Here is a 56,040-nt window from a genome sequence, read left to right on the forward strand (position 1 = left end):
CCGTACCACTCTGCCGCGCCTGGCGATCGGCGAACCGCTGGCGACAGAAAATATGCGACTGGAGCGCCGCATCTCGGCAGTTTATAAGGACTTGCCCGGCGGACAGGTGCTGGGGCCAACCTACGATTACACCCACCGGCTGTTGGATTTCGCGTTGCTGGCGGAAGGAGAAGCCCCCCGCGCACCACAGGCGGACGAACCCTTGCCGGAAAACTGCGCCCACGTGTTTGATCTGCTCAGTCAGCAACAGCTGGCATTGGCGGAGCGGGACGACGGCAGCATACCGGACGATATCACCCGTAATCCTCCGGTTTACCCCTGCTCACGCTCAGCGCGACTGCAGCAATTGGTGCGCGGTGACGAAGGCTTTTTACTGGCGCTGAGCTACTCCACCCAACGTGGCTACGGCCGTACCCACCCGTTCGCCGGCGAGATCCGCACCGGCTATGTATCAGCGGAGATCACGCCAGAAGAGCTGGGTTTCACCATTGATATCGGCGAAATCCTGCTAACCGAATGCGAGATGGTTAACGGTTTTATCGATCCGGTTGACCAGCCGCCGCATTTCACCCGCGGCTATGGTCTGGTGTTTGGCCGGGCCGAACGCAAGGCGATGGCAATGGCGCTGGTAGACCGTGCACTGCAAAGCCCCGAGTACGACGAAGGCATCGCCAGCCCGGCGCAGGACGAAGAGTTCGTGCTGGCCCATGCCGATAACGTCGAAGCCGCCGGCTTTGTTTCCCACCTTAAACTGCCGCACTACGTCGATTTCCAGGCAGAGCTGGAACTGCTTAAGCGTCTGCGCCAGGAATTTAGCGAGCGTCAGGAGGCCCGCAATGAGTGAAGTATTAACCGGCTACAACCTGGGCTACCTGGACGAGCAAACCAAGCGCATGATCCGTCGTGCCATTTTGAAGGCAATCGCCATCCCCGGTTATCAGGTGCCGTTCGGCGGCCGTGAAATGCCGATGCCCTACGGCTGGGGCACCGGCGGCATTCAGTTGACCGCCAGCGTGATTGGCCGTGCCGACGTGCTGAAGGTGATTGATCAGGGCGCCGACGACACCACCAACGCCGTGTCGATTCGCCGCTTCTTCCAGCGCGTCGCCGGGGTCGCCACCACCGAACGCACGCCCGAGGCTACGCTGATCCAGACCCGTCACCGCATTCCGGAAACTGCGCTGCGCGAAGACCAGATCCTGATTTATCAGGTGCCGATCCCTGAGCCGCTGCGCTTTATCGAACCGCGAGAAACCGAGACCCGCAAAATGCATGCGCTGGAAGAGTATGGCGTGATGCAGGTGAAGCTGTACGAAGACATCGCGCGCTACGGCCACATCGCCACCACCTACGCCTATCCGGTGAAGGTCAATGACCGCTACGTGATGGATCCGTCGCCGATCCCCAAATTCGATAACCCGAAAATGCACATGATGCCGGCGCTGCAGCTGTTTGGGGCCGGACGCGAGAAACGTATCTATGCCCTGCCACCCTTTACCAAAGTGGAGAGCCTGGACTTCGACGATCATCCGTTCAGCGTACAGCAGTGGGACGAGCCCTGCGCGCTGTGCGGCTCGCGCCACAGTTATCTGGACGAGGTGGTGCTCGACGACCAGGGCAACCGCATGTTCGTCTGCTCCGATACCGATTACTGCCAGCAGCAACTGGCGCAACCTTCGCAAGAGGCGCAGCACTGATGACTTCCACCCCTCTGAGCACCACGCCGCTGCTGTCGGTGGCTAACCTGACCCACCTGTACGCGCCGGGCAAAGGCTTTAGCGATGTGTCTTTCGATATCTACCCCGGTGAAGTGCTGGGCATCGTCGGCGAATCCGGCTCCGGCAAAACCACCCTGCTGAAGTCGATCTCTGCGCGGCTGGCGCCACAGCAAGGGCAGATCCTCTACCGTCCGCAGGCCGGGCAACAGCATGATTTATATGCGATGGCGGAAAGCGATCGCCGCCGCCTGCTGCGCACCGACTGGGGCGTAGTGCATCAGCACCCGCTCGACGGGCTGCGGCCCAAGGTTTCCGCCGGCGGCAACATCGGCGAACGGCTGATGGCCATCGGCCAGCGCCACTATGGCGACATCCGCCGTCAGGCCGGGCAGTGGCTGGAAGACGTTGAGATCCCGCTGTCGCGCCTTGACGATCTGCCGACCACCTTTTCCGGCGGCATGCAGCAACGCTTGCAGATCGCCCGCAATCTGGTGACCCACCCGAAGCTGGTATTTATGGACGAACCCACCGGTGGTCTGGACGTTTCGGTGCAGGCGCGGCTGCTCGATCTGCTGCGCACTTTGGTGGTGGAAATGCAGTTGGCGGCGGTGATCGTCACCCACGATCTCGGTGTGGCGCGCCTGCTGGCGCACCGCTTGCTGGTGATGAAACAGGGCGAGGTGGTGGAAAGCGGCCTGACCGACCGGGTGCTGGACGATCCACACCATCCTTATACCCAACTGCTGGTTTCTTCGGTGCTGTCGTAACTCAAGGTAATAACAGATGACTATTCAAATCCGGGTTGAACACCTCAGCAAAACCTTTGTGCTCCACCAGCAGCACGGCACGCGGCTGCCGGTGTTGCACGACGCCAACATGACGGTCAGCAGCGGTGAGTGTGTGGTGCTGCACGGCCATTCCGGCAGCGGAAAATCAACCCTGCTGCGCTCGCTGTATGCCAACTATCTGCCCGACAGCGGCCATATCTGGGTCAACCATCAGGGGGAATGGCTGGACATGGTGCAGGCCGAAGCGCGCCAAATCCTGGCGGTTCGTCGTCATACCCTTGGCTGGGTCAGCCAGTTCCTGCGAGTGATCCCTCGTATCAGCGCACTGGACGTCGTGATGCAGCCGTTACTGGAACAGGGTGCCGATCGCGCCGAATGCCGTGAGCGCGCCGAAACCTTGCTTAACCAGCTCAATGTGCCGCAGCGTCTGTGGCAGTTGGCGCCTTCAACCTTCTCCGGCGGCGAGCAACAGCGGGTGAATATTGCGCGCGGCTTTATTGTCGATTATCCGATTTTGCTGCTGGACGAACCCACGGCGTCACTCGACAGCCGCAACAGCGCGGCAGTGGTCGCCTTGATCGAACAGGCTAAACGGCGCGGCGCGGCTATCGTCGGCATTTTTCATGATGAGGGCGTCCGTCAGCAGGTCGCCGACCGGTTATATGACATGCAGGCGCCACAGGCGCTGGAGATCCTCTGATGATCATCAATAACGTGAAGCTGGTGCTGGAAGATCAGGTTGTCGAAGGATCGCTGGAGATCAACGACGGCACGATCCGCAGTTTTGCCGATACGCCCAGTCAGTTACCCCAGGCACTGAACGGTGAAGGCGGCTGGTTGCTGCCTGGCCTGATCGAATTACACACCGACAACCTGGACAAGTTTTTCACCCCGCGCCCTAACGTCGACTGGCCGGCCCATTCGGCCATGAGCAGCCATGATGCATTGATGGTGGCCAATGGCATCACCACCGTGCTGGACGCAGTGGCCATTGGCGACGTACGCGACGGCGGTCATCGGCTGGAGAACCTGCAAAAAATGATCGACGCGGTGATCCACAGCCAGCGTGCGGGGGTGAATCGCGCCGAACACCGGTTGCACCTGCGCTGCGAATTGCCGCACGACAGCACCCTGCCGTTGTTCGAACAGCTGATGGACAAGCCGGGCGTGTCTCTGGTGTCGTTGATGGACCATTCGCCGGGTCAGCGCCAGTTCGCTTCGCGAGAAAAATACCGCGAATATTATCAGGGCAAATACAACCTCAATGACCAGCAGATGAGCGACTTTGAGGAGCAGCAAATCGGGCTTTCCGCTCGCTGGGCCACGCCAAACCGCGAAGCGATCGCCGCTCACTGCCGGGCACGCAAGATCTCTCTTGCCAGCCACGACGACGCGACCGCCGAACACGTAGCCGAGTCCTGTGCGCTGGGCAGCGCCATTGCCGAATTCCCCACCACCGAAGCCGCGGCCCTGGCCTCGCATCAGCAAGGATTACAGGTGCTGATGGGGGCGCCGAATATCGTGCGCGGCGGTTCCCATTCCGGCAACGTGGCAGCGCACCATCTGGCGGCGTTGGGGGTGTTGGATATTCTGTCTTCCGATTATTACCCGGCCAGCCTGCTGGATGCGGCATTTCGTATCGCGGCCGACGAGCGCAACGGCTACGGCTTGCCGCAGGCGGTGCAGATGATCACCCGCAACCCGGCGAAAGCGCTGGACTTGCAGGATCGCGGGACCATCGCCGAAGGATTACGGGCAGATTTGGTGCTGGCGCGGCCGCACGGCGAGCATATCTACGTGCAGAACGTGTGGCGCCAGGGCAAGCAGGTGTTCTGATGGCACAGCTTATCTATCTGATGGGGCCTTCCGGGGCCGGGAAAGACAGCCTGCTGGCCGCCCTGCGCGCCCATGCCGACAGTGCGCCGCTGGTGGCGCACCGTTATATCACCCGGCCGGCAGACGCCGGCTGCGAGAACCATATTGCGCTCAGTGAACCCGAATTTTTGCGCCGCCGCGCCAAAGGCCTGTTCGCCCTCGACTGGCACGCGCACCAGCATCATTACGCTTTTGGGATCGAAGTGGATCTTTGGTTGCTGCAGGGGATCGATGTGGTGGTCAATGGCTCGCGCGCTCACTTATTGCAGGCGCAGCAGCGTTATGGCGCACAGCTGCTGCCGGTTTGCCTGCAGGTCAGTACGCATATTCTCCGCCAGCGGCTGCAAAACCGCAGACGCGAAAATGCCGAGCAGATCGAACAACGATTGGCGCGAGCGGCAGAGTACCAGGAAAAACTCCCTGCCGGTTGCCGACGGTTGGATAACGACGGCAACCTTGATGACACGCTGGCGGCGCTGTTGGCGCTGCTGCCCTCTTTGGCAAAACAACCACAGGATGCCGTGCCATGAACGATGCTGCACAGCCGAAAATCGGTAACAACGTGACGCTTAACCGCAGTCGCTTAGGCCAATATGTACATCTGGCCGACGATGCGATTCTGGAAGAGGTGGAGATGGGTGACTACTCCTATACCGCCGGACACAACCAGATTTTTTACGCCACCATCGGCAAATTCGTGTCAATTGCCTCTTATGCACGCATTAATCCTGGCAATCACCCCACTTACCAGCGTATCGCCCAACACCATTTCACCTACCGCGCTTCAGAGTATGACCTGGGAGAAGACGACGAAGCGTTCTTCGACTGGCGGCGCGAACAGCATGTGACTATCGGCCACGACGTCTGGATCGGTCATAACGCCATCGTCATGCCCGGCGTCAGCATCGGCAACGGTGCCGTTATCGGCAGCGCGGCCGTCGTCACCAAAGATGTCGCCCCCTATGAGATTGTCGCCGGCGTAGCGGCCAAAAAGATCGGCATGCGTTTCGACGACGCCCTGATCGAACGCATTGAGCGCAGCCAGTGGTGGCACTGGGACCACCAGACGCTGCAACAACGGTTGGCGGATTTCCGTGATATCCATGCCTTCGCGGAGAAGTATTTATAATCGGGAGTGACGACATGCAACTGACGTTTCTCGGCACCGGTGGCGCGCAACAGATCCCGGTGTTTGGCTGTGATTGTCTGGTCTGTCAGCGGGCGAGGCGCGAGCCGGCGTTTCGGCGACGACCGTGCAGCGCCATGCTCAAATTTCAGGGGGAAACGACCTTGCTGGATGCGGGATTACCGTCGTTGGAACGGCGTTTTTCGGCGGGGGAAATTCAACGTTTTTTACTGACACATTACCACATGGATCACGTACAGGGGTTATTTCCTTTGCGTTGGGGGTGCGGAAATTTTATTCCCGTCTATGGTCCGGCAGACGAGCAGGGCTGCGATGACCTGTTCAAACACCCTGGTATTCTGGCGTTTCAACCGCCGTTAACCCCCTTCGAACCCCTTGAACTGGGCGGGCTGCGCATCACACCGTTGCCGCTGCAGCATTCAAAAATCACGCTGGGCTATCTGATCCAGGCCGCTGGGGCATCGCTCGCCTACCTGACCGATACCGTCGGCCTGCCGCCCGATACCGACGCTTTTCTACGCGGAGTGCCGTTGGATTTGCTGGTGCTCGATTGCAGCCTGCCCCCTCAGCCGCAGGCACCGCGTAACCACAACGATTTGACCCGTGCGCAGGAAATTCAGCAACGCTTGCAACCAGGCCGTACCCTATTGACGCACATCAGCCATCATCTCGATTTGTGGCTGACGGACAATGAACTGCCGCCTGGCCTGGAGCTGGCGTTCGATAATCTCAGCGTGCACTGCGGTAACAATGCAGCCGATCGGATTCCAGCACCCTAACGCCGTTGCCAGGGCTGAACGCCTGTTCCAGCAGGGTTTGCGCCACGTCTTTGGCACTCACCGCTCGCCATTTTCCGGGCAGCAATTTAAACAGCGGCGCGGTGAGGCGCTCCAGCAAACGCGGCGAGGGCCGTGACCCCAGTAGCATGGATGGCCGCACCAGCGTCAGGCGCGGCCAATTCTGTTCACGCAGCGCCTGCTCCATTTCCCCTTTGGTGCGGTTATAGAGGAACGTAGAGCGCCTGTTCGCGCCTAGCGCACTGACGGCCAGACAATGCTGCGCCCCTAACCGGCGGCCAGTCTGCGCACTTTCCACCACCAGGGTGTAATCGACATAATGGAAATTAGCGTCGCTACCGGCTTCGCGGCGGGTCGTCCCCAGGCAGCAAAACACCATATCGACCGGCTGTTCACATTCAGTCAGCAGTGCGAACAAATCATCCCCTACCGGGTTCTCTAATTTTTCGTTCGGCGGCAATGGTTTGCGCGTTGGCGCCACGATCGCCGTGACCTGCGGATCACGCTGCAGCAGATGCAACAGTGCATTACCCACCAACCCAGTTGCCCCGACAATGAATACCCGTGCCATATGCCCTCCCGCTGATTGATGATGCTGAAAAGTATAGTTTGCGGTATTCAGACCCGCGCCCAGTGAAGCTTTTTACCGAAACCGAGGGTGTTGTCAGTCATCTTCACCTCCTGCAGATCCAACTGCCAGACCGGCGCCTTCATCATCTTGGCAATCTGGAAACGCTTACAGTAACGTGACCGTGCCAACGCCTCCTGCTTACCGTTCAGCATCGTCGCTTGCGCCCGATACTGAATGCCGCGGATCAAGGCGATGGTCTTCGGTTTCGGCGCTATGGTGCCCACCACGCTGGCGTTTTGCAGCATCAGCTCACCGTGACGGGTGTGGGTTTCGGTCATCAACCACAGCGCCATCCGCTCGGCGTCAAACACGTAGAAACAATTGGCGCACCACATATCCATGCCGTTTCCCGCGCACAGCGTCAGTACGTGCTGCTTGCTGAGAAACTGTGCGATAGGTTGATGCTCATCGGTCATAGTCACTGTGAATTCTCCCCGTTAGCTTGTTTCATCTTAACCCGTGTTGTTGAGGCGGGTCACAAATAACAACAATGTCGGCAAAAATCAAAACAGAATAAACACCCACATAAAGTGAATTTATATACAAAATATCATTATATGGACTTATAACATAATAAAAACAAACTCACTTCAATTGCGCATTATACGCCCCTCTTAAACGCAATTTTTTTTGCTATTTCTCCCGCATAGAAAAAATCAGGTAGCAGAAAGGGCTATTTGTTATCAATCTATTTACATGCATAATCACTCTTTAGAGGTATTTTTATGCAACTAAATGCATAACCAGTGAATAGTTATTTACTTGAAGGTGCATATGCGTGATGTATGTCACATATTTTGCTCAAGCCTGCGTTAAAATAGCGCCATCTTTTCACTCACAAAGGTGGATTAGAAATGGAAAACAACAACAGAAAAATGGCGCATATCAGGCGCACAACCCATATTATGATGATGGCTCATCGTAGTTGTTTTAGCTTCGCTTTCTTTAACTTCAGATAACCTCCCTCCTCGTTCGTCCTTATTCCGAACGCAAGACATCATTACGACTTATTTTTCACTCTGATCAACAGAGATAAACTCCTGTTGCTTACGCAGCGGAAAACATCGTAATTCATCTTCATGGGATAAGAACGTCATCACAAAATAATAGAGTGAACTCAGGAATGCCTTCCGGCATGCCAGGTTCTCGCACACCTTTATTTTAATAAGGTATTAACGGCAGATTTAATTATTTTCCGGTGGAATACCTTTGTCTGAAGAATGAGAAAATGAAAAAGTTAAAAATTGCCGCTAATGAAAAAACACTGGGCTGCTTTGAAACAGAACGTGAAATTGTCGATGTACATCACAGCGATTTCAATGATGTCGCCGCCATTGTGCTGTCCGTTGAGGACGTTACGAAGGGCATGGTGACGCATCTCGAAGAGATCGGGTTGAACATCCCGCTGTTTGTGGCGGTTTGCTGCGAAGAAGAGTTGGACAATGCCGTATTACCGGCGCTGCACGGGGTATTTGAACTCTGCGGGAAAAACACCCAGTTCTACGGCAAGCAGTTGGAGGCCGCAGCGGTAAAATATGAAAAAGATCTGCTGCCACCGTTCTTCAACACGCTGACGCAGTATGTCGAAATGGGTAACGCCACCTTTGCCTGTCCGGGCCATCAGGGCGGTGAATTCTTCCGTAAACATCCGGCCGGACGTCAGTTCTTTGATTTCTATGGCGAGACGCTGTTCCGTTCCGATATGTGCAACGCGGACGTCAAACTGGGCGACTTATTGATCCACGAAGGGGCACCCTGTGCCGCGCAGCAACACGCAGCCAAGGTGTTTAACGCCGATAAGACCTATTTCGTGCTGAATGGGACCTCGGCATCAAACAAAGTTGCGACCAACGCCCTGTTAACACGCGGCGATTTAGTGTTGTTCGACCGTAATAACCATAAATCCAATCACCATGGCGCTCTGATTCAAGCTGGTGCAACGCCGGTGTATCTGGAGACCGCCCGCAACCCATTTGGCTTTATCGGCGGTATTGATGCGCACTGCTTCGATGAACGTTATTTACGTCAGCAAATCCGCGAAGTAGCGCCGGAGCGTGCCAATGAGGCCCGGCCTTTCCGTCTGGCAATCATCCAGTTAGGCACCTACGACGGCACCATTTACAACGCTCGCCAGGTGGTCGACAAGATTGGGCACCTGTGCGATTACATCCTGTTTGACTCCGCCTGGGTGGGCTACGAACAATTCATCCCAATGATGAAAGATTGTTCGCCTTTACTGCTTGAACTGAATGAAAACGACCCGGGGATCATTGTTACCCAGTCCGTTCACAAACAGCAGGCCGGCTTCTCGCAAACCTCACAAATCCATAAAAAAGACAAACATATCAAAGGCCAAAGTCGCTATTGCAACCATAAACGCTTTAATAACGCTTTTATGCTGCATGCTTCCACCAGCCCGTTCTATCCGCTGTTTGCCGCTCTGGACGTCAATGCCAAAATGCATGAAGGGAAAAGCGGTCAGCGCCTGTGGAAGGAGTGCGTTCGCGTAGGGATTGAAGCCCGTAAAATGCTGCTGGAGACCTGCCAGTTAATCAAACCTTTTGTTCCAGACCAGATCGACGGCAAGCCCTGGCAGTCTTATGACACCGAGACAATGGCCAACGATTTGCGCTTCTTCAACTTTGTGCCAGGCGAGAAGTGGCATGCCTTTGAAGGCTATGCGGAATCGCAGTATTTTGTCGACCCGTGCAAGCTGTTGCTCACCACGCCGGGCATAGACACGGCGAGCGGTAACTACAGTGACTTCGGCATTCCGGCGACCATTTTGGCCAACTATCTGCGCGAAAACGGCATAGTACCGGAAAAATGCGATCTCAACTCGATCCTGTTCCTTCTCACGCCGGCCGAAGACATCGCCAAAATGCAGCATCTGGTGGCGCTGATTGCCCGCTTTGAAAAACACATCGAGCAGGATTCATTACTCAGTGAAGTCCTGCCCGCGGTATATAAAAGCAATGAGCAACGCTACAAGAATTATACCCTGCGTCAACTTTGCCAAGAAATGCACGATCTCTATGTCAGTTACGATGTTAAAGAACTGCAAAAAGAGATGTTCCGCAAGAATTATTTCCCTCGTGTCGCCATGAACCCGCAAGATGCCAATACAGAATTTGTCCGCGGCAATATCGAATTGGTTTCATTGGCCAAGGCTGAGGGCCGTATTGCGGCAGAGGGTGCACTACCTTACCCTCCGGGTGTTTTATGTGTCGTCCCTGGAGAAATATGGGGTGGCGCTGCACAGCGTTATTTCCTGGCATTGGAGGAAGGCATTAATTTACTTCCTGGTTTCGCACCGGAATTGCAGGGTGTTTATATCCAACAAGATGAAGATGGCTGGAATCGCGCTTACGGCTACGTCATGAGTAATTAATGACCTCACAAGGCGGTGAATATTATTCACCGCCCAGATCGCATCATAAAAGAGAGAATGATCATGAGTAAGTCTAATAATAAAATGGGGGTCGTGCAGTTAACGATCCTGACGGCCGTCAACATGATGGGGTCCGGCATAATTATGCTGCCGACCAAATTGGCCGAGGTAGGCACAATTTCTATTGTTTCCTGGTTGGTCACTGCGGTTGGTTCAATGGCGCTGGCCTATGCCTTCGCCAAATGCGGGATGTTCAGCCGTAAATCCGGCGGTATGGGGGGTTATGCTGAATATGCCTTCGGCAAATCGGGCAACTTTATGGCGAACTATACCTACGGCGTTTCGTTACTGATCGCCAATATCGCCATCGCCATTTCCGCCGTGGGTTACGGTACCGAGCTGTTTGGCGCCAACCTGAGCCCGTTGGGGATCTGTATCGCCACCATTGGTGTGCTGTGGTTAGCCACGGTCGCCAACTTCGGCGGCGCTCGCATTACCGGCAGGATCAGCGGCATCACCGTTTGGGGCGTCATCATCCCGGTGGTCGGGATTTCGATCATCGGCTGGCACTGGTTCAGCGGCAGCGCTTACGTCGCCGCGTGGAACCCGCATCAGGTGCCAACTTTTGAAGCCATTGGCGCTTCGATTTCCATGACCCTATGGGCTTTCCTGGGCCTCGAATCCGCCTGTGCCAATACCGATGTGGTGGAGAACCCAGAACGTAATGTGCCGATCGCCGTATTGGGCGGTACGCTTAGCGCCGCAGTGATCTATATCGTTTCGACCAACGTGATCGCCGGTATAGTACCGAATATGGACCTGGCCAATTCCACCGCGCCGTTTGGGCTGGCGTTTTCCCATATGTTCAACCCAACGGTCGGCAAGATCATCATGGCACTGATGATCATGTCCTGCGTCGGGTCGCTGCTGGGGTGGCAGTTCACCATCGCTCAGGTATTCAAATCTTCCGCCGACAGCGGTTTCTTCCCGAAAATCTTCTCGAAACTCAGCAAGGCGGACGCCCCGGTCAAAGGCATGCTGACCATCGTCGTTATCCAGAGCGTACTGTCGCTGATGACCATCAGCCCGTCGCTGAACAAGCAGTTCAACGTGCTGGTTAACCTGGCCGTGGTGACCAATATTATCCCCTACATCTTGTCGATGGCGGCGCTGATCATTATTCAGAAGGTGGCGAAAGTGCCGGAGAAAAAAGCGCGTATCGCCAACATCATTGCCGGCATTGGCGCGCTTTACAGCTTCTATGCGCTCTACAGTTCCGGTGAAGAGGCCATGATGTGGGGTGCCATCGCCACTTTCCTCGGCTGGACGCTGTACGGCATCGTTTCACCTCGCTTTGAAATGGCGGGCAAAAAAGGCTAATCGTAATCATCCGCAGGCGGACAGGGTGGGATTACGACGGCGAACATGCCATCATATTCCCACCCTGACCACCGAAGTTGCTGCTTATTCATGACCGATACCCTCTCCCCCTGGCACCTTTACATGCTGCGTCTGCCTAACGGCATGCTGTATACCGGCATTACTACCGACGTCGAACGACGTCTGGCGCAGCATCAGGCTGGCAAAGGTGCAAAGGCACTGCGGGGCAAAGGCGAGCTGGTGTTGGCGTTTCACTGCCTGGCGGGGGATCGTTCTAAAGCGCTAAGGCTGGAATATCGGGTGAAGCAACTGAGCAAAACGCAAAAAGAGAGGCTGGTGAATCACCCGCCTCTTTCGTTGGATCATCTACTGCCGGACGCTGAGATTAAAACCGGTTAAACGGCTCGGAAAACTCCACCGCCCCGCGCGCATCATCCAGAGCATTTTCCGCCAGCGGATACACCTGGAAGGCGGCTTCGCTGCCCGGCCAACGGCACTGCAGCCCGTAGGCGGCAGCCGGTTTAAAGCCAAAGCGGCCGTAATAAGCGGGATCGCCCAGCACCACTACTGCGGCATAGCTGAACTCATTGAGTGAATCCAATCCTTCGTAGATCAGTTTTTCACCCAGCCCTTGGCGACGCAGGCTTTCGTCCACCGCCAGCGGTGCCAGACCGACCCATTGGCGATCCTCCCCGGCCACATCCACCGGACTGAACGCCGCATAACCTACCACGCCGCCTTCGTCGTCGGTGGCGACAATGCCCAGCGTCAGCAGGCCATCTTCGCGCAGTTGCTGCACCAGATCGGCCTCGTCGTCACGCCCAAAGGCACGACGCAACAGCGCGTCGATCCCTGCGGCATCTACTGGAATTTCTACGCGGATTAGCATGATACCGGCACACGGGAAGTTTGCACCGTGCCCTCCTGCAGCCCTGCTTCGACAAATTCAGCCAGTTGCAGCAGGCCCAGGCGCAATGGCGCAGGCATGGCTTCCAACTCGATGGCGTCCATCAGATTTTTTACATACAGGCCCAATTCGGTGTCCCCTTCAATCTGCAGCCGACGCTGAAAGAACAGCGTATCGGGATCTTGCTTACGCGCTGCGATAAGAATCAGATCGTTGGCGTCGCCGCTGAAGCTGACATCAGCCTCGGCATGTTGGCTGACAACCAGCTTGCCGTTTTCTACCGTCATAAACCAGTGTAGCGCCAGATCGCGGACTTCGATCTTTAACCAGCGCGATTCAAGAAATTCCAAATCGCCATCCGCCAACGCCTGGCGGAACTGCCAGCCCAGCACCTGTTCCAGAAGCTGGCGCTGCAAAGCAAACGGCGTGAATTTTAGCGGTACTCGCAGCAGCGACGGCCCCTGGCGCACAATGCGCGCTCGTAATTGTTCCAACACTGTCGTTCACTCCTTTCAACACAGATGCACTATTTTGCCACAGTGGCGCACGGCAGAAGCGCTCTATATCAACAAATAGTGCATTTCGCCGCCAGCTTTATCAATACGCCAGAAGCTGCCTCAAATCAAAGCCTGTTCAGCGCGCTTTCACTAAAATTGCCTCCCGATTAGCGTTTGCCGGTTAAAAACGGTCACCGGTAAACATTGTGACAGCCCGCATCCGCCATGGGTGCATGCTGAGTCAGGATAAATCTATGGAGCTGCTTTGTCCCGCCGGTAATCTGCCGGCCCTGAAGGCTGCGGTGGATAACGGCGCTGACGCCGTGTACATCGGCCTGAAAGATGATACCAACGCGCGCCACTTTGCCGGCCTCAACTTTACCGAGAAAAAGCTGCAGGAAGCGGTCGAGTACGTCCATCGCCACAACCGTAAGCTGCACATCGCCATCAACACCTTCGCCCACCCGGACGGCTATGCCCGCTGGCAGCGGGCGGTAGACATGGCGGCGCAGTTGGGTGCCGACGTGCTGATCCTCGCCGATTTGGCGATGCTGGAATACGCCGCCGAACGTTACCCGCAGTTGGAGCGCCACGTGTCGGTGCAGGCTTCTGCCACTAACGAAGAGGCAATTCGCTTCTACCAACGCCATTTCGACGTCGGTCGGGTGGTGCTGCCGCGCGTGCTGTCGATGCACCAGGTTAAACAGTTGGCGCGTACCAGCCCTGTGCCGCTGGAGGTCTTCGCCTTCGGCAGCCTGTGCATCATGGCCGAGGGGCGTTGCTACCTCTCCTCTTACCTGACCGGCGAATCCCCCAATACCGTCGGTGCCTGTTCGCCGGCGCGCTACGTGCGCTGGCAGCAAACGGCTCAGGGTATGGAGTCACGCCTGAACGGCGTGCTGATCGACCGCTACCGGGACGATGAAAATGCCGGTTACCCGACGCTGTGCAAGGGCCGCTATCTGGTGGATGACGTGCGCTACCACGCGCTGGAAGAACCCACCAGCCTCAATACGCTGGAACTGCTGCCGGAACTGCTGGCTGCCAATATCGCTTCAGTGAAGATTGAAGGCCGCCAGCGCAGCCCGGCCTATGTCAGCCAGGTTGCCCGCGTGTGGCGTCAGGCCATCGACCGCTGCCAGGCCGATCCGGCCGCTTATCAGGCCGAGGCCGGCTGGATGGAGGCGCTCGGCTCGATGTCCGAAGGCACCCAAACCACCCTCGGTGCCTATCACCGCAAATGGCAGTAGCAGGAGGACGCATGAAATACGCATTAGGCCCAGTGCTGTACTACTGGCCAAAAACCGAGGTCGAGAGTTTTTATCAGCAGGCGGTAAACAGCAGCGCAGAGATTATTTATCTCGGTGAAAGCGTCTGCACCAAACGGCGTGAAATGAAGGTGGGAGACTGGCTGGCGCTGGCGCAAGAGATAGCCCGCAGCGGCAAGCAGGTGGTGATCTCTACCCTGGCACTGTTACAGGCGCCGTCCGAGCTGAACGAACTGAAGCGTTATGTGGAAAACGGCGAATTCCTGATCGAAGCCAACGATCTGGGCACGGTGAACATGGCCGCGGAACGTGGCCTGCCGTTCGTCGCCGGTCACGCGCTGAATTGCTACAACGCCTACACCCTGCGTCTGCTGCACCGCCAGGGCATGACCCGCTGGTGTATGCCGGTCGAGCTGTCACGCGACTGGCTGGCCAAACTGTTGGCTCAATGCGAGGAACTGGGCTTCCGCCAGCAGTTTGAAGTGGAAGTGCTGAGCTACGGCCACCTGCCGCTGGCCTATTCGGCACGCTGCTTCACCGCACGGTCTGAAGACCGCGCCAAGGACGAATGCGAAACCTGCTGCATCAAATACCCGCAGGGCCGCATGATGCGTTCCCAAGAACAGCAGCAGGTGTTCGTGCTCAACGGTATTCAGACCATGAGCGGCTACTGTTATAACCTGGGTAACGAATTGAGCGGTATGCAGGGATTGGTAGACATCGTGCGCCTGTCGCCGCAGAGCACGGAGACGTTGGCTCTGGTCGAACGCTTCCGTGCCAACGAGCAGGGTGCGCAGCCGTTAACGCTCACCGATCAAACCGACTGCAACGGCTACTGGCGCCGGGTCGCGGGGCTGGAATTGGTGTCTTAATTCGTTGAGAAAATACAAAACTGCCGGGTAGGCGTAGCGCCACCCGGCAAGTCAGCCAACAGCGACAACTACTCTTTGAAGAACCAGTATCCCTGATTGATCAGTTCGGTCAGCTCAGCCACAAAGGCCGGATTTTGCAACGCATCACCCAGCTCCGGCTGGCCCAGCTCGGTATAACGACACAGCGCATCGGCCGCACGATCGTCCACGGTGTTCAGACGCTCGCTGTTGACGAAGAAGCTGTCGCCGACCTGCAGCACACGCAGGCCGCTCAGGCGAGTCAGGGTTTCACCGCCCATCAGCGCATTCAGTACCTCTTCCGCTTCATAAGGGGGTTCCGCCATAGCGATATCCAGCTCATGACGTGGCGTAGTGGCAAAACGGCCAAACCACTGCTTAAAGTCTTCCGGTTGGCCGATCATTTCGAACATCATTGAGCGCAGGCGCTCAAGCTCATATTCTTCAACCCGGCCCGGATGTTCACGCAGGGTTAAATCAGGATCGCTGTAATGCGCACCACCCAGATCTTTTTCCAGCGCGTAATCAGCAAAGCTGCTGATCAAGTCGCGGCCGTTTGGCCCACGGAAGCCCACTGAATAGTTGAACGCCGTTTCGTGGGTAAAGCCGTCATGTGGGAAGCCTGGCGGGATGTACAGAATGTCGCCCGGTTCCAATTCTTCATCAATGATCGGCTCGAACGGATCAACGTGCAGCAGCGCCGGGTGCGGGCAGAACTGACGCATCGGCAAGGCGTCGCCTACGCGCCAGCGACGGCGGCCCATCCCCTGAATGATGAACACATCGTAGTTGTCGATATGCGGACCCACACCGCCTCCCGGCACCGAGAAGGAGATCATCAGATCATCCAGGCGCCAGTCCGGCAAGGCGCGAAACGGGTGCACCAGCTCGGCTGAGGGCGCATGCCAGTGGTTAACCGCCTGCGCCAGCAGTGACCAACCCGTTTCACCGAGGTCATCGAAATGTTCAAACGGACCGTTGCTGGCCTGCCATTTTCCCTCTGCGTTGCTCACCAGACGGCTGTCAACCTCCTGCTCCATCGCCAGCCCCGCCAGTTCGTCAGGCGTGATAGGATCGACAAAATTCGGGAAGGCATTTTTCAAAACAACAGGTTTTTTCTGCCAATACTTCTCTAAAAACTCGGGCCAGTTCAGGTTCAGTTGGTAAGCCATACAATCACACCAGTAAGAAAATTCACGGACGTGATTATGCGAGACAGCGCGTCTGTCCACCTTGTTAAGGGTCAAGGAAATGGTGGGGCTCCCTTGCTGGAACGTTAATTAACCTGCCGTTTGCGGAACATACTGCGCAGCGCGACGCTGTTGCGTACGAAACCTACGCCGAAGCCCAACAGGGTGTAAACAATCCCCAGCACCAGCAGCATCGCCACGTCCCCCCACACTTCGTTCAGCGACAACCCCATCTGGTTAACCCCCGCAACGGCCTTGGTTGCCCAGGTGGAGGGAATGCTGTAGGAAATCGCCCGCACCCAGCCAGGCATCGCCTGCAGCGGCCAGATGGTGCCCGAAAGATAAAATATCGGCGTCGTAATAAACGCCAGCGTCAGGTAGATCATTTCGACGCTGCGCAGGCACTCGGTCACCAGCTTGCCCAACCCCAGCACCGCCAGTAAGAACGGGAAGGTCAGCAGCAGAATTTCCGCAATGCCCGCCGTTTGCCGATAGCCCAGCACCCACGGCCACAGCACAAACAGCACGATCGACAGGAACAGCCAGATCGGCAGCAACGCCGTCAGCCCCCCCAGATGCGCCGCCAGCGGCGCTTTACCCCCGGGCATACTCTTCATGGCAATGCTGACGCGCACGCAGGCAATCAACAACGAGTGCTGCAACAGCATCACCAGCAGGCCGGGAAAGATGATCGCCGCAAAGCTGATGCCCGGGTTGAACACATCCAACGTTTGCCCGACGATCGGCGTCAGGATCACCTGCGCCTGGCGTTCGCTGAAACCGCTGCGTAACAGCAGGCCGTTGTTGTACTGGGTCAGCAACTGCTGATAAGCCGCCACCACATCCTGTTGGATCTGCCCGTTGGCCAGGCGGTTGGTCGCATCGCCATACACCGGCACCACGATATTCTGGCCGCTCAGGATCTTCTTCTCCAGATCCACCGGCATGATGATCACCGCGAACAGCTTGCGCCAGCCAAGATCCCGCTGCGCCTGCTCAAGACTGTCGTAGGTTTCAATAGCGATTTTGGAGGTGGCGTCCAGTTGACGGATCAGCTGGCGACTGGCGGTGCTGTGATCCTGATCGATGACGCCCACCGGCAGATCCCATACCGTGCGGTTGGCATAGACCATGCTCATGACGCACAACGACAGGATCAACATCAGCCACATCGGCCGCTCCAGCATGCCGAGCAGCACCCGGACGAAGGTTTGCCAATAAAGTTTCATCCTGCCCCCCCTTCTTTTAACAGCCGCGCCAACAGCCGGTTACGCACCAGCAGTGCGGTCACCAGCGGATAAATCGACAGCAACGCACAGACGCTGAAGATGGCGCTGGCAGGGACTTGCCGCAGGAATACGTCAAACATGGCGTACAACGCATGAGTTAACGGCTCAATATTAGAAATAATGCGCGCCGGCAGCGGCATCGACAGTTCCGGCACCGCCATGCCCGAAAAGGTCAGCGCAATACTCACCAAAATGGCGATCAGGCTGTAGGCGGTGATGGTGCTGCTGGTAAAGGTAAACAGCAGCAGGCCAATGCTCTGCGCCGCCATCACGTAGAAGAAACCAATCATCAGCATGAACAGCGGATTGCCGCTGACGCGGGCGTCAAAAATGCCCACCAGCGCGGCAATTTCAACCATCAGCAAGCTGGTGAAACATAAGGTGTACGGCGCCAACTTGCCGAGCAGCGCCAGGCTGAACGGCCGCGCCTTCAACAAGGATTTACTGCGTGCCAACACGTAAATCATGCAGGTCACTACGAACAGCTGCAGCAGGTGGATGGTGGCGGCAAACTGTTGATAATAAATATAGCTGCCGCTGGCGTTGAATAAACTGCCGTAGGAAAGCGTCACGTCCGCCAGGGGCGGCAATGTTTTGCCCATCTCGCCTGCGATGATGCTGCGGTAGCTGGCGTTGATTTCGGTCATCAGGCCGCTGAAGTCCTGGGTGGAATACAGCCCCGCACCGTAAAACAGCGCATTGTAGTACATCACCACGCTCGGCTGTTTGCCAGCCAACGCGTTGGCCTCAAAATCCGGCGGCACATACAGCAGCGCATAATCCTGCGCGCTACGCAAGCGATGCAGCGATTCCTGCAGCCCACCGGGGTAAGCCTCGACGTGGGCGTGCGAACCGGCATCCAGACGGCGCGTCAGCGATTTGGATAGCGGGCTGTGATCGCTGTCCACTACCGACACCGGCAGATCGAGCAAGGTCCCTTCCGAAAAGTTACTGCTGATCAGACCAAACAGGATCAGCGGGAAGATCCAGCTCAACCAATGCACCACCGGGCTGCGGAAGGCAAGCCGACACTCGTTGCCAAACGCATGGCTGAAGCAGCGCCAGCCGGCCCTTACTCTTTCCATAGCCATAAGCTGCTCATCCCTGGGCGCAGGCCGTCTACCGGCTGTGACGGATACAGGCGCACTTCAAACGTTTTCAGATCGAAGTCACCGGTAGCTCGGGTGGCGCGTTTGGTGGCGTAGTCGCCCAGCGGGGCGATATAACGCACTTCCGCCTCGATCATTTTGTCCTTCAGTGCCGGTACCCGCATCTGGACTTTGTCGCCCTTCCGCACGTGAGCCAAAATATCTTCACGCAGGTTAAACACGAAATAAGCGTCCGGTATGCGGATCAGCGTCAGCAATGGGCTACCCGCATTCAACAACTCGCCCACTTCTGCCGGTATTGGCCCAACTTCGCCGGTCACCGGGGCCAAAACCTGCAGGTCGTCCGTCTGGGCTTTCACCTGCAGCAAGTTTTCTTCCGCTGCTCGCAGTGCCGCAGCGTACTGTTGCCGTAATTCGACACGGTCGCCGTTAATCCCTTCGTCCAGGTTGGCTTTGGCCGCCTGCACCTGTTGGAAAGCGGTATCGCGCGCGCGGCGTGAAGCGTCCAATTCAGATTTCGAAATATAACCTTTACCGGCCACGCTCAGGTTGCGGTTGTAGTCGTTTTGCGCGTTGCGATATTGCGCTTCGGACTGCGCCAGGTTGGCGCGCAGGTTGCGGATGCTTTCTTCACGCGTGCCGTGCAGCGACTGCTCGAGCTGCGCTTTGGCCTCATCGCGCGACGCCTGCGCGGAACGCAGTTGCGCCATCAGTTCCGGGCTGTCGAGATGAATCATCACTTGCCCTGCCTGCACGTCGTCCCCACGCTCCACCAGACGTTCAATCACTCGTCCCTTAGCCTTGGAAGCCACAATCACCTCAGGCGCATCCACTTCGCCCTGCAACAACAAATCCTGATTATGCGCGCGGAACAATATCGCCATGGCGATCGCCACCACCATCAACAGTAGGGTAAACAACGTCTTTTTTTTCATTCTCTCAGCTCCCTGAGCAATAAGCGGCAGGTGAAATCATCATGTCCATATCTCAATAAACTCCCAAAAAAACCATTTTACTCATAAGGATATTCCGAGCACATATATCCTCTTTTATAACTATAAATTGGATTATGCTTTTAACACTAAAAGCACATTATGCTTTGTAGTTTGCAGACTTCTGCAATCGCCCTTTAAGCGATCACCTTTTGATGGACGATGCCATGACTGAAAAAACTGCGGTACCGGTTTCGGTACTGGATTTATCCCCTATCCCACAAGGGGCCAAACCACGTGATGCGTTTCACGCTTCTTTAGATTTAGCACAACATGCCGAAAAATGGGGTTATCAACGCTATTGGTTGGCAGAGCATCACAACATGACCGGCATCGGCAGTGCCGCCACCTCGGTACTGCTGGGTTATCTGGCCGCGGGTACCCAAACCATTCGCCTTGGTTCCGGTGGCGTGATGCTGCCTAACCATGCGCCGCTGGTGATCGCCGAGCAGTTCGGTACGCTGGAGTCTTTGTACCCCGGGCGTATCGATTTGGGCCTCGGCCGTGCACCCGGTACCGATCAACGCACCATGATGGCACTGCGCCGCCATCTGTCCGGCGAGGTGGATAACTTCCCCCGCGACGTGCAGGAACTGCAACATTACTTCTGCGATGCACAACCGGGCCAGCCGGTTCAGGCGGTACCCGGTCAAGGATTGCATGTCCCTCTCTGGCTGCTCGGTTCCAGTTTGTACAGCGCGCAGTTGGCGGCACAGCTCGGCCTGCCGTTCGCCTTCGCCTCTCACTTTGCACCGGAGATGCTGTTCCAGGCGCTGAAGTTGTATCGTGATAACTTCAAAGCTTCCGAGCAGTGCCAGCAGCCGCATGCGATGGTGTGCGTCAACGTGGTGGCCGCCGACAGCGATGCCGATGCGCGCTTCCTGTTTACGTCGATGCAGCAGCAGTTCATCAACCTGCGTCGTGGTTCGCCAGGCCCACTGCCGGCGCCGGTGGACAATATCCACGCGCTATGGACCGCCGGGGAACAGTACGGGGTTGATCAGGCACTGCGCATGTCGATCATCGGTAACGAAAATACCGTGCGTCACGGGCTGCAAACGTTGCTCAACGAAACCGGTGCGGATGAGATCATGGTTAACGGCCAGATCTTTGACCATCAGGCACGGTTGCATTCGTTTGAGATTGTCGCCGGAGTAAAAGACACGCTGGCGAAAGGGTAAGTCAACGGCGGGCCGCAGGGCAATCATTTCCCTCAACGTCCGCCATGCAAAAATGGGGCAGCACACCGCTGCCCCACGTCGGTTAACGCTGGATAAGATAGCGGATGGTTGGCCCGTCCTGCTGAATATCCAACACTTTGTAACCGTGATTCCGCGCGTCGAGTGGAATGTTGTTGATCGACTGCGGGCAGTCGCTGATCACTTCCAGGATCTCGCCCGGCTTCAACTGCGGCATCGCCTCCAGCGTGGCCACTGCCGGATACGGACAAGGTTCACCCAGCATATCCAACCGATAATTTGGCACTATCGCCGCTTGCTTCATGACACACTCCTCAAATTAACCACCTGCGCATCGGGTTTGGCGCGGAAAAAACGTTTCTCCCACCACAGCATGGCGGCAAACGCCAACGCCAGCAGCAGGTAAGTCACCAGCAGGCCGCCGATCGGCCCGAAAGTATCCAGCAGGTTGATCTTGTCGTAATCTGTGGCCAGCGCCGGGGCCAGGTCATCCCAGTAGTAAGCCAGCAGGGTCGCGCCGATGATGTTACCCAGCCCCACCCACCAATAGTGCACCTGTCCTTCCACCGCACGGTACATCCAGCCGGTTTCACAGCCGCCGGCCAGCACGATGCCGAAACCAAACAGCAGGCCGCCCAGAACCGCATTGGGGCCGGCCCACATGATTTTCGGCGCGACACCCAACTGCACATAGCTGAAAATACCGATGGCGCTCACCGCCATGCCGATAATGATCGCTTTCGCCATGTGGGTACGCCCGGTGATCCATAAATCGCGGAAGGCTGAGGTGAAGCAGATCTGCGCACGCTCAATCAGCAGGCCAAAACCGATACCGAACAGCATGGCGATACCCAGCTTCGGCGCATCGAACAGCGTCCAAAGTGACCAGGCTACCGACAGACAGAAAATCACCATGCCCAAACGGAAGCGGCGGCGCGCCTGCTCCGGCTTTTGCGTCAACGGGGCGGCGGCTTTTACCTTCTGTAATTTCACCGGGATGCGGAACATCGGCAACAGGGTAAATTTGGCGCCAAAGTAGGAGCCAGCAGCGGTCGCCAGTGCGAAGAACCAGGCGTGCAGCGAGAACTGAGGAATACCGGTAAAGAACGCCGCCAGGTTGCAGCCCATCGCCAGACGGGCACCGAAGCCGGCGATAATGCCGCCCAAAAGCGCCTGCACAATGCGAATGCGGTGCTGTGGCTGGCGCAGCTTGATGTTATTGGCCCACAGTGCGGCAGCGATACAGCCAGCGAACATGCCGATGATCATCCTGCCGTCGATGCGCTGCAGCGGCGTGCCCTCAAGGCCGATAACCTTGAAGTAGCCCCATTGCTCAGGGTGCAGGCCGAACCACTGCAATACATGGCCACCCCAGCGGGTAAATTCCCCGGTTACCGCCCAGAAGGTACCGGTCAAACCAAAGTAGTAGGTAGAGAGGATCCCTGCGGCAATCACCGCGGGTAAAGGTGCCCAAAAGCGCACCAGGTATTGAGACTTGAACTGCTGCCAACTCATGGCATCTCCCGTGCGTAGTATCCATAAGAAAAAACCTTATAAATGATACGCCATTTTCTGCCATTTAACGGTGAATTTCAGGCATAAAAAAACCAGCCCGAAGGCTGGTTTCTTAGTCCGATTAACCGCAAGCGGTCAAATCAGATGTTATGCATCACCGAAACGGCGACGTGGTGCAGCCGGAGCGGCGTCATCACGACGTGGGGCGCGTTGGCCGTCACGGTTGAAGTTACCGCCACGACGTTCGCCACCGTTGCCGGCAGGTGCAGCAGCACCGCCTTCACGACGATCACCGAAAGAACGACGACCTGGGTTTGCCCCTTCACGACGTTCGCCGTTGAATGGACGACCACCGCCACGACGCTCGCCGTTACCTGCACCAGCACCGCCTTCGCGACGCTCACGACGTTCATGCGGCTGTGCATCGCCCAGCAGTTGCATGTTCATCGGCTTGTTCAGGATACGAGTACGGGTGAAGTGAGACAGGATCTCGCCCGGCATGCCTTTTGGCAGTTCGATGGTCGAGTGACCAGCAAACAGCTTGATGTTACCGATGTAACGGCTGCTGATGTCACCTTCGTTAGCGATCGCGCCAACGATATGGCGAACTTCAACGCCGTCATCACGGCCCACTTCAATGCGGTACAGCTGCATTTCGCCAACGTCACGGCGCTCGCGACGTGGGCGATCTGCGCCACCATCACGGCTGTCTGGACGTGCGTCACGACGACGGTCGCTGCCGCGGTCGTCACGGTCGTTGAATTCACGACGCTGACGTGGTTTGAACACGGGATCCGGTGGCAAGATCAGAGGACGTTCGCCCTGTGCCATTTTCAGCAGTGCTGCGGCCAGGGTTTCCATTTCCAGCTCTTCTTCCGGCTGCAGTTTGGCCAGCAGTGCGCGGTACATGTCCAGATCGCTGCTTTCCAGCTGTTGCTGTACTTTAGCGGCGAACTTGGCCAGACGACGCTCACCCAGCAGTTCTGCGTTTGGCAGTTCAACTTCTGGAATGGTCAGCTTCATGGTGCGTTCGATGTTGCGCAGCAGGCGGCGTTCGCGGTTTTCTACGAACAGCAGCGCACGGCCGGCACGACCAGCACGGCCGGTACGGCCGATACGGTGAACGTAAGACTCTGAATCCATAGGGATATCATAGTTTACCACCAGGCTGATACGCTCAACGTCCAGGCCACGAGCAGCAACGTCGGTTGCGATCAGGATATCCAGACGACCATCTTTCAGGCGCTCCAGGGTCTGCTCACGCAGTGCCTGGTTCATGTCGCCGTTCAGTGCTGCGCTGCTGTAACCGCTGCGCTCCAGCGCTTCAGCCACTTCCAGGGTCGCGTTTTTGGTACGAACGAAGATAATCGCCGCATCAAAGTCTTCCGCTTCCAGGAAACGCACCAGCGCTTCGTTTTTACGCATGCCGTGCACAGTCCAGTAGCTCTGGCTGATGTCCGGACGGGTAGTGATGCTGGATTGGATGCGCACTTCCTGCGGCTCTTTCATAAAGCGGCGGGTAATGCGGCGGATCGCTTCCGGCATGGTTGCGGAGAACAGCGCGGTCTGATGTTCAGCCGGAATCTCTGCCATGATGGTTTCTACGTCTTCGATAAAGCCCATGCGCAGCATTTCGTCGGCTTCATCAAGCACCAGACCGCTCAGGTTAGAGAGGTTCAGGGTGCCACGCTTCAGGTGGTCCAGCAGACGGCCTGGAGTCCCTACTACGATTTGCGGGCCCTGACGCAGAGCGCGCAGCTGCACGTCATAACGCTGGCCGCCGTACAGGGCCACGACGTTAACGCCATGCATGTGTTTGGAGAAATCAGTCATCGCTTCAGCAACCTGAACCGCCAGTTCGCGGGTCGGTGCCAGCACCAGGATCTGAGGTGCTTTCAGGGAAGCGTCAAGGTTGTGCAGCAGTGGCAGCGAGAATGCTGCAGTTTTACCACTACCGGTCTGTGCCATGCCCAGCACATCACGGCCGTTCAACAGGTGAGGAATACACTCAGCCTGGATCGGTGAAGGTTTTTCATAGCCCAGATCGGTCAGGGCAGAAATGATCGGAGCAGACAGCCCCAGGTCAGCAAAAGAGGTTTCAAGCTCAGTAGTCATGTACACGTGCCTCATTAATAATGGCAGCCAGTCTACATAACTCGTCGAGAAAATTTTCAGTCATTTTCATTGAAAAGTGTGAACCGGCTCAAATTAGATTATAAAACGAACAAAAAAGCCCTCGCCCGTTAAGACGATAACTTTGGCAAAAAACCAATGTATATCAGGCTGATAGTTGTTCGTCAGCTATTGCTGGTCCGATTCCGATAGGTCGTCTTGTTCTTGGCCTAACAGCGCCAATTCCAACAATGCATAGCGGTGCTCAACGAAGTTATGAACGTTGTTAGCGACCGTCAGTTTGAACAGCGCCGAAGCGGTGTCCTTGTCCCCCAGACTTAGGTAATGCTTACCTAAATAGAAGTCAGTTTCACTGAGATGCTCAGCGAGCGAAGTGTTATCCGTTGCATCTGCCTTGAGCCTTTCCATCAGCGTTTTTTCACTGATGTTGCCCAGGTAGAATTCGACAATATTCCATCCCCATTGCCCTCGGTTCGCTTTGTCATAACGCTGCTGGAGCGCTACGTCAGCCTTCTTGGGATCGATTTCTCTTTCCACCAGATAAAGCCACAACGAACGGAAGGGATCGTTTGGGTCGTCTTGATAAAACGCCTGCAGATCATCCTGCGCCAACGGGAAGCGGCCGCCATAATACAGTGCGATGCCCCGGTTTAAACGCGCGTAATTGTAAGTTGGATCAAGCTCTAGTACAGAATCAAACGCTTCATAGGCAGCATCAAAATTGCCTGCCTGCGTTAAGTAAATGCCCAGGTAGTTGAAAACTTCTGGCATATCAGGACGTATCGCCAGCGCTTGCGAGAAATCATTGCGCGCCAGTGCACGTAGCCCGAGGCTATCATACAGCACACCGCGCTCATATAAAAGCTGCGCACGCTCATCGTCCGTCAGTGCCCGGCTGGCAAGTATTTGTTCCATGCGCGCCAGGATCACTTCCTGCTGCAGAGTTGGCTGCAACGGGATCGCCAAAACTTCGTCTTTACGCCAATCATGGTTGCTGCATCCTGCCAGCATGAGTGCTGTCGCAACGTAACACCAGCGCAAGAAAGGCTTCATTTCCCACTCCCGAAGACAAACATTGGATGAACATCCTTTCATCCGTTTGCTAATACGCAAGCATCCTACCCGCGCGATACGAACAGCTCCCAACCCCATGGCCGGGAGCTGTAAATCTATCTATACAGTTATTCTGCTTCAGGCGCAGGTGAACCTGCTTCTGGTGCGGTCGCTTCTTTGATGCTCAGACGCACGCGGCCCTGACGGTCAACTTCCAGTACCTTAACCGGTACTTCCTGACCCATCTGCAGATAGTCGGTCACTTTCTCAACGCGCTTGTCTGCGATTTGAGAGATGTGCACCAGACCTTCTTTACCACCACCGATCGCCACGAATGCGCCGAAATCAACGATACGGGTAACTTTACCCTGGTAAATACGGCCCACTTCGATCTCGGCAGTGATCTCTTCGATGCGGCGAATAGCGAATTTCGCTTTCTCACCGTCGGTAGCAGCGATTTTCACTGTACCATCATCTTCGATTTCGATGGTAGTGCCGGTCTCTTCGGTCAACGCACGGATGACAGAGCCGCCTTTACCAATCACGTCTTTGATCTTGTCCGGGTTGATTCGGATAGTGTGAATACGTGGTGCAAACTGAGAGATATCGCCACGCGGAGTGCTGATAGCCTGTTCCATCACACCCAGGATGTGCAGACGCGCGCCCTTGGCCTGGTTCAGTGCAACCTGCATGATTTCGCGGGTGATGCCTTCAATTTTAATGTCCATCTGCAGCGCGGTAATACCGTCACGGCTACCCGCCACTTTGAAGTCCATGTCGCCCAGGTGATCTTCGTCACCCAGAATGTCGGACAGAACCACAAAGTTGTCTTGTTCTTTCACCAGGCCCATTGCGATACCCGCAACGGCGGCTTTGATTGGCACACCAGCGTCCATCAGCGCCAGAGAAGCGCCACAGACTGAAGCCATGGAAGAAGAACCGTTAGATTCGGTGATTTCGGAAACCACACGCACCGTGTACGGGAAATCTTCTGCTTTAGGCATCATAGCCAATACGCCGCGTTTCGCCAGGCGACCGTGACCAATTTCACGACGTTTAGGCGAACCTACCATCCCCGTCTCACCAACGGAGTACGGAGGGAAGTTGTAGTGGAACAGGAAGCTGTCGGTCTTCTCGCCCATCAGCTCATCCAGGTTCTGCGCATCACGTGCGGTACCCAGAGTTGCAGTAACCAGAGCCTGAGTTTCACCACGGGTGAACAGTGCGGAACCGTGGGTACGCGGCAGTACGCCGGTGCGCACGTCCAGGCCACGGATCATGTCTTTTTCACGGCCGTCGATACGCGGCTCGCCACGCAGCACGCGGCTACGAACGACGTTTTTCTCAACGCTGCCCAGGATGTCCTGAATTTCAGACGCGTCCAGGGTTTCGTCCTGCGCCAGCAGGGTTTCAACAACGCTGTTCTTGATCGCATCTACCTGAGCGTAACGCTCTTGTTTTTCGGTGATGTGATAAGCGTCGCCCAGGCGGCCTTCTGCCAGTTCTGCAACGCGCGCGTGCAGCGCTTCGTTGACTGCAGGTGCCTGCCAATCCCACTTAGGCTTGCCGGCTTCGGCAACCAGGGAATTGATGTTCTCGATAACGATCTGCTGTTGCTCGTGGCCAAAGACCACCGCGCCCAGCATTTGATCTTCGCTCAGAACGTCAGCTTCGGATTCAACCATCAGCACTGCGCCTGCGGTACCGGCAACCACCAAGTCCAGGCTGCTTTCTTTCAGCTCGTCAGTCGTTGGGTTCAGCACGTACTGGCTGTTGATGTAACCCACGCGAGCAGCACCGATTGGGCCATTGAACGGAATACCGGACAGGCTCAGGGCTGCAGAGGCACCGATCATCGCAACGATGTCCGGGTTAACCTGCGGGTTTACGGAAACCACGGTCGCGATCACCTGAACTTCGTTCAGGAAGCTGTCCGGGAACAGTGGACGGATCGGACGGTCAATCAGACGGGAAGTCAGAGTTTCGCCTTCGCTCGGACGGCCTTCACGACGGAAGAAGCTGCCCGGGATACGACCAGCAGCGTAGGTACGCTCCTGATAGTTAACGGTCAGTGGGAAGAAGCTCTGGCCTGGTTTGGCTTTTTTCTGGCCAACTACGGTAACGAATACGGCGGTGTCATCCATGCTCACCATCACGGCGGCGGTGGCTTGACGAGCCATCATACCGGTCTCAATAGTGACGGTATGCTGGCCATACTGGAATTTGCGAATGATCGGTGTCAGCAAAATTATATCCTTAGATTAGGCGCGCAATCGTATTGACGACTCGACACGCCATTGGCTCGATTTGCCTTCTCACTACATCCTCGCGACTAATGACAATCCTTATCTCAAGCCTGAGACAAAGCCTCTCATTAGCCGCGCGAACCTCTGTAATGGAAGATCCTGTTTGGAAACATCAGTAATACATTAACCTGATTTGCTTATGCTTCCTAGAAGAAAGGGGCCCAAATAGGCCCCTTTCCACTGAAACTCGCTAGATTAGCGACGCAGACCCAGACGCTCGATCAGGCTGGTGTAACGTGCTACATCTTTACGCTTCAGGTAGTCCAGCAGCTTACGACGCTGAGAAACCATACGCAGCAGACCACGACGGCTGTGGTGATCTTTTTTGTGCTCTGAGAAGTGGCCTTGCAGATGGTTGATCTGCGCAGTCAACAGGGCAACCTGAACTTCGGAAGAACCGCTGTCGTTAGTACCACGACCGAAATCAGCTACGATTTTAGCTTTAGCTTCAACACTTAGAGACATTGTAATACTCCAGATTATAGATAATAAATACAGGCGCCGATCTCTAATTCAGCAACCCAATGCATAAGCTGCGCCATTCTACCCTTAGCGCAGTGCGATCGCAAGGCAGTGCGTTTTCTGCCCTCAGTCGAAATATTCGACGACCAGGCGGCGCGGCGCCACACGACCGTCATCGGCGATATCACCCACGCCGATAAATTTACGCTCTTCACCTTCGGTGATACGTACCATGCCCGAGGCCGGCGCACCGGCAACCTGTACGGGCTGCCCCTGCTTAACGTATCCCGCGACTACCGGCAGCAAATTCACTTCCGGGTAGTTCTCCACCGGGCTGTCCATCGGCATCAGCAGAGGATCGAGCAGCTCGCCTGGCGCGACTTCCTGTGCCTGTGCCTGCTCCAGCAATTCGTTCAGCTGTTCCAGCGTGACCATCCTTTCGATCGGATAGGTCGCCACCTGCAGACGACGCAGGTAGATCACGTGTGCTCCACACCCCAGCAGCTCACCGAGGTCGTCGGTAATGGTGCGGATGTAGGTGCCTTTCGAACAGTGAATTTCCAGCTCCAGTTCGTCCCCTTCCCAGCGGATAAACTGCAGATCGTAAACGGTGATGCTGCGTGCTTCGCGCGGAACTTCGATACCTTGACGAGCATACTCATAGAGTTTCTTGCCCTGGTACTTCAGCGCCGAATACATCGAAGGCACCTGCTTGATATCGCCGCGGAAGCTGTCCAGCGCCGCATCGAGCTGCGCCTGGGTGAAGTTCACCGGACGTTCCTGCACAATCTGGCCGTCGGCGTCCGAAGTATCGGTGCGCTGACCCAGTCGAGCAATAACGCGATAGCGTTTGTCGGAGTCGAGCAGGAACTGTGAGAACTTGGTCGCCTCACCGAGGCAAATCGGCAGCATGCCGGTCGCCAGCGGGTCGAGCGCGCCGGTGTGTCCCGCGCGGTTGGCGTTATAGAGGCGTTTTACTTTTTGCAGGGCGTCGTTAGACGACAGGCCCTGCGGTTTGTCCAGCAACAGGACGCCGTGGATATCACGGCCGCGGCGACGAGGGCGACTCATTAAGCCTCCTCGTCATCGCCTGATGCGGAACGGCGTTCGGCGTCGTTCTTCACTACGTTGGTCACCAGGTTGGACATGCGCATGCCTTCAACCAGAGAGTTGTCGTAAGCGAAGGTCAGCTCAGGCACTACACGCAGACGCATGGCTTTGCCCAGCAATGTGCGGATGTAGCCCGAAGCGTCTTGCAGCGCTTTGATACCGTTTGGCACCAGTTCCGGATCCGGGTTTTCGGTCAACACGTTCAGGAAGGTGACATAAACTTTGGCATAGGCCAAATCGCGAGAAACTTCTACACCAGAAACGGTAGCCATGCCGATACGCGGATCTTTGACTTCACGCTGCAGAATGATAGCAATCTCTTTTTGCATCTCTTGTGCCACGCGCTGACCGCGGCTGAATTCTTTTGCCATTATGGATTCTCCAGACAAATCGGGGGGCACAAGGCCCCCCAGAAAAGACTTAAGCAGATGTGCTAGCGTTAAGCGATGGTACGTTGGATCTCGATGATTTCGAAGACTTCGATCATGTCGCCGACGCGCACGTCGTTGTAGTTCTTAACGCCGATACCACATTCCATGCCGTTACGGACTTCGTTAACGTCATCTTTGAAGCGACGCAGGGATTCCAGCTCGCCTTCATAGATAACCACGTTGTCGCGCAGAACGCGGATTGGGTTGTGACGCTTGATGTTACCTTCGGTAACCATACAACCGGCAATAGCACCGAATTTAGGTGATTTGAACACGTCACGCACTTCGGCCAGACCGATGATCTGCTGCTTGTACTCAGGCGCCAACATACCGCTCATCGCCTGCTTCACTTCGTCGATCAGGTTATAGATCACGGAGTAGTAACGCAGATCCAGGCTTTCTGCTTCAATCACGCGGCGCGCGGAAGCGTCGGCACGGACGTTGAAGCCCAGGATGATGGCGTTGGAAGCGGCTGCCAGCGTTGCGTCGGTTTCAGTGATACCACCTACGCCAGAACCAACAATCTTCACTTTCACTTCGTCGGTAGAGAGTTTCAACAGTGAATCCATGATGGCTTCACAAGAACCCTGTACGTCGGATTTCAATACGATGTTCAGCTCAGAAACTTCACCGTCGGTCATGTTCGCAAACATGTTTTCCAGTTTGGATTTCTGCTGACGCGCCAGTTTAACTTCGCGGAACTTGCCTTGACGGTACAGCGCAACTTCACGCGCTTTCTTCTCGTCACGTACAACGGTCGCTTCATCACCGGCGGCAGGAACGCTGGACAGGCCCAGGATCTCAACCGGAATAGAAGGACCCGCAGAGGTCACTTCGCGACCCAGTTCGTCACGCATCGCACGCACGCGGCCGTATTCGAAGCCACACAGAACGATATCGCCTTTGTTCAGCGTACCTTCCTGTACCAACACGGTAGCAACCGGACCACGACCTTTATCCAGGAAGGATTCGATAACTACGCCGCTGGCCATGCCGCTGCGTACTGCTTTCAGTTCGAGAACTTCGGACTGCAGCAGGATAGCGTTCAGCAGTTCGTCGATACCGGTACCGGCTTTCGCAGATACGTGAACGAACTGAGCTTCGCCGCCCCACTCTTCCGGCATAACGCCGTACTGGGACAGTTCTTGCTTAACGCGATCCGGATCGGCTTCCGGCTTGTCAATTTTGTTCACTGCAACCACCAACGGTACCTGCGCTGCTTTCGCATGCTGGATAGCTTCGATGGTTTGCGGCATTACGCCGTCGTCGGCAGCAACAACCAGAACAACGATGTCAGTCGCCTGAGCACCACGGGCACGCATTGAAGTAAAGGCTGCGTGGCCTGGGGTATCCAGGAAGGTGATCATGCCGTTGTCGGTTTCTACGTGGTAAGCACCGATATGCTGGGTAATACCGCCGGCCTCGCCTGCTGCCACCTTGGTGGAGCGGATGTAGTCCAGCAAAGAAGTTTTACCGTGGTCGACGTGGCCCATGATGGTCACAACTGGCGCACGTGGCTCAGCCGCTGCACCGGTATCACGATCGCTCATCAGCGCTTCTTCCAGCTCGTTCTCACGACGCAGGATAACTTTGTGGCCCATCTCTTCGGCAACCAGCTGCGCGGTTTCCTGATCGATGACCTGGTTGATGGTGGCCATTGCGCCCAGCTTCATCATCGCTTTGATGACCTGAGAGCCTTTAACCGCCATTTTGTTAGCCAGTTCGGCTACGGTGATGGTCTCGCCGATAATAACGTCGCGGTTAACCACCTGAGCCGGCTTGTTGAAGCCTTGCTGCAGAGTGCTTGGCTTACGTTTGCCTTTACCGCCACGGGTAACGGCGCGCGCTTCTTCACGGTCTGCTTTAGACTCGGAAAGCTTGTTGCCTTTCTTCTGCTTGGTCGCTTTACCGCCACGGGTGCGGCTGCGGCGTTCGCCTTCAACTTTAGCGTCGTTTTCGTCTTCAGCGGCACGGGCGTGCTGAGAGGTAGTCACGTGGTAATCGGCTGTTTCAACCGCAGCGCTTGCTGCTTCAGCTTCGGCCCACTTCTCACCGTTCTCTTCTGCCATGCGGCGAGCTTCTTCCGCTACGCGTTTGGCGTCTTCTTCGACCTTACGGCGTACTTCCTCTTCCGCTTTACGTTTCAGTTCAGCGGCTTCGGCTTCACGGCGTGCTTTTTCTGCCTGAGCTGGCTTGGTCATTTCGTCGGTATGTTGATTCGTCACTTTTTCTTTTTCCGCTGAATTACGCTTAGCAATCTCCGCGGCCTCACGTTTGGCTTGCTCTTCGGCTGCGCGCTTCGCTTCTGCTTCGCGTTTCGCTAGCTCTTCCGCTTCGCGCTGTGCCTGCTCTTCCGCTTCACGCTGTGCCTGCTCTGCCGCTTCAGCCTGTTGGGCTTCTGGCGTATCGCGATTTACATAAGTGCGTTTCTTGCGGACCTCAATTTGCACCGATTTACTTTTACCGCCGGTGCTCGGAATATTCAAGGTGCTGCGCGTTTTGCGCTGCAACGTGAGCTTACCAGGCGCGCTACCGTGTTCACGGTTCAGGTGCGCCAGTAAGGCTTCTTTCTCATGTTGGGTTACAGAGTCTGTCTCAGACTTGTTAATCCCTGCATCAGCAAACTGCTGTACCAGGCGATCAACTGGAGTCTGAATCTCTGCTGCCAGCGATTTTACGGTTACATCTGTCGTCATGCTGTTCCTTCCTGCTACAGTTTATTACGCGTTGTCGCCAAACCAACAGATATTACGTGCGGCCATAATCAGCTCGCCGGCTTGCTCATCGCTAAGCCCTTCAATATCAGCCAGATCGTCAACACCCTGCTCGGCAAGATCTTCCAGCGTACAAACCCCACGCGCGGCCAGTTTAAAGGCCATGCTGCGCTCAAGACCCGGAAGGTTGAGCAAATCGTCAGCAGGTTTTTGGTCGCCCAGGCTTTCTTCTTGGGCCAGGGCCAGCGTGGTCAATGCAGCTTTGGCGCGATCGCGCAACGCTTCAACCATATCTTCATCCAGACCGTCGATTTCCAGCAGCTCTTTGATCGGCACGTAAGCCAATTCTTCCAGCGTAGAGAAGCCTTCTTCAACCAGTACGGTGGCGAAATCTTCGTCGATATCAAGATACTTGGTGAAGGTATCAATGGCGGCATGAGCTTCGGCCTGGTGCTTGGCCTGCAGATCGTCCGCCGTCATCACGTTCAGTTCCCAACGGTCGTCGTCACGGTGTTGTTTTAACAGCTGGGATGCCAAACGCACGTTTTGGCCATTACGGCCGATCGCCTGTGCCAGATTGCTGGCTTCAACGGCGATATCCATAGTGCAATTATCTTCATCAACCACGATCGAGGCAACGTCTGCCGGCGCCATGGCGTTGATGACGAACTGCGCAGGGTTATCATCCCACAGGATGATGTCGATACGTTCACCGCCGAGCTCGCTCGAAACGGCCTGAACGCGCGCACCGCGCATACCTACGCAAGCGCCGACCGGGTCGATGCGTTTGTCGTTGGTTTTCACTGCAATTTTCGCACGGGAGCCTGGATCGCGGGCTGCCGCTTTAATTTCAATCACTTCTTCGCCGATTTCCGGTACTTCGATGCGGAACAGTTCTTTCAGCATCTCGGCGCTGGAGCGGCTGACGAACAGCTGGGCACCACGGGCTTCGGGACGAACGGCGTACAGGATGCCGCGGATGCGGTCGCCTGGACGGAAGTTTTCGCGCGGCAGCATGTCTTCACGGCCAATTACCGCTTCGGCGTTGCTGCCCAGATCCAGCGCAATGCTGTCACGGTTAACTTTCTTCACCACGCCGGTGACGATTTCACCTTCGTGCTGACGGAAAGCATCAACGACCATAGCGCGCTCGGCTTCACGTACTTTCTGTACGATAACCTGCTTCGCGGTTTGAGTGGTGATACGGTCGAAGGTCACAGATTCAATCTGATCTTCGATGTAACCGCCCAGCTCGATGCCTGGCTCTTCATACTGCGCAGCTTCCAGCGTGATTTCACGCGTTGGCTGAGTCACTTCATCTACGGCGACCCAACGGCGGAAGGTATCGAAATCGCCAGTTTTGCGGTCAATGCTGACGCGAACTTCGATTTCCTGCTCGTATTTTTTCTTGGTGGCGGTGGCTAATGCGGTTTCCAGCGCTTCGAAAATCTTCTCACGCGGAAGGGATTTTTCATTGGAAACAGCTTCAACAACAGCCAGAATCTCTTTATTCATCCTAGTTGCCTCATCCAAACTTTAAAAGTGGGGTACCAGGTTCGCTTTCTGGATATTGCTCAGCGCGAACACTTCATCTTTCCCTTCCACAGTAACCGTGATCATCTCGCCATCGACAGACTTGATAATGCCCTGCCATTTGCGACGGTTCTGTACGGCCATGCGCAGGACCAAGCTGACTTCATCACCGAGGAAACGAGTATAGTGTTCGGCGGTGAACATCGGGCGATCAAGGCCAGGAGAGGAGACTTCCAAGTTGTAAGCGACTGTGATTGGCTCTTCGACGTCCAATACAGCGCTGACCTGGTGGCTGACATCAGCGCAATCGTCAACATTGATGCCGTTTTCACTGTCAATATAGATACGGAGCGTCGATTGGCGCGCACGAATAAATTCGATGCCTACAAGTTCAAAGCCCAACGCTTCTACCGGTGCCGAAAGCATCTCTGTTAATTTTTGCTCTAATGTGGACAAGCCCACCCCCAAGACATAAAAAAAGGGCCTAATAGCCCAGTGATTCTGTTGCCAAATAACAAAAAACCCCGAAAATTCGGGGCTTTATGCAACTGGACCCTGTTTGCCGCTAAGCGGCTTCGGTGCAACTTTCTAACAAGTGTCATTTTCAAATGTTGATCGAGAAAAGCGGAATTCAATCGAAAAGTGTATTTGAAAATAAACACTTAAAGGAAAGTGGTTGCGGGGGCCGGATTTGAACCGACGACCTTCGGGTTATGAGCCCGACGAGCTACCAGGCTGCTCCACCCCGCGTCCGAAAACGTGGCAAATATTACGCCGATAATCGCAAAATTGCAAGTTATCTCTGGGATTTGGTACCGAGGATGGGACTCGAACCCACAAGCCCGTTAGGGCACTACCACCTCAAGGTAGCGTGTCTACCAATTCCACCACCTCGGTACTGATTCTTACTGCTAACGGCCGTTATTTTAATGAGGTAATAACAACCGTTTTCAAACTCTGTTACTGCGTGCTGCTTACTGCGGGATATCGCTGCTCGGCTTGGTTGGTGCTGCCGGCGCGGTAGTCTGCTCAGACTTCACTGGCTGACCCAGGTTTTCCCACTCGCTGCCTTTCTTGCTCTGGTTGGTGCTCAGGTTGCCCAGGATCAGACTGATGACGAAGAACAGCGTCGCCAGCACAGCCGTCATGCGGGTCATGAAGTTACCGGAACCGCTCGAACCGAACAATGTGCCAGAAGCACCTGCTCCGAATGAGGCTCCCATATCAGCGCCTTTACCTTGCTGCAGCATAATCAGAGCAACCAGCCCGATTGAGATCAGCAGGAAAATTACCAGAAGAGCTTCGTACATAGTTGTACCCGTATCCTTGCGGCTTCACCGCGTGCCAAATGCTTCACACCCCAAAGGCTTCTAATTCTATTAAGAAGTCGCAGGCGTTATATCAAACTGCCCACTGAAGCGGGTGTGAATACTAACCAAAGGCGCCAAACCACGCAAGGGCAATTTGCAGCCACCGGCGCGTTTGCGGAAAAAAACGCCAATAAAATTCGCAGGCTGTGATTTCCGAGGGCAGCGGTTGCCCCCGGACCGATCAAAAAAGCGTTACCCCGCAGATTTCACCGCGTCGGCAATGCGATGTGCCAATGCCGTCACTTGCTGCTCGTCCTCGCCTTCCACCATCACGCGGATCAGCGGTTCGGTACCGGATTTACGTAGCAGCACGCGGCCGCGGCCGGCCAGTTCAGCCTCGACCTGCTCGGTGATTTTACGCACCTCTTCCGATTCCAGCGGGTTGTGCTCGCCGACAAAACGCACGTTGACCAGGATCTGCGGCAGTAATTTCATGCCGCTGCACAGGTCGTGCAGGCTCATGTTGTTGCGGACCATCGCAGTCAGTACCTGCAGACCGGCAACGATGCCGTCACCGGTGGTAGTTTTATCCAGCAGGATTACATGGCCGGAGTTCTCCGCACCAATGCGCCATCCCAGTTCCTGCAGCTTCTCCAGTACATAGCGATCGCCGACTTTGGCGCGAGCGAAGGGAATGCCCAGTTGCTTAAGTGCCAGTTCGAGCCCCATGTTGCTCATCAGCGTGCCTACCGCGCCACCGCGCAGTTGGCCCTGACGCAACCCTTCACGGGCAATGATGTAAAGGATCTGGTCGCCGTCGACCTTGTGGCCAAGGTGATCAACCATCATCACCCGGTCACCGTCACCGTCAAATGCCAGACCGACGTGCGCTTTCTCCTGCAGCACGCGCTCTTGCAGTTGGCGAACGTCTGTTGCACCGCATTTTTCATTGATGTTCATGCCGTCCGGTTCAACGCCGATGGCAATCACCGTGGCACCCAGTTCACGCAGCACGCTCGGCGCAATGTGATAGGTCGCGCCGTTGGCGCAGTCCACCACGATTTTCAGGCCTTTCAGGCTCAGTTCGCTCGGGAAGGTGCCTTTACAGAATTCGATGTAACGGCCGGCGGCATCGATGATCCGGCTCGCTTTACCCAGTTCGGAAGATTCTACGCAGGTCAGCGGTTTTTCCATTTCAGCTTCAATGGCTTCTTCCACATGATCCGGCAGCTTCGCGCCATCAATGGAGAAGAATTTAATGCCGTTGTCGTAAAACGGGTTATGAGAAGCGGAGATCACAATACCGGCTTCCGCACGGAAGGTACGCGTCAAATAGGCTACCGCCGGCGTCGGCATTGGCCCCGTGAAGGAAGCAGACAGCCCCGCTGCGGCAAGACCGGCTTCCAATGCCGACTCAAGCATGTAACCTGAGATACGGGTGTCTTTGCCGATAATAATTTTACGAGAACCGTGGCGTGCCAGCACCTTGCCCGCCGCCCAGCCCAGTTTCAGAACGAAATCAGGGGTAATAGGACTCTCACCGACCTTGCCACGAATGCCGTCGGTACCAAAATATTTGCGCTCGCTCATGTCTCTATCATCCCTTAGCTGAAATGGTTGCCTCGACGACACGCATCGCCTCGACGGTTTCTTTAACGTCATGCACTCTGACAATCTGCGCTCCCTGCATGGCGGCGATAACCGCGCAGGCTACGCTGCCGATAACCCGCTGATCAGGGGGGACATTCAGCAGTTGCCCAATCATCGACTTACGCGACATTCCCACCAAAAGCGGCAGGCCGAAGTGATGAAACTCAGACAATCTGGCCAGAAGCTGATAATTGTGCGCTAAATTCTTACCGAAACCGAACCCGGGGTCGAGCAGCAATTTCTGATTTGTAATACCGGCGGCATTACAGCGTTCTATATGATGCTGAAAAAAAGCGTTCACATCGCCAATCAGATCGTCGTAGTGCGGTGCCTGCTGCATGGTTCGTGGCTCACCCTGCATGTGCATCAGGCACACTGGCAACCCGCTTTCCGCCGCAGCGGCCAATGCGCCCGGCTCCTGCAATGAGCGAACGTCGTTGATCAGGTGCGCACCGGCCTGAGCCGACTCGCGGATCACCCCCGCTTTCGAAGTATCTACCGAGATAAAAACTTCAAAACGCCGGGCAATGGCTTCAACGACGGGGACTACGCGCGCGATTTCTTCGTCTTCGCTGACCTCAGCCGCTCCCGGTCTTGTCGACTCGCCGCCCACATCAATCATGGTCGCACCGGCCGAAATCAGCGCATGCGCGTGCAGCAAAGCCTGATTAAGCTGGTTGTGCTGGCCGCCGTCAGAAAAAGAATCCGGGGTCACGTTGAGGATCCCCATCACCCGCGGATGGGAAAGATCGAGAGTCATGTCTCGCACGGTTAACTGCATTGCTAATCCACCTTACTGTTGCCTGGTTCACTGCCCGCCGGGCAATAAAAAACCCCGGCATGCCGGGGTTCGATGTTATTACACAGCCAAAGTTACTTGTCTAGCTGTTCAGACATGGTATTGCCTGGGTTTGGTGTGCGCGGTTCATCAACCGGCGTCGGGGCTTTTGGTGTGCCACCGTTGTCGGAATTGCTGCCCTTGCCCACATCGTCCCAACCCGCTGGCGGACGCACGTCTTTACGGTTCATCAGATCGTCAATCTGCGGCGCGTCGATGGTTTCGTACTTCATCAGGGCGTCCTTCATTGAATGCAGGATGTCCATGTTTTCCATCAACAGCGAACGCGCTCGCACATAGTTACGTTCAATCAGGGATTTAACTTCCTGGTCGATAATGCGCGCGGTTTCGTCCGACATGTGCTTCGCCTTGGCCACTGAACGGCCCAGGAACACTTCGCCCTCTTCTTCCGCATACAGCAATGGCCCCAGCTTCTCGGAGAAGCCCCATTGGGTCACCATGTTGCGTGCAATCGAGGTCGCCACTTTAATGTCGTTCGAGGCACCGGTAGAGACTTTTTCCGGTCCGTAAATGATCTCTTCAGCCAGACGACCGCCGTACAGAGTAGAGATTTGGCTTTCCAGCTTCTGACGGCTGGCGCTGATCGCATCCCCTTCCGGCAGGAAGAAGGTCACACCCAACGCACGGCCACGAGGAATAATCGTGACCTTATGCACCGGATCGTGCTCAGGAACCAGGCGACCAATAATGGCGTGGCCAGCTTCGTGATACGCGGTCGACTCTTTCTGCGCTTCGGTCATCACCATGGAGCGACGTTCTGCACCCATCATGATCTTGTCTTTGGCTTTTTCGAACTCCACCATCGACACAACACGTTTGTTTCCACGTGCGGCAAACAGCGCAGCTTCGTTGACCAGGTTGGCCAGGTCAGCACCGGAGAAGCCAGGCGTACCACGAGCCAGTACAGAAGCATCAACATCGGGTGCCAGTGGCACGCGGCGTGAATGCACTTTCAGGATCTGCTCACGGCCACGCACGTCCGGCAAGCCCACCACAACCTGGCGGTCGAAACGGCCTGGACGCAGCAACGCCGGGTCAAGCACGTCTGGACGGTTGGTCGCAGCGATAACGATGATACCTTCGTTGCCTTCAAAGCCGTCCATCTCAACCAGCATCTGGTTCAGCGTCTGCTCACGTTCGTCATGACCGCCGCCCAGGCCGGCACCACGCTGGCGACCGACGGCATCGATTTCATCGATAAAGATGATGCACGGTGCCGCTTTCTTCGCCTGCTCGAACATGTCACGCACACGGGAAGCACCGACACCCACAAACATTTCCACGAAGTCAGAACCGGAAATGGTGAAGAACGGCACTTTCGCCTCACCGGCGATCGCTTTCGCCAGCAGGGTTTTACCTGTCCCCGGCGGGCCAACCATCAGCACGCCTTTCGGGATCTTGCCGCCCAGCTTCTGGAAACGGCTCGGCTCGCGCAGGTATTCCACCAGTTCGCTTACTTCGTCTTTCGCTTCGTCACAGCCGGCAACGTCAGCAAAAGTGGTTTTGATCTGGTCTTCCGTCAGCATGCGGGCCTTGCTCTTGCCGAAGGACATCGCGCCCTTGCCGCCGCCGCCCTGCATTTGACGCATGAAGAAGATCCAGACCCCGATCAGCAACAGCATCGGGAACCATGAAATAAAGATAGAAGCCAGCAAACTCGGCTCTTCAGGCGGTTCACCAACCACTTTCACATTCTTGGTCAACAACGTATCCAGCAACTTAGGATCGTTGACAGGGATGTAGGTCGTGTATTTGTTACTGTCTTTCTTGGTAACGTTAATTTCACGTCCATTGATTCGCGCTTCGCGAACCTGATCTTGGGTCAGTTCGGACATGAAGGTAGAGTAATCCACCCTACGGCCATTCGACTCGCTGGGCCCAAAGCTCTGGAATACAGACATCAACACTACCGCGATGACTAACCAGAGAATTAGGTTTTTCGCCATGTCACTCAAGGGATTAACCTCATATTACAACTGTGTTAACAAACAGCGTTAGGGTACTACAGCTTGCGCCCTGTCGCTACAATGTACACTTCGCGCGAACGTGCGCGGGAAGCGTCTGGCTTACGAATCTTAACCTTCGTAAACAGGGAGCGAATTTCCCGTAGGTACTCGTCAAAGCCATCTCCCTGGAACACCTTCACCAGGAAACTTCCGCCTGGTGCGAGGACATCACGACACATTCCCAGTGCTAATTCCACCAGATACATCGATCTTGGAATATCGACGGCCGGAGTGCCACTCATATTCGGGGCCATGTCAGACATGACCACCTGAACCTTACTTTCACCTACACGTTCCAACAGAGCCTTGAGCACCAGTTCATCACGAAAATCGCCCTGAAGGAAATCGACGCCAACGATAGGATCCATTGGCAAAATATCACAGGCGATGATGCGGCCGGAACCGCCAATCTGGGTCACGACATACTGCGACCAACCACCCGGCGCCGCACCTAAATCTACTACGGTCATGCCAGGTTTAAACAGTTTGTCACTCTGCTGTATTTCATCAAGTTTAAACCAGGCGCGCGAACGTAGCCCTTTTTTCTGCGCCTGTTGCACATATTTATCGCTAAAGTGTTCTTGTAACCAGCGACTGGAGCTAGCAGAACGCTTTTTATTAGCCATCTCGTTTTCCAACTATCATAAAAAGAGTCTTAATGTCAGGTTCGCAGCTCATGTAGACTCACACCGATGAAGACCGATTTGGTGATATACATGAGATGGCGGTAGAATGTACCGTTTTCAATCCCAACTTAAGCAAAAAAGACAATGAATCTGAATAATAAACAAAAACAGCACCTGAAAGGCCTGGCGCATCCGTTAAAACCGGTTGTCATGCTGGGTAATAACGGTCTCACCGAAGGGGTGCTGGCTGAAATTGAACAGGCTCTGGAGCATCATGAGCTGATCAAGGTAAAAATCGCTGCTGAAGATCGCGAAACCAAAACCCTGATCGCCGACGCTATCGTGCGCGAAACGGGTGCCTGCAATGTGCAAGTCATCGGTAGTACGCTTATTCTTTACCGCCCGTCTAAAGAGCGCAAGATCAGTCTACCGCGTTAATAAGCATTGGGTTAACGAAAAGGTGCCATGCACCTGATTCAGATAAAAGGCCGCACGCGGCCTTTTTCCTTTCTTTACAAAACCCTGGCGATTTTCTGCACGATTGGAAGGTGATCAGAGATATTCAACCTTCAAGATCTCATAATCGACATCGCCACCCGGGGTTTTTATCACAACCACATCATCTTGTTCTTTGCCGATCAGGCCACGTGCCATAGGCGAATTGACAGAAATCAGATTTTTCTTGAAATCAGCTTCGTCGTCGCCAACGATACGGTAGGTCACTTCTTCTTCGCTATCCAGGTTCAGCACCGATACGGTAGCGCCAAAAATCACGCGGCCATTGTTTGGCATCTTGGTGATATCGATCACCTGCGCGTTCGACAGCTTGGCTTCAATTTCCTGGATACGTCCTTCACAGAATCCCTGCTGCTCACGCGCCGCATGGTACTCTGCGTTTTCTTTCAAATCGCCGTGTTCACGGGCGTCAGCGATGTCCGCAATGATTTTCGGACGGCGCACGCCTTTCAAATATTCGAGTTCTTCGCGCAGTTTTTCAGCGCCAAACAAGGTCATCGGAATCTGTTTCATAGTATAAATACCTCTAAATCTTTCCTGTTCAAATAGCCGTCATCCTGACGTGTTCGTATGAAAAAACGGTGGGTACGTGCCCCCCGCCTCCAGGCGATAAACAAAAGAAGCCTGACTCGGAACCCTTGCCCAAGTCAGGATCGATTTTGCATTTTGATACGCATTTTAGCCTAGAGTTCCTTGAGGGTCATCGTTTACTTTTTCCCTGAATGCACCGTAGTATGACGGCACGTTATCCAGCTGTTATCCCGAGATTATGCGTTTTTCACGAATTGTCAGTGCATTGGCTTGCGCATTTGTTCTGAATGCGAATGCGGCCCCGGTTGAAGATTACACACAATATTTGCCTGATGGGGCCAACCTTGCCCTGGTAGTTCAGAAGATCGGCGCTAGCGCTCCGACCATCGATTATCACTCTCAGCAAATGGCGTTGCCGGCCAGTACCCAAAAAGTACTGACCGCTTTAGCTGCCTTGTTGCAGCTCGGCCCAGACTATCGCTTCACCACCACGCTGGAGAGCCAGGGCGACATCAGCGACGGCGTGCTGCGCGGCAACCTGATTGCCCGCTTTGGCGGCGATCCGACCTTTAAGCGCCAGAGCCTGCGCAACATGGTGGCGATCCTGAAAAAACAGGGCGTGCACCAGATTACCGGCGATGTGCTGGTCGATACCTCGGTATTCGCCAGCCATGACAAAGCCCCCGGCTGGCCGTGGAACGACCTGACGCAGTGTTTCAGCGCACCGCCGGCGGCGGCGATAGTCGACCGCAACTGTTTCTCGGTGTCGCTGTACAGCGCCCCCAATCCGGGCGATATGGCCTTTATTCGCGTGGCCTCCTATTATCCGGTCAATATGTTTAGCCAGGTTCGCACGTTGGCGAAAGGGTCCGCGGATGCCCAATACTGCGAGCTGGATGTGGTGCCGGGCGAATTGAACCGCTTTACCCTAACCGGTTGCCTGACCCAACGCAGCGATCCCCTGCCGCTGGCCTTCGCCATTCAGGATGGTGCCAGCTATGCCGGGGCGATCCTGAAAGATGAGCTGACCCAGGCCGGTATCCAGATTGACGGACACCTGAAGCGCCAGACACAGCCGGGCCTGAAAGGCACGGTGATCGCCCAGACTCAATCAGCACCGTTGCACGAATTGCTGAAGATTATGCTGAAGAAATCGGACAACATGATTGCCGATACCGTCTTCCGCACCATCGGTCATGAACGTTTTGGCGTTCCAGGTACCTGGCGTGCCGGCGCTGACGCCGTGCGTCAGGTGCTGCGTCAGAAGGCCGGCGTGGATTTGGGCAACAGCATCGTGGTAGACGGCTCAGGCCTTTCACGCCATAACCTGCTGGCTCCGGCGACCATGATGCAGGCGCTGCAATACATTGCGCAGCATGACAGCGAGCTGAACTTTATTTCGATGCTGCCGCTGTCCGGTTACGACGGAACGCTGCGCTACCGTGGCGGGCTGCACGAAGCCGGTGTCGACGGTAAAGTTTCCGCCAAAACCGGTGCGCTGCAGGGCGTATATAACCTGGCCGGATTTATCACTACCGCCAGCGGCCAGCGTTTTGCCTTCGTACAGTATCTTTCAGGCTATGCCGTACCGCCGGAAGATCAAAAGCAGCGTCGAGCGCCACTGGTTCGTTTCGAAAGCCGTCTGTACCGGGATATTTATCAGAATAACTGAGGGTTATGATGAAACTGCTGATTGTGGAAGACGATGAGCTGCTGCAACAAGGGTTGGCACTGGCATTAGCCGGGGAAGGCTATGCCTGTGACTGCGCCGCCACGGCAGCGGAGGCCAATGCTCTGCTCATCACCAGCCAATACAGCATGATTATCCTCGATCTGGGCTTGCCCGACATGGATGGTGCCAGCCTGCTGCGGCAGTGGCGCCGCCAGCAGGTCGACCTGCCAGTGCTGATTTTGACCGCCCGTGACGCACTGGAAGACCGGGTCGAGGGGCTGGACGCCGGTGCTGACGATTACCTGGTCAAGCCCTTCGCGTTAGTTGAACTACAGGCGCGCGTGCGCGCCCTGATCCGCCGCTATCAGGGCCACAGCGACAATCTTATTCAGTTGGACGATCTCCAGCTCAATCTCTCCAGCCAGCAGGTTTATGTTCAGCAGCAGCCGGTGGAGGTGACGCCGAAAGAATTCGCCATCCTCTCCCGGCTGATGATGCGCGCCGGTCAAACGGTTAATCGCGAGCTGTTGCAGCAGGATCTTTATACCTGGCAGGATGATTTAGGCTCCAACACGCTGGAAGTGCATATCCATAACCTGCGCCGCAAATTGGGCAAGGACCGCATCCGTACCGTTCGTGGCATTGGCTATCGTCTGGAATCCTCATCATGATCAGCATGCGCCGTCGTCTGTTGTTGATGCTGGCGCTGATCCTGTTGGTCACCCAGTTAATCAGCGCCTTTTGGCTCTGGCATGAAAGCCAGGAGCAAATCAGTTTCCTGGTGGATGAAACCCTGTCGGCCAAGGTGCGTACCGAGCGTGTCGATACGGAAATCGCCGAGGCGATAGCCTCACTGCTCGCCCCTTCGCTGATCATGATGATCGTCACCCTGCTGGCCTCATTCTGGGCTATCAGCTGGATTATTCGCCCGCTCAATCAGCTGCAGCAACGGTTGGAGAAGCGTTCCGCCGATAACCTGACGCCTCTGCCGCTCAGCGGAGACAGCCTCGAAATTATGGCGGTCACCACCACACTCAACCAACTGTTCTCACGGTTGGATAACACCATTCAACAGGAACGACTGTTCACCGCAGATGCCGCACATGAGTTACGTACGCCACTGGCGGGGATACGACTGCACCTGGAGTTAATGGAAAAACAGGGGGTCCCGCAAAGTAAGCCGTTGATCACCCGCATCGATCAACTGATGCATACCGTCGAACAATTGCTGATGCTCGCACGCGCCGGACAAGACTTTGCCAGCGGCCACTATCAGCGTTTCGATTGGGTGAGCGACGTGATCCTGCCGCTACAAGAAGAACTTGAGGAGTTGACCCGCCAGCGCGGACAAAAACTGCAATGGCAGCTCCCGGCAGCGGCCCCGATGCATGGCGATCCGGTCCTGCTTCGCCTGCTGCTGCGTAATCTGGTAGAAAATGCTCACCGCTACAGCCCGGAAGGCAGCAGCATTCAGGTGCAGCTGACACAGCAGAAACCCGGCTATCAGTTGCAGGTGACGGATGAAGGCCCGGGAATCAAAGAACAAATGGAAGGTGAGCTCACTCAGGCATTCCGCCGTATGGATCAGCGCTATGGCGGCAGCGGACTGGGACTGAACATCGTCACCCGCATAGTGCAACTGCATCAGGGCCGTCTGACTCTGGAAAATCGCCAGGATACCCACGGGCTGAATGCACAATGCTGGTTACCTGAGAATGTCCTGAAAAAATAATGCCAATAAAAAAGGGCCCAGTTTTTAACTGAGCCCTTTTCTTTGCAAGATTATTTCTGGTAAATGATTTCGACGCCTTCGTCGTCATCTTCGTCCCAGTCATCATCCCAATCGTCTTCCGCTTCAGCTTCCACTTCAGCGATCTGTTCACGGTGGTAATCATCCCACATGAACTCGACTTTCTCCGGTGCGCTTTCTTCGATAGCCATGGCTTTCGGTTGGGTGTTGATGAACTTCATCACGTCCCAGCACAGCGCATTCACGCCTTCGCGATTCACCGCGGAGATCATGTAGTACTTGCCTTCCCAGCCCATGCCTTCTGCAATCGCCTTGGCGCGCTCGGCAGCTTCTTCCTCACCTATCAGGTCAACCTTGTTGAAAACCAGCCAGCGTGGCTTCTGCGCCAGATTTTCGCTGTATTGATTCAACTCGTTGATAATGACTTTGGCGTTTTCTACCGGATCGGATTCATCGATAGGTGCGATATCCACCAGGTGCAGCAGAACGCGGCAACGCTCCAGGTGCTTCAGGAAGCGAATACCCAGGCCGGCACCGTCGGAAGCCCCTTCGATCAAGCCAGGAATGTCGGCAATAACGAAGCTCTGTTCGTGATCCATACGTACCACGCCCAGGCTTGGGACCAGAGTGGTAAATGGATAGTCGGCCACTTTCGGCTTAGCGGCAGACACTGCACGAATGAAGGTGGATTTGCCGGCGTTTGGCAGGCCAAGCATGCCAACATCGGCCAGCAGCAACAGCTCCAGCAAGATGTCACGTGCTTCACCGGCGGTGCCCAGCGTTTTCTGGCGCGGCGCACGGTTAACTGATGATTTAAAACGGGTGTTGCCCAAACCGTGCCAACCGCCCTTCGCCACCATCAGACGTTGTTCATGGCGAGTCATGTCACCGAGGATCTCACCGGTGCCCTGATCCTGCACGCGGGTACCGACCGGTACCTTGATGGTGATATCTTTGCCACGCTTGCCGGTACAGTCACGGCTTTGGCCGTTCTGGCCACGTTCAGCACGGAAAGATTTCTCAAAGCGGTAGTCGATCAGCGTGTTGAGGTTTTCGTCCGCCAACAGATAGACGTCGCCGCCATCGCCGCCGTCACCGCCATCAGGGCCGCCGTTCGGGATATACTTTTCGCGGCGGAAGCTGACGCAACCATTACCACCGTCACCTGCAACGACCAAAATCGCTGCTTCATCTACAAACTTCATTTACCGTCTCCGTAAATCATTCACCGGGCTGCTTCAAAGGAGCAACCAGGCGGGTTTCTGCCCGTCGCGGCCACCAACGGTGACCAATTGCGGAAAACATGGCGCCCGCTACCACGACGAAAGCGCCGACATAACCGACGACATTCAATGTCGGGGCGGCGAATACGTGTGGCCAGGCCAGCGCCAACAAATCTGAAAACAGCAGGGTAAACAGCGGGGTCAGCGTGATTAACGCACTCACCTGCGCCGCCTGCCAGCGCGCCATGGCTTCCGCCAGCGCACCATAGCCAATCAGCGTGTTGGCGCCACAGAACAGCAAACAGGCTAATTGCCAGCCGCTGAGCTGGAAAATCACCTCAGGCTTGGCCAGAGGGAATAGCGCGATCGCACATAAAGTGTACAACATTACCAGAATTTGCGGCGAGGCTAATCGACGTAGCAACACTTTCTGCGCCACGCCATAAGTCACCCAGACCATCGCCGCACACACGCCCAACAGCACCCCCAGGGTGTAATCCGTCAGGCGGGTGAAAATCTCAATCAGGCTGACATTGAAGAACAACAGCAGCCCGCAAATCAGCATCAGTGCGCCAATCACCTGGGTGATGCGCATCCGCTCTTTTAAAACCAGCACGCTGGCAAACATCATACCGACCGGCGACAGCTGGCCGATGACCTGCGATGCGGTCGGGCTAAGGTACTGCAACGAAGAGCTGAAGAAGATAAAATTCCCCAGCAAGCCCGCGGTGGCGATGGCCAAAATCAGCAGCCAGCGTGGTTGACGGAACATGGTCACCGGCGGCAATCTGCCGCGCACGGCCAAAATGATCCCCAGCCCCAGCGCCGCGATGGTAAATCGATACCAAACGACGGTAAACGGCTCCATCACTACCAGCACTTCTTTCATCGCAATCGGCAATGCACCCCAGCAAACTGCCGTAGTTACCGCCAGGAAAATGCCAATTCCGACCTGCTGTTTCGTTTCCATCTTACCTTTTGCCAGCGCTGACGGGCCGATGCACAAGCAGCCCATAAATGTAAAAAGCCCCGCAACGAGTTGCGGGGCTTACATCTATTTCGTAAGGCTCGAAAAATTATTCAGCTTCGATGCTGATGAATTTACGATTGCTCGGGCCTTTAACTTCGAATTTGACTTTACCGTCTTTCAAAGCAAACAGAGTGTGGTCTTTGCCGCAACCCACGTTGGTACCAGCGTGGAATTTAGTGCCGCGCTGACGAACGATGATGCTGCCTGCCAGTACTGCTTCGCCGCCAAAGCGTTTAACGCCCAGACGTTTAGCTTCTGAATCGCGACCGTTACGAGTCGAGCCGCCAGCCTTTTTGTGTGCCATTAATCTGCTCCCCTAACTTAAGCGCTGATGCCGGTGATTTTAACGTCAGTGAACCACTGACGGTGGCCCTGCTGCTTACGATGGTGCTTACGACGACGAAACTTAACAATCTTAATTTTCTCGCCACGACCGTGAGCAACGACTTCAGCTTTGATCTTACCGCCATCGACGAAAGGAACGCCGATTTTGATATCTTCGCCATTAGCAATCATCAGAATCTGGTCAAACTCAACAGCTTCACCAGTTGCGATGTCCAGCTTTTCCAAGCGAACGGTTTGACCTTCGCTTACTCGGTGTTGTTTACCACCACTTTGGAAAACCGCGTACATATAAAACTCCGCTTTCCGCGTGCCCAACTGTTCAGTACAGAGCGCGCTATAAATATTCACAATAGGGCGCGAATTCTACGCAATAATCCAGCATATGACAAGAGCAGAATAAGACCAGAAGTACAAAAAAGAAGAAAAAAAGCACAGTTTCTTTCATGGCGTTTATCTGAGGCGTTTTTCAAGTACAATCAGTAGGACAGTTACCGCCATGTACCGATGTGAGCAGCGATCTCAACGCGGTGAAGAGAAACACAGCTGAAAAAAATACAATGAACCTAGAGCAAATTACCGAGTTAACCGCGCAAGATATGGCGGCCGTGAACGCAACAATTCTCGAACAGCTGAATTCCGATGTCACGCTCATCAATCAGCTTGGCTATTACATTATCAGTGGTGGCGGTAAACGCATCCGCCCGATGATCGCCGTTCTGGCGGCGCGGGCATTGCATTATCAGGGTGATAAACACATTACCGTCGCTGCGCTGATCGAATTCATTCATACCGCAACCCTGCTGCATGATGATGTGGTGGATGAATCCGATATGCGTCGCGGCAAGGCCACTGCCAATGCCGCCTTCGGCAATGCCGCCAGCGTATTGGTTGGCGACTTCATCTATACGCGTGCTTTCCAGATGATGACCAGCCTGGAATCGCTCCGTGTATTGGCGCTGATGTCCGAGGCGGTCAATGTGATTGCCGAAGGTGAAGTGCTGCAGTTAATGAACGTGAACGATCCGAACATTACCGAAGAAAGCTACATGCGGGTGATCTACAGCAAAACCGCACGCCTGTTCGAAGCGGCGGCACAATCTTCGGCGATCCTTTCGGGCGCCAGCGAGGCAGAAGAAAAAGCGCTGCAGGATTACGGCCGCTATCTTGGCACCGCCTTCCAGCTGATCGACGACCTGCTCGATTACAGCGCCGACGGCAGCACCCTGGGTAAAAATACCGGTGACGATCTTAACGAGGGCAAACCGACGCTGCCCTTGCTGCATGCCATGCATAATAGTGAAGGCGAGCAGAAAGCCATGATCCGCGGCGCGATTGAACAGGGCAACGGTCGTCATTTGCTGGAGCCGGTTTTACAGGCCATGGAGCAATGCGGCTCGCTGGAATATACCCGCCAACGCGCTGAGGAAGAGGCCGACAAGGCGATTGCCGCACTGCAGGTGCTGCCGGAGTCTGCCCACCGTGCCGCGCTGGAAGGATTAGCCCATCTTGCAGTTCAACGCGATTTTTAAGAAATAATAAACGCCCTGCAGTTTCCACAGACCCGCGATGCGGGTCTGTTCATTTCCCCGGAAAGACACGCGCCAGCAGGCCGCCAATCCCTTCCCGCATCAGGAAAGCCAACATCTTTTCGCGTTCGCTCTCCGTCAGGTGGTAGTAATACTCAATCCACACCGTCAGCGGATCCTTGCGCTCAACTCCATACAGCGCCGGCTCCTCTTTCAAGATCAGTAAATTGCGCGTACCGGTCGGCAAACTGTCAATGTGATACTCCAGCGCCTTTCCCTGTACGCCTTTGCGCCGGCGGCTGATCCAGCCTTCACGACGCGCCATCAAGTTTATTCCCTGTGGTGAGGAAGGTAACCCTGCCACGCCGGTCAATTCCTTGGCGGCAAACCACTCTTTTTTCATGGCCATGTTCTCTGGGCAAAAGTAGGCGAAGATCTTTTTTAGGAAATTTATTGGATATTTTTTAAGAAATTTAGTGGTATCCTAGTTTCCGTATAAGCGTTTCATGTTGTTCAAACGATTAATCTTGACCTGTTAGTTATACCACTAACAGAACTTTCGCTAATCAAAAAAGGAATGCAAACATGAACTCAAGGAACAAGGATTGGCATCCGGCGGATATCATTGCGGCTTTACGTAAGAAGGGAACGACACTGGCGGCGGTGTCGCGCAAGGCAGGACTTAGCTCATCAACGCTGGCAAACGCACTGTCGCGTCCCTGGCCAAAAGGAGAATGGCTGATTGCCGAAACGCTCGATATACACCCTGCGGAAATCTGGCCGAGCCGCTATTTCGATCCCCATACCAATAACTTACTGGATCGAAAAGCCCGTATTCGGTCCTAGCTGCGGGCATAAAAAAACCGCCGGTACGTTGTCCGGCGGCCTATGCATACTCATGCACTGCTGGATGATCAGTTATTGATAAACTTTTCGCCCAGTTCGATATCTTTGTGCAGAACATCCAGCATGTCTTCCAGCGCTTTCTGTTCGAACGCGCTCAGAGTGCCGATGTCTTTGCGTTCTTCAACGCCATTCTTACCCAGCACCAGCGGCTGCGCGAAGAAGCGAGCGTATTTGCCATCGCCTTCCACATAAGCACATTCCACCACGCCTTTTTCGCCTTGCAACGCACGAACCAGAGACAGGCCGAAACGCGCCGCCGCCTGGCCCATAGACAGGGTTGCAGACCCGCCGCCGGCTTTGGCTTCAACCACTTCAGTACCCGCATTTTGGATACGCTTGGTCAGATCGGCCACTTCCTGATCGGTAAAGCTCACGCCAGGGATCTGCGACAGCAGCGGCAAAATGGTCACGCCAGAGTGTCCGCCGATAACCGGCACGTTCAGCTCTTCCGGTTTTTTGCCTTTCAGCTCAGCCACAAAGGTGTTGGAACGGATGATATCCAGCGAGGTCACGCCGAACAGTTTGTTCTTGTCATAAACACCGGCTTTCTTCAGCACTTCTGCCGCGATAGCCACGGTGGTGTTGACCGGGTTGGTGATAATGCCGATGCAGGCTTTCGGGCAGGTGGTTGCCACTTGCTGGATCAGATTACGCACGATACCTGCGTTCACGTTGAACAGATCTGAACGATCCATACCTGGTTTACGCGCAACGCCTGCAGAAATCAGCACCACGTCTGCACCGTGCAGAGCTGGAGTAGCGTCTTCGCCACTGAAGCCTTTGATTTTCACTGCGGTTGGGATGTGGCTTAAATCGACGGCAACGCCTGGGGTAACGGGGGCAATGTCGTAGAGAGAGAGTTCAGAACCTGAAGGAAGCTGGGTTTTGAGTAGAAGGGCGAGGGCCTGGCCGATACCGCCAGCAGCACCGAGAACTGCAACTTTCATCCTATACTCCTTTATTATCTTAAATATATAAAGCGCCGTGAATATGTTGGTTACGGACCTTAAATTATTACACCTTTAAAAACAATCTCTTAACAGTCTGTTTGAGAACTGGCGCAATAAAACAGCCGATGTCGCGCTCATTTTAGATTAAATAGCTTACGCATTAAGGGCATAGCGCACACTAATCAAAAATACTGCGAGGTTATTCACGAGCAAGTTAACCGGCGGTTACATTACACCCTTACACAACATCAGAACAACATCATTTTAATAACATTTTCTTTACCACCGAGGGCGGCATTTTCGGTCACCGAAAGGGCATATTCATGGGGTACGGATTTTGTTAAAATGCTGCCCTTTCCTCGTTGTCCGGGCATTGTTATTTTTTCCGGGCGTCCTTTGATTGCATAAAAATTCATTTATATGCATAATAATCACTTCTATTGTCAACATTCCACGGTGCAAAATGCGTAATCCCGCAAAGCAGGAAGATCTGATCAAGGCGTTTAAAGCGTTATTGAAAGAAGAAAAATTCAGTTCTCAAGGCGAGATTGTTTTGGCGCTGCAAGAAGAAGGCTTCGAAAACATCAACCAATCCAAAGTATCGCGCATGCTGACCAAGTTCGGCGCGGTGCGTACGCGCAATGCCAAAATGGAAATGGTGTATTGCCTTCCCGCTGAACTCGGCGTGCCGACCACTACCAGCCCGCTGAAGAATCTGGTGCTGGATGTCGATCATAACGATGCAGTTGTCGTTATCCACACCAGCCCCGGCGCCGCGCAGCTCATTGCTCGCCTGCTGGATTCTCTGGGCAAATCCGAAGGTATTCTCGGCACCATCGCCGGTGACGACACCATTTTCGTTACCCCAGCCAGCAGCTTTACCGCGCGCCAGCTGTACGAAGCCATCCTGACCCTGTTCGAACAGGAGCTGTGATGCATAACGCTAACAAAATGCGGCGAGCCGTCGCGTTTTGTTAGCGTTTCTTTAACCCCATCCTTACTTTTCCCCCTCCCCCTACCACTTTTAACGCCAGGTTTCTTTCTCTTCGCAACACATTTCAATGACATTTCCGCTTAGCTAGTGATAGCTACTGTGATCTTCCGCACTTTTGGTCAAAAGCACTTACCTTATTGAAATTACATAAATTTAACATCAAAAGATCGTTTTATAACCGCTTTTTATTCCATCTGGTTATAAAAGATAAGGATCGTCATAATAAAGTTTCACTAGAAACTGTTAGCGAACTATTAATTTTTGGCGTTACTAGATGTATACTCATTTCCGTGACGTAAATCACAGTTCGCTGGAACTGATAAAAGAATACGAAAAGGTCAAATCATGAAAATTAAATCTACCATTGCAACCATGAGCGTTCTCTCCATGCTTTCTTTCGGCGCATTTGCAGCACAATCTGTTGATGCAAGCCAGGCCGCAAAAATGCAATCTGCAGGCACCATTACCGTCAGCGGCGTTGCCGGTGCACCTTCAGATATCCGTCAGGCACTGTCTGAAAAAGCCGATGCCAAAGGGGCGACCGCTTACCGTGTAATCGAAGCACGCAACGAAGGTAACTTCCACGCGACAGCAGAAATTTACAAATAAGTACAAGGCGTTACCCGGCAACGGGCAATATAACTCTGGTACCGAGCACCACTGATAACAGCCTTCAAGTACAAAAACGCTGCAAAAGCCCTTCCAGGCGGTTATCACAACAGGACGCACTATCATGAACATGAAAACCACTCTCGCTGCACTTAGCCTGCTGTCTGTCGTTTCGTTCGGCGCTTCCGCCGCGACGTTAATCACTAACGACCAGGCCAATACGCTCCAGTCTGCCGGTACCATCACCGTCAGCGGCGTCACCGGCGCGCCTTCCGATATTCGCCAGGCCCTGTCTGACAAAGCCGATAAACAAGGCGCTAAAGCCTACCGCGTGATCGAAGCCTACGAAAACGGCAATTGGCACGCGACAGCCGAAATCTACAAATAACAATTCAGGGAACCCTGCTTACCGAACTGATTACCCTCGTCACTGCCACTGCCGAGTTCTATCGTAAGCACTGATTCCTTGAAGAAACTTCGTCGTCCTATCCGACGAACCCCGTTGCCCTCGCTCGCGAGGGCTTTTTTATGGGCAAAAGAAAAGGCCGCAAGCGGCCTTTTAGTTTTGCTTCAGTCACACTGAATCGACGATCAATAAGTCACTTTAGGTTCTGACTTGTGGGCCAATGCCTCCAGCAAACGGTCATGGATCCCACCGAAGCCGCCGTTACTCATCACCAAAATGTGGTCGCCAGGCTGGGCCGTTTTCACGATCATGTCCACCAGCGTGTCGAGATCGGCGCTCCAGTGGGCCGGCTGTACACAGGCTTCCGCGACTTCCGCCACCTGCCAGGGGATATGGTGCGGTTGGAACAGGAAGACCTCATCGGCACGGCCCAGAGACGGTGCCAAATCATTCTTGCTGATCCCCATTTTCATGGTATTGGAGCGCGGCTCGAGCACAGCCAAAATGCGCGCGGTACCGCCAACCTTGCCGCGCAATGCGGCCAAGGTCGCCAGGATCGCCGTTGGGTGATGGGCAAAATCGTCATACACCGTAACGCCATGAGCTTCACCGCGCAGTTCCAGACGGCGGCGAGCATTGATAAACTCACCGAGCGCGCGACAGGCATCGGCTGGCAGCACACCAAGGTGGCGCGTGGCGGCAATGGCCATCAAACCGTTATGCATGTTGTGTTCACCCACCAGCGACCACTTCACTTCGCCCACCTGTTCGCCGTCGAGGAACACCGCATAATGGCTGGCGTCCGGCGTTAATTTTTGAGCGCGCCATGCGCCCTCTTCCCCGACCAGCTCTTGCTCACTCCAACAGCCCATCGCCATCACCTGTTTCAGGTGGTTGTCGTTATCAGGCAAAATGATCTTGCCCTTGCCCGGCACCAGACGCACCAGATGGTGGAACTGTTTCTGGATCGCTTTCAGATCGTCGAAGATATCAGCGTGATCGAACTCCAGGTTATTCATGATCAGCGTACGCGGGCTGTAATGCACAAACTTGGAACGCTTGTCGAAGAAGGCGCAGTCATACTCATCGGCTTCGATCACAAAGAACGGGCTACCGCCCAGACGCGCGGAAACGTCAAAGTTGCCCGGAACGCCACCGATAACAAAGCCCGGTTGATAGCCGCAGGCTTCCAGGATCCAGGTGGCCATACCGGCGGTAGTGGTCTTGCCATGCGTGCCGGCCACGGCCAGCACCCAGCGATCGCGCAGCACATAATCGTGCAGCCACTGCGGGCCGGAAACGTAAGGGATCCCTTGTTCCAGTACCGCTTCAACGCAAGGATTACCCCGCGTCATGGCGTTACCGATGATCACCAGATCCGGCGCCGGATCCAATTGAGCAGGATCGTAGCCCTGGATCAGGTCGATCCCTTCCTTCTCCAACAGCGTGCTCATCGGCGGATAGACATTAGCGTCAGAGCCGGTCACCTCATGCCCTAGCGAACGAGCCAGCACCGCCAGCCCGCCCATAAAGGTGCCACAGATCCCAAGAATGTGAATGCGCATAGTTTTCTCATAGAGTACGTCGAATGTTGGCTCATTCTAACGCTCAGAATCGTCCAGAAGAAATGGATTTGCCTATGAATAGCGTTCATCTTTGGGCTACACTGCTCGCGAATACGTTGGCGGTTTGTTAACAAACCGCTACCCATCCGTAGATTCAGGGATTGTGTCATGAAAACGTTAGGCGAATTTATCGTCGAGAAACAGCACGACTTCTCACACGCCACCGGCGAGCTGACTGCGCTACTTTCTGCAATTAAACTGGGCGCCAAAATCATCCACCGCGATATCAACAAAGCGGGTCTGGTGGATATTCTGGGGACCAGCGGCGTTTCCAATGTACAGGGCGAAGTTCAGATGAAACTGGACCTGTACGCGAATGAAAAGCTGAAAGCAGCATTGAAAGCGCGCGGTGAAGTTGCGGGTATCGCTTCTGAAGAAGAAGATGAAATCGTGATATTCGACGGCGAGCGGGCTGAAAATGCCAAGTATGTGGTGCTGATGGATCCGTTGGACGGTTCGTCCAACATCGATGTCAACGTCTCGGTCGGTACGATTTTCTCTATCTATCGTCGCATTACCCCGGTCGGTACGCCAGTGACCGAAGAAGACTTCCTGCAGCCAGGCAGCGCACAGGTCGCCGCAGGCTACGTGGTTTACGGTTCATCCACCATGCTGGTGTACACCACCGGTTATGGCGTGCATGCCTTTACCTACGATCCTTCTCTGGGCGTGTTCTGCCTCTCCCACGAGAAAGTCCGCTTCCCGGCCAGCGGCAATATGTATTCCATCAACGAAGGTAACTACATCAAGTTCCCGCGCGGCGTGAAGAAATACATCAAATATTGTCAGGAACAGGACGAAGCTACACAACGCCCTTATACCTCACGCTACATCGGTTCACTGGTTGCCGACTTCCACCGCAACCTGCTGAAAGGCGGCATCTACATTTATCCAAGCACCGCCAGCCACCCGCAAGGCAAGCTGCGCCTGCTGTATGAATGCAACCCGATGGCGTTCCTGGCGGAACAGGCCGGCGGTAAAGCCAGCGACGGTAAAAACCGTATTCTGGACATCACCCCGGTGAAACTGCACCAGCGCGCACCGTTCTTTGTCGGCACCAAATCCATGGTGGAAGACGCTGAGCGCTTTATCGCTGAGAACCCGGACGAATAACGAGTTCGATGTGGGGGACGGCTTGCCGTCCCCGGCATTATAATTTGAACGCCGCCATGCTCTGCGCC

The 56,040-nt window shown here is 55.1% G+C and carries 60 protein-coding genes and 2 tRNA genes (2 of these 62 only partly in view); 25 read left to right on the plus strand and 37 right to left on the minus strand.

Annotation, left to right across the window (positions count from 1 at the left end; translation table 11 throughout):
* The 8 genes in view from AC1RKG_RS20650 to phnP are tightly spaced (at most 16 nt apart) and all read left to right on the plus strand, a layout consistent with a single transcriptional unit that may run on beyond the window.
* Positions 1–844 carry the 3' portion of a carbon-phosphorus lyase complex subunit gene (locus AC1RKG_RS20650; protein ID WP_048762826.1) on the plus strand. 242 nt of this gene lie to the left of the window's left edge, so the window shows 844 of its 1,086 coding nt (coding positions 243–1,086); its start codon lies off the left edge, out of view; its stop codon occupies positions 842–844.
* Entirely contained in the window at positions 837–1,697 is an 861-nt protein-coding gene (locus AC1RKG_RS20655) for an alpha-D-ribose 1-methylphosphonate 5-phosphate C-P-lyase PhnJ (RefSeq protein WP_020824979.1), read from the plus strand. The genes AC1RKG_RS20650 and AC1RKG_RS20655 overlap by 8 nt, the downstream gene beginning before the upstream one ends.
* A complete protein-coding gene (gene phnK / locus AC1RKG_RS20660) occupies positions 1,697–2,485 on the plus strand; it encodes a phosphonate C-P lyase system protein PhnK (RefSeq protein WP_020824978.1) in 789 nt (262 codons plus the stop codon). The genes AC1RKG_RS20655 and phnK overlap by 1 nt, the downstream gene beginning before the upstream one ends.
* Positions 2,486–2,501: 16 nt before the next feature.
* Entirely contained in the window at positions 2,502–3,206 is a 705-nt protein-coding gene (gene phnL / locus AC1RKG_RS20665) for a phosphonate C-P lyase system protein PhnL (RefSeq protein WP_020824977.1), read from the plus strand.
* On the plus strand, positions 3,206–4,342 hold the full coding sequence (phnM, locus tag AC1RKG_RS20670) for an alpha-D-ribose 1-methylphosphonate 5-triphosphate diphosphatase (protein WP_048762825.1): 1,137 nt from the start codon (positions 3,206–3,208) through the stop codon (positions 4,340–4,342). The genes phnL and phnM overlap by 1 nt, the downstream gene beginning before the upstream one ends.
* The gene (gene phnN / locus AC1RKG_RS20675; RefSeq protein WP_116691394.1) at positions 4,342–4,911 is read left to right on the plus strand and encodes a ribose 1,5-bisphosphokinase; all 570 of its coding nucleotides are present in this window, start codon (positions 4,342–4,344) and stop codon (positions 4,909–4,911) included. The genes phnM and phnN overlap by 1 nt, the downstream gene beginning before the upstream one ends.
* Complete coding sequence (locus AC1RKG_RS20680) at positions 4,908–5,510, plus strand: DapH/DapD/GlmU-related protein (RefSeq protein WP_116691395.1); 603 nt, start codon at positions 4,908–4,910, stop codon at positions 5,508–5,510. The genes phnN and AC1RKG_RS20680 overlap by 4 nt, the downstream gene beginning before the upstream one ends.
* A 14-nt stretch (positions 5,511–5,524) precedes the next feature.
* Positions 5,525–6,307 carry a phosphonate metabolism protein PhnP gene (gene phnP, locus AC1RKG_RS20685; protein WP_041414151.1) on the plus strand — a complete coding sequence of 261 codons (783 nt, stop codon included), beginning with the start codon at positions 5,525–5,527 and terminating at the stop codon, positions 6,305–6,307.
* Here phnP and AC1RKG_RS20690 read toward each other — a convergent pair.
* Together AC1RKG_RS20690 and AC1RKG_RS20695 are read right to left on the minus strand one after the other, a co-directional pair.
* Complete coding sequence (locus AC1RKG_RS20690) at positions 6,258–6,896, minus strand: NAD(P)H-binding protein (RefSeq protein ID WP_493183665.1); 639 nt, start codon at positions 6,894–6,896, stop codon at positions 6,258–6,260. The two genes, phnP and AC1RKG_RS20690, sit on opposite strands and share 50 nt — an antisense overlap.
* Positions 6,897–6,943: 47 nt before the next feature.
* A complete protein-coding gene (locus AC1RKG_RS20695; protein ID WP_493183676.1) occupies positions 6,944–7,372 on the minus strand; it encodes a YhbP family protein in 429 nt (142 codons plus the stop codon).
* 438 nt (positions 7,373–7,810) lie between these two features.
* Here AC1RKG_RS20695 and speFL point away from each other — a divergent pair, with 438 nt between their 5' ends.
* The 4 genes from speFL to AC1RKG_RS20715 all read left to right on the plus strand — a co-directional run bounded on the left by speFL (position 7,811) and on the right by AC1RKG_RS20715 (position 12,126).
* Positions 7,811–7,915: a leader peptide SpeFL gene (speFL, locus tag AC1RKG_RS20700; RefSeq protein ID WP_112363015.1), complete on the plus strand. Its 105-nt coding sequence runs from the start codon at positions 7,811–7,813 to the stop codon at positions 7,913–7,915.
* Between the two features lie 269 nt (positions 7,916–8,184).
* Entirely contained in the window at positions 8,185–10,347 is a 2,163-nt protein-coding gene (speF, locus tag AC1RKG_RS20705) for an ornithine decarboxylase SpeF (RefSeq protein ID WP_493183666.1), read from the plus strand.
* A gap of 63 nt (positions 10,348–10,410) precedes the next feature.
* Positions 10,411–11,727 carry a putrescine-ornithine antiporter gene (gene potE / locus AC1RKG_RS20710; protein WP_115060310.1) on the plus strand — a complete coding sequence of 439 codons (1,317 nt, stop codon included), beginning with the start codon at positions 10,411–10,413 and terminating at the stop codon, positions 11,725–11,727.
* A gap of 90 nt (positions 11,728–11,817) precedes the next feature.
* Entirely contained in the window at positions 11,818–12,126 is a 309-nt protein-coding gene (locus AC1RKG_RS20715; RefSeq protein ID WP_071844585.1) for a GIY-YIG nuclease family protein, read from the plus strand.
* Here AC1RKG_RS20715 and AC1RKG_RS20720 read toward each other — a convergent pair.
* Positions 12,113–12,616, minus strand: coding sequence for a GNAT family N-acetyltransferase (locus AC1RKG_RS20720; RefSeq protein WP_020824967.1), 504 nt, complete (start codon positions 12,614–12,616; stop codon positions 12,113–12,115). The genes AC1RKG_RS20715 and AC1RKG_RS20720 overlap by 14 nt on opposite strands.
* The gene (gene ubiT, locus AC1RKG_RS20725) at positions 12,610–13,131 is read right to left on the minus strand and encodes a ubiquinone anaerobic biosynthesis accessory factor UbiT (RefSeq protein WP_020824966.1); all 522 of its coding nucleotides are present in this window, start codon (positions 13,129–13,131) and stop codon (positions 12,610–12,612) included. Before ubiT ends, AC1RKG_RS20720 begins: the two co-directional genes overlap by 7 nt.
* Before the next feature lie 254 nt (positions 13,132–13,385).
* Here ubiT and ubiU point away from each other — a divergent pair, with 254 nt between their 5' ends.
* Positions 13,386–14,381, plus strand: a complete 996-nt coding sequence (ubiU, locus tag AC1RKG_RS20730) for a ubiquinone anaerobic biosynthesis protein UbiU (RefSeq protein WP_044553975.1) — start codon at positions 13,386–13,388, stop codon at positions 14,379–14,381.
* 11 nt (positions 14,382–14,392) lie between these two features.
* Positions 14,393–15,271, plus strand: a complete 879-nt coding sequence (locus AC1RKG_RS20735) for a U32 family peptidase (RefSeq protein ID WP_308529972.1) — start codon at positions 14,393–14,395, stop codon at positions 15,269–15,271.
* Between the two features lie 68 nt (positions 15,272–15,339).
* Here AC1RKG_RS20735 and AC1RKG_RS20740 read toward each other — a convergent pair whose 3' ends face one another.
* From AC1RKG_RS20740 to AC1RKG_RS20755, 4 genes are all read right to left on the minus strand, one after another.
* Positions 15,340–16,461 (minus strand): ribosomal protein uL16 3-hydroxylase, encoded by a 1,122-nt coding sequence (locus AC1RKG_RS20740; protein ID WP_410529116.1) that lies wholly within the window; start codon positions 16,459–16,461, stop codon positions 15,340–15,342.
* Between the two features lie 104 nt (positions 16,462–16,565).
* Positions 16,566–17,708, minus strand: coding sequence for an ABC transporter permease (locus tag AC1RKG_RS20745; RefSeq protein ID WP_020824962.1), 1,143 nt, complete (start codon positions 17,706–17,708; stop codon positions 16,566–16,568).
* Positions 17,705–18,859, minus strand: a complete 1,155-nt coding sequence (locus AC1RKG_RS20750; protein WP_020824961.1) for an ABC transporter permease — start codon at positions 18,857–18,859, stop codon at positions 17,705–17,707. The genes AC1RKG_RS20745 and AC1RKG_RS20750 overlap by 4 nt, the downstream gene beginning before the upstream one ends.
* Positions 18,841–19,812 (minus strand): HlyD family secretion protein, encoded by a 972-nt coding sequence (locus AC1RKG_RS20755; RefSeq protein ID WP_020824960.1) that lies wholly within the window; start codon positions 19,810–19,812, stop codon positions 18,841–18,843. The genes AC1RKG_RS20750 and AC1RKG_RS20755 overlap by 19 nt, the downstream gene beginning before the upstream one ends.
* A 224-nt stretch (positions 19,813–20,036) precedes the next feature.
* Here AC1RKG_RS20755 and AC1RKG_RS20760 point away from each other — a divergent pair, with 224 nt between their 5' ends.
* A complete protein-coding gene (locus tag AC1RKG_RS20760; RefSeq protein ID WP_170868569.1) occupies positions 20,037–21,050 on the plus strand; it encodes a luciferase-like monooxygenase in 1,014 nt (337 codons plus the stop codon).
* A gap of 82 nt (positions 21,051–21,132) precedes the next feature.
* Here the strand turns inward: AC1RKG_RS20760 and yedF are convergent, their stop codons facing one another.
* The 19 genes from yedF to rlmE all read right to left on the minus strand — a co-directional run bounded on the left by yedF (position 21,133) and on the right by rlmE (position 40,776).
* Positions 21,133–21,372, minus strand: coding sequence for a sulfurtransferase-like selenium metabolism protein YedF (yedF, locus tag AC1RKG_RS20765; RefSeq protein WP_046374647.1), 240 nt, complete (start codon positions 21,370–21,372; stop codon positions 21,133–21,135).
* Positions 21,369–22,583, minus strand: a complete 1,215-nt coding sequence (gene yedE, locus AC1RKG_RS20770; protein WP_046374648.1) for a selenium metabolism membrane protein YedE/FdhT — start codon at positions 22,581–22,583, stop codon at positions 21,369–21,371. Before yedE ends, yedF begins: the two co-directional genes overlap by 4 nt.
* A gap of 147 nt (positions 22,584–22,730) precedes the next feature.
* On the minus strand, positions 22,731–24,698 hold the full coding sequence (locus AC1RKG_RS20775; RefSeq protein ID WP_020824957.1) for a DEAD/DEAH family ATP-dependent RNA helicase: 1,968 nt from the start codon (positions 24,696–24,698) through the stop codon (positions 22,731–22,733).
* Complete coding sequence (gene yrbN / locus AC1RKG_RS20780) at positions 24,688–24,768, minus strand: protein YrbN (RefSeq protein WP_096335046.1); 81 nt, start codon at positions 24,766–24,768, stop codon at positions 24,688–24,690. The genes AC1RKG_RS20775 and yrbN overlap by 11 nt, the downstream gene beginning before the upstream one ends.
* Before the next feature lie 116 nt (positions 24,769–24,884).
* On the minus strand, positions 24,885–25,769 hold the full coding sequence (nlpI, locus tag AC1RKG_RS20785; protein WP_012004952.1) for a lipoprotein NlpI: 885 nt from the start codon (positions 25,767–25,769) through the stop codon (positions 24,885–24,887).
* Positions 25,770–25,897: 128 nt separating this feature from the next.
* A complete protein-coding gene (gene pnp, locus AC1RKG_RS20790) occupies positions 25,898–28,015 on the minus strand; it encodes a polyribonucleotide nucleotidyltransferase (protein ID WP_020824956.1) in 2,118 nt (705 codons plus the stop codon).
* A gap of 255 nt (positions 28,016–28,270) precedes the next feature.
* Positions 28,271–28,540, minus strand: coding sequence for a 30S ribosomal protein S15 (rpsO, locus tag AC1RKG_RS20795; RefSeq protein WP_012004950.1), 270 nt, complete (start codon positions 28,538–28,540; stop codon positions 28,271–28,273).
* A gap of 123 nt (positions 28,541–28,663) precedes the next feature.
* On the minus strand, positions 28,664–29,608 hold the full coding sequence (gene truB / locus AC1RKG_RS20800; protein WP_020824955.1) for a tRNA pseudouridine(55) synthase TruB: 945 nt from the start codon (positions 29,606–29,608) through the stop codon (positions 28,664–28,666).
* Positions 29,608–30,018, minus strand: a complete 411-nt coding sequence (rbfA, locus tag AC1RKG_RS20805) for a 30S ribosome-binding factor RbfA (RefSeq protein ID WP_020824954.1) — start codon at positions 30,016–30,018, stop codon at positions 29,608–29,610. The genes truB and rbfA overlap by 1 nt, the downstream gene beginning before the upstream one ends.
* A gap of 68 nt (positions 30,019–30,086) precedes the next feature.
* A complete protein-coding gene (gene infB / locus AC1RKG_RS20810; RefSeq protein ID WP_020824953.1) occupies positions 30,087–32,774 on the minus strand; it encodes a translation initiation factor IF-2 in 2,688 nt (895 codons plus the stop codon).
* A gap of 24 nt (positions 32,775–32,798) precedes the next feature.
* Positions 32,799–34,307, minus strand: a complete 1,509-nt coding sequence (gene nusA, locus AC1RKG_RS20815) for a transcription termination factor NusA (RefSeq protein ID WP_004952855.1) — start codon at positions 34,305–34,307, stop codon at positions 32,799–32,801.
* Between the two features lie 21 nt (positions 34,308–34,328).
* Positions 34,329–34,781 carry a ribosome maturation factor RimP gene (gene rimP, locus AC1RKG_RS20820; protein ID WP_071827073.1) on the minus strand — a complete coding sequence of 151 codons (453 nt, stop codon included), beginning with the start codon at positions 34,779–34,781 and terminating at the stop codon, positions 34,329–34,331.
* Between the two features lie 217 nt (positions 34,782–34,998).
* Positions 34,999–35,075, minus strand: a tRNA-Met gene (locus tag AC1RKG_RS20825).
* 60 nt (positions 35,076–35,135) lie between these two features.
* Positions 35,136–35,222, minus strand: a tRNA-Leu gene (locus tag AC1RKG_RS20830).
* A gap of 77 nt (positions 35,223–35,299) precedes the next feature.
* Complete coding sequence (gene secG, locus AC1RKG_RS20835) at positions 35,300–35,635, minus strand: preprotein translocase subunit SecG (protein ID WP_020824951.1); 336 nt, start codon at positions 35,633–35,635, stop codon at positions 35,300–35,302.
* A 252-nt stretch (positions 35,636–35,887) separates the two neighbouring features.
* Complete coding sequence (gene glmM, locus AC1RKG_RS20840; RefSeq protein ID WP_020824950.1) at positions 35,888–37,225, minus strand: phosphoglucosamine mutase; 1,338 nt, start codon at positions 37,223–37,225, stop codon at positions 35,888–35,890.
* A gap of 7 nt (positions 37,226–37,232) precedes the next feature.
* A complete protein-coding gene (folP, locus tag AC1RKG_RS20845; RefSeq protein ID WP_020824949.1) occupies positions 37,233–38,066 on the minus strand; it encodes a dihydropteroate synthase in 834 nt (277 codons plus the stop codon).
* A gap of 92 nt (positions 38,067–38,158) precedes the next feature.
* Positions 38,159–40,090, minus strand: a complete 1,932-nt coding sequence (gene ftsH, locus AC1RKG_RS20850; protein WP_041414147.1) for an ATP-dependent zinc metalloprotease FtsH — start codon at positions 40,088–40,090, stop codon at positions 38,159–38,161.
* 56 nt (positions 40,091–40,146) lie between these two features.
* Positions 40,147–40,776 (minus strand): 23S rRNA (uridine(2552)-2'-O)-methyltransferase RlmE, encoded by a 630-nt coding sequence (gene rlmE / locus AC1RKG_RS20855; RefSeq protein WP_012004940.1) that lies wholly within the window; start codon positions 40,774–40,776, stop codon positions 40,147–40,149.
* 144 nt (positions 40,777–40,920) lie between these two features.
* On the opposite strand from rlmE, the gene yhbY reads away from it, so the two are divergent.
* On the plus strand, positions 40,921–41,214 hold the full coding sequence (gene yhbY, locus AC1RKG_RS20860) for a ribosome assembly RNA-binding protein YhbY (RefSeq protein ID WP_004933536.1): 294 nt from the start codon (positions 40,921–40,923) through the stop codon (positions 41,212–41,214).
* 114 nt (positions 41,215–41,328) lie between these two features.
* Here yhbY and greA read toward each other — a convergent pair whose 3' ends face one another.
* Positions 41,329–41,805 (minus strand): transcription elongation factor GreA, encoded by a 477-nt coding sequence (gene greA / locus AC1RKG_RS20865; protein WP_020824947.1) that lies wholly within the window; start codon positions 41,803–41,805, stop codon positions 41,329–41,331.
* Between the two features lie 256 nt (positions 41,806–42,061).
* Between greA and dacB the strand changes: the two genes are divergently transcribed.
* Genes dacB through pmrB form a run of 3 tightly spaced genes read left to right on the plus strand, consistent with a single transcriptional unit; the run spans position 42,062 to position 45,227 of the window.
* Entirely contained in the window at positions 42,062–43,495 is a 1,434-nt protein-coding gene (gene dacB / locus AC1RKG_RS20870) for a serine-type D-Ala-D-Ala carboxypeptidase (RefSeq protein ID WP_234530566.1), read from the plus strand.
* Between the two features lie 8 nt (positions 43,496–43,503).
* The gene (gene pmrA, locus AC1RKG_RS20875) at positions 43,504–44,166 is read left to right on the plus strand and encodes a two-component system response regulator PmrA (RefSeq protein WP_122076761.1); all 663 of its coding nucleotides are present in this window, start codon (positions 43,504–43,506) and stop codon (positions 44,164–44,166) included.
* Positions 44,163–45,227, plus strand: coding sequence for a two-component system sensor histidine kinase PmrB (gene pmrB, locus AC1RKG_RS20880; protein ID WP_122076758.1), 1,065 nt, complete (start codon positions 44,163–44,165; stop codon positions 45,225–45,227). Before pmrA ends, pmrB begins: the two co-directional genes overlap by 4 nt.
* Positions 45,228–45,277: 50 nt before the next feature.
* Here the strand turns inward: pmrB and cgtA are convergent, their stop codons facing one another.
* The 4 genes from cgtA to rplU form a co-directional block, all read right to left on the minus strand.
* A complete protein-coding gene (gene cgtA, locus AC1RKG_RS20885; RefSeq protein ID WP_020824943.1) occupies positions 45,278–46,450 on the minus strand; it encodes an Obg family GTPase CgtA in 1,173 nt (390 codons plus the stop codon).
* Between the two features lie 16 nt (positions 46,451–46,466).
* Positions 46,467–47,438: a DMT family transporter gene (locus tag AC1RKG_RS20890; RefSeq protein ID WP_041415179.1), complete on the minus strand. Its 972-nt coding sequence runs from the start codon at positions 47,436–47,438 to the stop codon at positions 46,467–46,469.
* Positions 47,439–47,544: 106 nt separating this feature from the next.
* Entirely contained in the window at positions 47,545–47,802 is a 258-nt protein-coding gene (gene rpmA / locus AC1RKG_RS20895; protein WP_004933559.1) for a 50S ribosomal protein L27, read from the minus strand.
* A 17-nt stretch (positions 47,803–47,819) separates the two neighbouring features.
* Positions 47,820–48,131 carry a 50S ribosomal protein L21 gene (rplU, locus tag AC1RKG_RS20900; RefSeq protein WP_004933561.1) on the minus strand — a complete coding sequence of 104 codons (312 nt, stop codon included), beginning with the start codon at positions 48,129–48,131 and terminating at the stop codon, positions 47,820–47,822.
* A 269-nt stretch (positions 48,132–48,400) separates the two neighbouring features.
* On the opposite strand from rplU, the gene ispB reads away from it, so the two are divergent.
* On the plus strand, positions 48,401–49,372 hold the full coding sequence (ispB, locus tag AC1RKG_RS20905; RefSeq protein ID WP_020824941.1) for an octaprenyl diphosphate synthase: 972 nt from the start codon (positions 48,401–48,403) through the stop codon (positions 49,370–49,372).
* A 49-nt stretch (positions 49,373–49,421) separates the two neighbouring features.
* Here ispB and AC1RKG_RS20910 read toward each other — a convergent pair whose 3' ends face one another.
* Positions 49,422–49,772, minus strand: a complete 351-nt coding sequence (locus AC1RKG_RS20910) for a DNA-binding protein (protein ID WP_259219890.1) — start codon at positions 49,770–49,772, stop codon at positions 49,422–49,424.
* A gap of 182 nt (positions 49,773–49,954) precedes the next feature.
* Here AC1RKG_RS20910 and AC1RKG_RS20915 point away from each other — a divergent pair, with 182 nt between their 5' ends.
* On the plus strand, positions 49,955–50,215 hold the full coding sequence (locus AC1RKG_RS20915) for a helix-turn-helix domain-containing protein (RefSeq protein ID WP_020824939.1): 261 nt from the start codon (positions 49,955–49,957) through the stop codon (positions 50,213–50,215).
* A 68-nt stretch (positions 50,216–50,283) separates the two neighbouring features.
* Here the strand turns inward: AC1RKG_RS20915 and mdh are convergent, their stop codons facing one another.
* Both mdh and AC1RKG_RS20925 read right to left on the minus strand, forming a co-directional pair.
* The gene (mdh, locus tag AC1RKG_RS20920) at positions 50,284–51,222 is read right to left on the minus strand and encodes a malate dehydrogenase (protein WP_020824938.1); all 939 of its coding nucleotides are present in this window, start codon (positions 51,220–51,222) and stop codon (positions 50,284–50,286) included.
* 251 nt (positions 51,223–51,473) lie between these two features.
* On the minus strand, positions 51,474–51,641 hold the full coding sequence (locus tag AC1RKG_RS20925) for a hypothetical protein (RefSeq protein WP_153263177.1): 168 nt from the start codon (positions 51,639–51,641) through the stop codon (positions 51,474–51,476).
* Between the two features lie 47 nt (positions 51,642–51,688).
* Here AC1RKG_RS20925 and argR point away from each other — a divergent pair, with 47 nt between their 5' ends.
* The 3 genes from argR to yhcN (AC1RKG_RS20940) all read left to right on the plus strand — a co-directional run bounded on the left by argR (position 51,689) and on the right by yhcN (AC1RKG_RS20940) (position 53,216).
* On the plus strand, positions 51,689–52,159 hold the full coding sequence (gene argR, locus AC1RKG_RS20930; RefSeq protein WP_020824937.1) for a transcriptional regulator ArgR: 471 nt from the start codon (positions 51,689–51,691) through the stop codon (positions 52,157–52,159).
* Between the two features lie 405 nt (positions 52,160–52,564).
* Positions 52,565–52,828: a peroxide/acid stress response protein YhcN gene (yhcN, locus tag AC1RKG_RS20935; protein ID WP_259219882.1), complete on the plus strand. Its 264-nt coding sequence runs from the start codon at positions 52,565–52,567 to the stop codon at positions 52,826–52,828.
* 124 nt (positions 52,829–52,952) lie between these two features.
* A complete protein-coding gene (gene yhcN, locus AC1RKG_RS20940) occupies positions 52,953–53,216 on the plus strand; it encodes a peroxide/acid stress response protein YhcN (RefSeq protein ID WP_020824935.1) in 264 nt (87 codons plus the stop codon).
* A gap of 203 nt (positions 53,217–53,419) precedes the next feature.
* On the opposite strand, the gene mpl is transcribed toward yhcN (AC1RKG_RS20940), so the two are convergent.
* Entirely contained in the window at positions 53,420–54,799 is a 1,380-nt protein-coding gene (gene mpl / locus AC1RKG_RS20945; protein WP_261109397.1) for a UDP-N-acetylmuramate:L-alanyl-gamma-D-glutamyl-meso-diaminopimelate ligase, read from the minus strand.
* A 168-nt stretch (positions 54,800–54,967) separates the two neighbouring features.
* Here mpl and fbp point away from each other — a divergent pair, with 168 nt between their 5' ends.
* Complete coding sequence (gene fbp / locus AC1RKG_RS20950; RefSeq protein ID WP_020824933.1) at positions 54,968–55,972, plus strand: class 1 fructose-bisphosphatase; 1,005 nt, start codon at positions 54,968–54,970, stop codon at positions 55,970–55,972.
* Positions 55,973–56,009: 37 nt separating this feature from the next.
* Here fbp and AC1RKG_RS20955 read toward each other — a convergent pair whose 3' ends face one another.
* A protein-coding gene (locus tag AC1RKG_RS20955; RefSeq protein ID WP_020824932.1) for a methyl-accepting chemotaxis protein crosses the window boundary here: on the minus strand, positions 56,010–56,040 show its final stretch. The gene runs 1,523 nt beyond the window's last position; the window shows 31 of its 1,554 coding nt (coding positions 1,524–1,554); the start codon falls outside the window, past its right edge — the gene reads right to left on this strand; it ends in the stop codon at positions 56,010–56,012.

The sequence above is a fragment of the Serratia sp. GW822-FHT06D09 genome (genome assembly GCF_058799515.1).

Coding starts and splice junctions, on each gene's coding strand:
- AC1RKG_RS20655 (WP_020824979.1), top strand. CDS start 837: ATGAGTGAAGTATTAACCGGCTACAACCTGGGCTACCTGGACGAGCAA.
- phnK (WP_020824978.1), top strand. CDS start 1,697: ATGACTTCCACCCCTCTGAGCACCACGCCGCTGCTGTCGGTGGCTAAC.
- phnL (WP_020824977.1), top strand. CDS start 2,502: ATGACTATTCAAATCCGGGTTGAACACCTCAGCAAAACCTTTGTGCTC.
- phnM (WP_048762825.1), top strand. CDS start 3,206: ATGATCATCAATAACGTGAAGCTGGTGCTGGAAGATCAGGTTGTCGAA.
- phnN (WP_116691394.1), top strand. CDS start 4,342: ATGGCACAGCTTATCTATCTGATGGGGCCTTCCGGGGCCGGGAAAGAC.
- AC1RKG_RS20680 (WP_116691395.1), top strand. CDS start 4,908: ATGAACGATGCTGCACAGCCGAAAATCGGTAACAACGTGACGCTTAAC.
- phnP (WP_041414151.1), top strand. CDS start 5,525: ATGCAACTGACGTTTCTCGGCACCGGTGGCGCGCAACAGATCCCGGTG.
- AC1RKG_RS20690 (WP_493183665.1), bottom strand. CDS start 6,896: ATGGCACGGGTATTCATTGTCGGGGCAACTGGGTTGGTGGGTAATGCA.
- AC1RKG_RS20695 (WP_493183676.1), bottom strand. CDS start 7,372: ATGACCGATGAGCATCAACCTATCGCACAGTTTCTCAGCAAGCAGCAC.
- speFL (WP_112363015.1), top strand. CDS start 7,811: ATGGAAAACAACAACAGAAAAATGGCGCATATCAGGCGCACAACCCAT.
- speF (WP_493183666.1), top strand. CDS start 8,185: ATGAAAAAGTTAAAAATTGCCGCTAATGAAAAAACACTGGGCTGCTTT.
- potE (WP_115060310.1), top strand. CDS start 10,411: ATGAGTAAGTCTAATAATAAAATGGGGGTCGTGCAGTTAACGATCCTG.
- AC1RKG_RS20715 (WP_071844585.1), top strand. CDS start 11,818: ATGACCGATACCCTCTCCCCCTGGCACCTTTACATGCTGCGTCTGCCT.
- AC1RKG_RS20720 (WP_020824967.1), bottom strand. CDS start 12,616: ATGCTAATCCGCGTAGAAATTCCAGTAGATGCCGCAGGGATCGACGCG.
- ubiU (WP_044553975.1), top strand. CDS start 13,386: ATGGAGCTGCTTTGTCCCGCCGGTAATCTGCCGGCCCTGAAGGCTGCG.
- AC1RKG_RS20735 (WP_308529972.1), top strand. CDS start 14,393: ATGAAATACGCATTAGGCCCAGTGCTGTACTACTGGCCAAAAACCGAG.
- AC1RKG_RS20740 (WP_410529116.1), bottom strand. CDS start 16,461: ATGGCTTACCAACTGAACCTGAACTGGCCCGAGTTTTTAGAGAAGTAT.
- AC1RKG_RS20745 (WP_020824962.1), bottom strand. CDS start 17,708: ATGAAACTTTATTGGCAAACCTTCGTCCGGGTGCTGCTCGGCATGCTG.
- AC1RKG_RS20750 (WP_020824961.1), bottom strand. CDS start 18,859: ATGGCTATGGAAAGAGTAAGGGCCGGCTGGCGCTGCTTCAGCCATGCG.
- AC1RKG_RS20755 (WP_020824960.1), bottom strand. CDS start 19,812: ATGAAAAAAAAGACGTTGTTTACCCTACTGTTGATGGTGGTGGCGATC.
- AC1RKG_RS20760 (WP_170868569.1), top strand. CDS start 20,037: ATGACTGAAAAAACTGCGGTACCGGTTTCGGTACTGGATTTATCCCCT.
- yedF (WP_046374647.1), bottom strand. CDS start 21,372: ATGAAGCAAGCGGCGATAGTGCCAAATTATCGGTTGGATATGCTGGGT.
- yedE (WP_046374648.1), bottom strand. CDS start 22,583: ATGAGTTGGCAGCAGTTCAAGTCTCAATACCTGGTGCGCTTTTGGGCA.
- AC1RKG_RS20775 (WP_020824957.1), bottom strand. CDS start 24,698: ATGACTACTGAGCTTGAAACCTCTTTTGCTGACCTGGGGCTGTCTGCT.
- yrbN (WP_096335046.1), bottom strand. CDS start 24,768: ATGAAAATGACTGAAAATTTTCTCGACGAGTTATGTAGACTGGCTGCC.
- nlpI (WP_012004952.1), bottom strand. CDS start 25,769: ATGAAGCCTTTCTTGCGCTGGTGTTACGTTGCGACAGCACTCATGCTG.
- rpsO (WP_012004950.1), bottom strand. CDS start 28,540: ATGTCTCTAAGTGTTGAAGCTAAAGCTAAAATCGTAGCTGATTTCGGT.
- truB (WP_020824955.1), bottom strand. CDS start 29,608: ATGAGTCGCCCTCGTCGCCGCGGCCGTGATATCCACGGCGTCCTGTTG.
- rbfA (WP_020824954.1), bottom strand. CDS start 30,018: ATGGCAAAAGAATTCAGCCGCGGTCAGCGCGTGGCACAAGAGATGCAA.
- infB (WP_020824953.1), bottom strand. CDS start 32,774: ATGACGACAGATGTAACCGTAAAATCGCTGGCAGCAGAGATTCAGACT.
- nusA (WP_004952855.1), bottom strand. CDS start 34,307: ATGAATAAAGAGATTCTGGCTGTTGTTGAAGCTGTTTCCAATGAAAAA.
- secG (WP_020824951.1), bottom strand. CDS start 35,635: ATGTACGAAGCTCTTCTGGTAATTTTCCTGCTGATCTCAATCGGGCTG.
- glmM (WP_020824950.1), bottom strand. CDS start 37,225: ATGAGCGAGCGCAAATATTTTGGTACCGACGGCATTCGTGGCAAGGTC.
- folP (WP_020824949.1), bottom strand. CDS start 38,066: ATGCAGTTAACCGTGCGAGACATGACTCTCGATCTTTCCCATCCGCGG.
- ftsH (WP_041414147.1), bottom strand. CDS start 40,090: ATGGCGAAAAACCTAATTCTCTGGTTAGTCATCGCGGTAGTGTTGATG.
- rlmE (WP_012004940.1), bottom strand. CDS start 40,776: ATGGCTAATAAAAAGCGTTCTGCTAGCTCCAGTCGCTGGTTACAAGAA.
- yhbY (WP_004933536.1), top strand. CDS start 40,921: ATGAATCTGAATAATAAACAAAAACAGCACCTGAAAGGCCTGGCGCAT.
- greA (WP_020824947.1), bottom strand. CDS start 41,805: ATGAAACAGATTCCGATGACCTTGTTTGGCGCTGAAAAACTGCGCGAA.
- dacB (WP_234530566.1), top strand. CDS start 42,062: ATGCGTTTTTCACGAATTGTCAGTGCATTGGCTTGCGCATTTGTTCTG.
- pmrA (WP_122076761.1), top strand. CDS start 43,504: ATGAAACTGCTGATTGTGGAAGACGATGAGCTGCTGCAACAAGGGTTG.
- pmrB (WP_122076758.1), top strand. CDS start 44,163: ATGATCAGCATGCGCCGTCGTCTGTTGTTGATGCTGGCGCTGATCCTG.
- cgtA (WP_020824943.1), bottom strand. CDS start 46,450: ATGAAGTTTGTAGATGAAGCAGCGATTTTGGTCGTTGCAGGTGACGGT.
- AC1RKG_RS20890 (WP_041415179.1), bottom strand. CDS start 47,438: ATGGAAACGAAACAGCAGGTCGGAATTGGCATTTTCCTGGCGGTAACT.
- rpmA (WP_004933559.1), bottom strand. CDS start 47,802: ATGGCACACAAAAAGGCTGGCGGCTCGACTCGTAACGGTCGCGATTCA.
- rplU (WP_004933561.1), bottom strand. CDS start 48,131: ATGTACGCGGTTTTCCAAAGTGGTGGTAAACAACACCGAGTAAGCGAA.
- ispB (WP_020824941.1), top strand. CDS start 48,401: ATGAACCTAGAGCAAATTACCGAGTTAACCGCGCAAGATATGGCGGCC.
- AC1RKG_RS20910 (WP_259219890.1), bottom strand. CDS start 49,772: ATGAAAAAAGAGTGGTTTGCCGCCAAGGAATTGACCGGCGTGGCAGGG.
- AC1RKG_RS20915 (WP_020824939.1), top strand. CDS start 49,955: ATGAACTCAAGGAACAAGGATTGGCATCCGGCGGATATCATTGCGGCT.
- mdh (WP_020824938.1), bottom strand. CDS start 51,222: ATGAAAGTTGCAGTTCTCGGTGCTGCTGGCGGTATCGGCCAGGCCCTC.
- AC1RKG_RS20925 (WP_153263177.1), bottom strand. CDS start 51,641: ATGAATTTTTATGCAATCAAAGGACGCCCGGAAAAAATAACAATGCCC.
- argR (WP_020824937.1), top strand. CDS start 51,689: ATGCGTAATCCCGCAAAGCAGGAAGATCTGATCAAGGCGTTTAAAGCG.
- yhcN (WP_259219882.1), top strand. CDS start 52,565: ATGAAAATTAAATCTACCATTGCAACCATGAGCGTTCTCTCCATGCTT.
- yhcN (WP_020824935.1), top strand. CDS start 52,953: ATGAACATGAAAACCACTCTCGCTGCACTTAGCCTGCTGTCTGTCGTT.
- mpl (WP_261109397.1), bottom strand. CDS start 54,799: ATGCGCATTCACATTCTTGGGATCTGTGGCACCTTTATGGGCGGGCTG.
- fbp (WP_020824933.1), top strand. CDS start 54,968: ATGAAAACGTTAGGCGAATTTATCGTCGAGAAACAGCACGACTTCTCA.